The organism is Nonomuraea sp. NPDC050451 (genome assembly GCF_044458585.1).
In genome coordinates this window covers 1-57,376 of sequence record NZ_JBITHZ010000028.1, presented here as the reverse complement: position 1 = coordinate 57,376, position 57,376 = coordinate 1, and the positions used below count along the sequence as shown (strand labels likewise).

At 72.2% G+C, this 57,376-nt stretch carries 44 protein-coding genes (1 of these 44 cut by a window edge); 21 read left to right on the top strand and 23 right to left on the bottom strand.

Annotated elements, in window-relative coordinates:
• Together ACIBI9_RS48765 and ACIBI9_RS48760 are read left to right on the top strand one after the other, a co-directional pair.
• Positions 1-513 carry the 3' portion of a pectate lyase gene (locus tag ACIBI9_RS48765; protein WP_397233560.1) on the top strand. Its footprint begins 261 nt before the window's first position, so the window shows 513 of its 774 coding nt (coding positions 262-774); the start codon falls outside the window, past its left edge; it ends in the stop codon at positions 511-513.
• A 40-nt stretch (positions 514-553) separates the two neighbouring features.
• Entirely contained in the window at positions 554-1,804 is a 1,251-nt protein-coding gene (locus tag ACIBI9_RS48760) for a hypothetical protein (protein WP_397233558.1), read from the top strand.
• Between the two features lie 51 nt (positions 1,805-1,855).
• Here the strand turns inward: ACIBI9_RS48760 and ACIBI9_RS48755 are convergent, their stop codons facing one another.
• The 3 genes from ACIBI9_RS48755 to ACIBI9_RS48745 all read right to left on the bottom strand — a co-directional run bounded on the left by ACIBI9_RS48755 (position 1,856) and on the right by ACIBI9_RS48745 (position 6,467).
• Positions 1,856-3,355: an Ig domain-containing protein gene (locus tag ACIBI9_RS48755; RefSeq protein WP_397233556.1), complete on the bottom strand. Its 1,500-nt coding sequence runs from the start codon at positions 3,353-3,355 to the stop codon at positions 1,856-1,858.
• Between the two features lie 9 nt (positions 3,356-3,364).
• On the bottom strand, positions 3,365-5,326 hold the full coding sequence (locus tag ACIBI9_RS48750; RefSeq protein WP_397233554.1) for an Ig domain-containing protein: 1,962 nt from the start codon (positions 5,324-5,326) through the stop codon (positions 3,365-3,367).
• A gap of 109 nt (positions 5,327-5,435) precedes the next feature.
• Positions 5,436-6,467, bottom strand: coding sequence for a LacI family DNA-binding transcriptional regulator (locus ACIBI9_RS48745; RefSeq protein WP_192784326.1), 1,032 nt, complete (start codon positions 6,465-6,467; stop codon positions 5,436-5,438).
• 128 nt (positions 6,468-6,595) lie between these two features.
• Between ACIBI9_RS48745 and ACIBI9_RS48740 the strand changes: the two genes are divergently transcribed.
• Genes ACIBI9_RS48740 through ACIBI9_RS48725 form a run of 4 tightly spaced genes read left to right on the top strand, consistent with a single transcriptional unit; the run spans position 6,596 to position 11,612 of the window.
• On the top strand, positions 6,596-8,449 hold the full coding sequence (locus tag ACIBI9_RS48740) for a glycoside hydrolase family 127 protein (protein WP_397233552.1): 1,854 nt from the start codon (positions 6,596-6,598) through the stop codon (positions 8,447-8,449).
• Between the two features lie 12 nt (positions 8,450-8,461).
• Complete coding sequence (locus ACIBI9_RS48735; RefSeq protein WP_397233550.1) at positions 8,462-9,832, top strand: extracellular solute-binding protein; 1,371 nt, start codon at positions 8,462-8,464, stop codon at positions 9,830-9,832.
• Complete coding sequence (locus ACIBI9_RS48730) at positions 9,832-10,713, top strand: carbohydrate ABC transporter permease (protein WP_397233548.1); 882 nt, start codon at positions 9,832-9,834, stop codon at positions 10,711-10,713. The genes ACIBI9_RS48735 and ACIBI9_RS48730 overlap by 1 nt, the downstream gene beginning before the upstream one ends.
• Positions 10,710-11,612: a carbohydrate ABC transporter permease gene (locus ACIBI9_RS48725; RefSeq protein ID WP_397233546.1), complete on the top strand. Its 903-nt coding sequence runs from the start codon at positions 10,710-10,712 to the stop codon at positions 11,610-11,612. Before ACIBI9_RS48730 ends, ACIBI9_RS48725 begins: the two co-directional genes overlap by 4 nt.
• A gap of 13 nt (positions 11,613-11,625) precedes the next feature.
• On the opposite strand, the gene ACIBI9_RS48720 is transcribed toward ACIBI9_RS48725, so the two are convergent.
• The 4 genes from ACIBI9_RS48720 to ACIBI9_RS48705 form a co-directional block, all read right to left on the bottom strand.
• Positions 11,626-11,931, bottom strand: a complete 306-nt coding sequence (locus tag ACIBI9_RS48720) for a GrpB family protein (RefSeq protein WP_397233544.1) — start codon at positions 11,929-11,931, stop codon at positions 11,626-11,628.
• Between the two features lie 22 nt (positions 11,932-11,953).
• Positions 11,954-13,009, bottom strand: a complete 1,056-nt coding sequence (locus ACIBI9_RS48715) for a B12-binding domain-containing protein (protein WP_397233542.1) — start codon at positions 13,007-13,009, stop codon at positions 11,954-11,956.
• Positions 13,006-14,577 (bottom strand): PP2C family protein-serine/threonine phosphatase, encoded by a 1,572-nt coding sequence (locus ACIBI9_RS48710; protein WP_397233540.1) that lies wholly within the window; start codon positions 14,575-14,577, stop codon positions 13,006-13,008. The genes ACIBI9_RS48715 and ACIBI9_RS48710 overlap by 4 nt, the downstream gene beginning before the upstream one ends.
• Before the next feature lie 167 nt (positions 14,578-14,744).
• Positions 14,745-15,557 carry a helix-turn-helix domain-containing protein gene (locus tag ACIBI9_RS48705; RefSeq protein ID WP_397233538.1) on the bottom strand — a complete coding sequence of 271 codons (813 nt, stop codon included), beginning with the start codon at positions 15,555-15,557 and terminating at the stop codon, positions 14,745-14,747.
• Positions 15,558-15,660: 103 nt separating this feature from the next.
• Here ACIBI9_RS48705 and ACIBI9_RS48700 point away from each other — a divergent pair, with 103 nt between their 5' ends.
• Positions 15,661-16,386, top strand: coding sequence for an alpha/beta fold hydrolase (locus tag ACIBI9_RS48700; RefSeq protein WP_397233536.1), 726 nt, complete (start codon positions 15,661-15,663; stop codon positions 16,384-16,386).
• On the opposite strand, the gene ACIBI9_RS48695 is transcribed toward ACIBI9_RS48700, so the two are convergent.
• The 5 genes from ACIBI9_RS48695 to ACIBI9_RS48675 form a co-directional block, all read right to left on the bottom strand.
• Positions 16,366-17,727 carry an ankyrin repeat domain-containing protein gene (locus ACIBI9_RS48695; protein ID WP_397233533.1) on the bottom strand — a complete coding sequence of 454 codons (1,362 nt, stop codon included), beginning with the start codon at positions 17,725-17,727 and terminating at the stop codon, positions 16,366-16,368. The genes ACIBI9_RS48700 and ACIBI9_RS48695 overlap by 21 nt on opposite strands.
• 107 nt (positions 17,728-17,834) lie before the next feature.
• Positions 17,835-18,869 (bottom strand): Gfo/Idh/MocA family protein, encoded by a 1,035-nt coding sequence (locus tag ACIBI9_RS48690; protein WP_397233531.1) that lies wholly within the window; start codon positions 18,867-18,869, stop codon positions 17,835-17,837.
• Positions 18,870-18,877: 8 nt separating this feature from the next.
• Positions 18,878-19,603, bottom strand: a complete 726-nt coding sequence (locus ACIBI9_RS48685) for a ThuA domain-containing protein (protein ID WP_397233529.1) — start codon at positions 19,601-19,603, stop codon at positions 18,878-18,880.
• Between the two features lie 31 nt (positions 19,604-19,634).
• Entirely contained in the window at positions 19,635-21,725 is a 2,091-nt protein-coding gene (locus ACIBI9_RS48680) for a beta-galactosidase (RefSeq protein WP_397233527.1), read from the bottom strand.
• Positions 21,726-21,738: 13 nt separating this feature from the next.
• Positions 21,739-22,776: a LacI family DNA-binding transcriptional regulator gene (locus ACIBI9_RS48675; RefSeq protein ID WP_397233525.1), complete on the bottom strand. Its 1,038-nt coding sequence runs from the start codon at positions 22,774-22,776 to the stop codon at positions 21,739-21,741.
• A 112-nt stretch (positions 22,777-22,888) separates the two neighbouring features.
• Between ACIBI9_RS48675 and ACIBI9_RS48670 the strand changes: the two genes are divergently transcribed.
• The 3 genes from ACIBI9_RS48670 to ACIBI9_RS48660 are packed head-to-tail and all read left to right on the top strand — an operon-like array spanning position 22,889 to position 26,202.
• Complete coding sequence (locus ACIBI9_RS48670; RefSeq protein ID WP_397233523.1) at positions 22,889-23,971, top strand: TetR/AcrR family transcriptional regulator; 1,083 nt, start codon at positions 22,889-22,891, stop codon at positions 23,969-23,971.
• Between the two features lie 14 nt (positions 23,972-23,985).
• Complete coding sequence (locus ACIBI9_RS48665) at positions 23,986-24,612, top strand: transcriptional regulator (protein ID WP_397233521.1); 627 nt, start codon at positions 23,986-23,988, stop codon at positions 24,610-24,612.
• A gap of 12 nt (positions 24,613-24,624) precedes the next feature.
• The gene (locus ACIBI9_RS48660) at positions 24,625-26,202 is read left to right on the top strand and encodes a pyruvate, phosphate dikinase (RefSeq protein WP_397233519.1); all 1,578 of its coding nucleotides are present in this window, start codon (positions 24,625-24,627) and stop codon (positions 26,200-26,202) included.
• 5 nt (positions 26,203-26,207) lie between these two features.
• On the opposite strand, the gene ACIBI9_RS48655 is transcribed toward ACIBI9_RS48660, so the two are convergent.
• The 7 genes from ACIBI9_RS48655 to ACIBI9_RS48625 all read right to left on the bottom strand — a co-directional run bounded on the left by ACIBI9_RS48655 (position 26,208) and on the right by ACIBI9_RS48625 (position 38,710).
• Complete coding sequence (locus ACIBI9_RS48655) at positions 26,208-28,034, bottom strand: rhamnogalacturonan lyase (protein ID WP_397233517.1); 1,827 nt, start codon at positions 28,032-28,034, stop codon at positions 26,208-26,210.
• 233 nt (positions 28,035-28,267) lie between these two features.
• A complete protein-coding gene (locus tag ACIBI9_RS48650) occupies positions 28,268-29,284 on the bottom strand; it encodes an aminotransferase class V-fold PLP-dependent enzyme (protein ID WP_397233515.1) in 1,017 nt (338 codons plus the stop codon).
• Between the two features lie 1,019 nt (positions 29,285-30,303).
• Positions 30,304-32,394 carry a hypothetical protein gene (locus ACIBI9_RS48645; protein ID WP_397233513.1) on the bottom strand — a complete coding sequence of 697 codons (2,091 nt, stop codon included), beginning with the start codon at positions 32,392-32,394 and terminating at the stop codon, positions 30,304-30,306.
• 59 nt (positions 32,395-32,453) lie between these two features.
• Positions 32,454-34,157: a protein kinase gene (locus ACIBI9_RS48640; protein ID WP_397233511.1), complete on the bottom strand. Its 1,704-nt coding sequence runs from the start codon at positions 34,155-34,157 to the stop codon at positions 32,454-32,456.
• Positions 34,154-35,476, bottom strand: a complete 1,323-nt coding sequence (locus ACIBI9_RS48635) for a serine/threonine-protein kinase (RefSeq protein WP_397233509.1) — start codon at positions 35,474-35,476, stop codon at positions 34,154-34,156. Before ACIBI9_RS48635 ends, ACIBI9_RS48640 begins: the two co-directional genes overlap by 4 nt.
• The gene (locus ACIBI9_RS48630) at positions 35,473-37,140 is read right to left on the bottom strand and encodes a protein kinase (protein ID WP_397233507.1); all 1,668 of its coding nucleotides are present in this window, start codon (positions 37,138-37,140) and stop codon (positions 35,473-35,475) included. Before ACIBI9_RS48630 ends, ACIBI9_RS48635 begins: the two co-directional genes overlap by 4 nt.
• Position 37,141: 1 nt before the next feature.
• Positions 37,142-38,710 (bottom strand): serine/threonine-protein kinase, encoded by a 1,569-nt coding sequence (locus ACIBI9_RS48625; RefSeq protein WP_397233505.1) that lies wholly within the window; start codon positions 38,708-38,710, stop codon positions 37,142-37,144.
• Between the two features lie 96 nt (positions 38,711-38,806).
• Here ACIBI9_RS48625 and ACIBI9_RS48620 point away from each other — a divergent pair, with 96 nt between their 5' ends.
• Together ACIBI9_RS48620 and ACIBI9_RS48615 are read left to right on the top strand one after the other, a co-directional pair.
• Positions 38,807-39,793 carry an ArsR/SmtB family transcription factor gene (locus ACIBI9_RS48620; RefSeq protein ID WP_397233503.1) on the top strand — a complete coding sequence of 329 codons (987 nt, stop codon included), beginning with the start codon at positions 38,807-38,809 and terminating at the stop codon, positions 39,791-39,793.
• Between the two features lie 48 nt (positions 39,794-39,841).
• Complete coding sequence (locus ACIBI9_RS48615) at positions 39,842-40,984, top strand: NAD(P)/FAD-dependent oxidoreductase (RefSeq protein ID WP_397233501.1); 1,143 nt, start codon at positions 39,842-39,844, stop codon at positions 40,982-40,984.
• A 44-nt stretch (positions 40,985-41,028) separates the two neighbouring features.
• Here ACIBI9_RS48615 and ACIBI9_RS48610 read toward each other — a convergent pair whose 3' ends face one another.
• Positions 41,029-42,231, bottom strand: a complete 1,203-nt coding sequence (locus ACIBI9_RS48610) for an erythromycin esterase family protein (RefSeq protein ID WP_397233499.1) — start codon at positions 42,229-42,231, stop codon at positions 41,029-41,031.
• A 42-nt stretch (positions 42,232-42,273) separates the two neighbouring features.
• Here ACIBI9_RS48610 and ACIBI9_RS48605 point away from each other — a divergent pair, with 42 nt between their 5' ends.
• On the top strand, positions 42,274-43,014 hold the full coding sequence (locus ACIBI9_RS48605; RefSeq protein ID WP_397233497.1) for a TioE family transcriptional regulator: 741 nt from the start codon (positions 42,274-42,276) through the stop codon (positions 43,012-43,014).
• Positions 43,015-43,045: 31 nt separating this feature from the next.
• On the top strand, positions 43,046-45,700 hold the full coding sequence (rph, locus tag ACIBI9_RS48600; RefSeq protein ID WP_397233495.1) for a rifamycin-inactivating phosphotransferase: 2,655 nt from the start codon (positions 43,046-43,048) through the stop codon (positions 45,698-45,700).
• A gap of 40 nt (positions 45,701-45,740) precedes the next feature.
• Here rph and ACIBI9_RS48595 read toward each other — a convergent pair whose 3' ends face one another.
• Positions 45,741-46,874 (bottom strand): epoxide hydrolase family protein, encoded by a 1,134-nt coding sequence (locus tag ACIBI9_RS48595; protein ID WP_397233493.1) that lies wholly within the window; start codon positions 46,872-46,874, stop codon positions 45,741-45,743.
• A gap of 89 nt (positions 46,875-46,963) precedes the next feature.
• Between ACIBI9_RS48595 and ACIBI9_RS48590 the strand changes: the two genes are divergently transcribed.
• Both ACIBI9_RS48590 and ACIBI9_RS48585 read left to right on the top strand, forming a co-directional pair.
• Entirely contained in the window at positions 46,964-47,944 is a 981-nt protein-coding gene (locus tag ACIBI9_RS48590; protein ID WP_397233491.1) for a helix-turn-helix transcriptional regulator, read from the top strand.
• A gap of 10 nt (positions 47,945-47,954) precedes the next feature.
• Entirely contained in the window at positions 47,955-48,530 is a 576-nt protein-coding gene (locus tag ACIBI9_RS48585) for a TetR/AcrR family transcriptional regulator (protein ID WP_397233489.1), read from the top strand.
• 3 nt (positions 48,531-48,533) lie between these two features.
• On the opposite strand, the gene ACIBI9_RS48580 is transcribed toward ACIBI9_RS48585, so the two are convergent.
• Positions 48,534-49,499, bottom strand: a complete 966-nt coding sequence (locus tag ACIBI9_RS48580) for an Lrp/AsnC family transcriptional regulator (RefSeq protein WP_397233487.1) — start codon at positions 49,497-49,499, stop codon at positions 48,534-48,536.
• A gap of 131 nt (positions 49,500-49,630) precedes the next feature.
• On the opposite strand from ACIBI9_RS48580, the gene ACIBI9_RS48575 reads away from it, so the two are divergent.
• From ACIBI9_RS48575 to ACIBI9_RS48565, 3 genes are all read left to right on the top strand, one after another.
• Complete coding sequence (locus ACIBI9_RS48575; protein WP_397233485.1) at positions 49,631-51,088, top strand: MFS transporter; 1,458 nt, start codon at positions 49,631-49,633, stop codon at positions 51,086-51,088.
• A 370-nt stretch (positions 51,089-51,458) separates the two neighbouring features.
• Positions 51,459-53,978 (top strand): DUF6493 family protein, encoded by a 2,520-nt coding sequence (locus ACIBI9_RS48570; protein ID WP_397233483.1) that lies wholly within the window; start codon positions 51,459-51,461, stop codon positions 53,976-53,978.
• Positions 53,979-53,991: 13 nt separating this feature from the next.
• Positions 53,992-55,110, top strand: coding sequence for a phosphotransferase (locus ACIBI9_RS48565; protein ID WP_397233481.1), 1,119 nt, complete (start codon positions 53,992-53,994; stop codon positions 55,108-55,110).
• A gap of 113 nt (positions 55,111-55,223) precedes the next feature.
• Here ACIBI9_RS48565 and ACIBI9_RS48560 read toward each other — a convergent pair whose 3' ends face one another.
• Positions 55,224-55,421, bottom strand: coding sequence for a hypothetical protein (locus tag ACIBI9_RS48560; protein ID WP_397233479.1), 198 nt, complete (start codon positions 55,419-55,421; stop codon positions 55,224-55,226).
• Positions 55,422-55,713: 292 nt separating this feature from the next.
• Here ACIBI9_RS48560 and ACIBI9_RS48555 point away from each other — a divergent pair, with 292 nt between their 5' ends.
• Together ACIBI9_RS48555 and ACIBI9_RS48550 are read left to right on the top strand one after the other, a co-directional pair.
• Positions 55,714-56,235 carry a hypothetical protein gene (locus ACIBI9_RS48555; RefSeq protein ID WP_397233477.1) on the top strand — a complete coding sequence of 174 codons (522 nt, stop codon included), beginning with the start codon at positions 55,714-55,716 and terminating at the stop codon, positions 56,233-56,235.
• Between the two features lie 158 nt (positions 56,236-56,393).
• A complete protein-coding gene (locus ACIBI9_RS48550) occupies positions 56,394-56,933 on the top strand; it encodes a hypothetical protein (protein ID WP_397233476.1) in 540 nt (179 codons plus the stop codon).
• Positions 56,934-57,376: the final 443 nt, after the last annotated feature.

Below are 57,376 nucleotides of genomic sequence, written 5' to 3'. Positions count from 1 at the left end.
ACCATCCAGAACGTCATCATCGACGCCCCGGCCGGCGACGGCATCCACTGCGAGGGCTCGTGCACCATCCGCAACGTGTGGTGGAACGACGTGGGCGAGGACGCCGCGACGTTCAAGTCGTCCAGCTCGTCGGCGACCTACCTGGTGGACGGCGGCGGCGCCAAGTCCGCCTCCGACAAGGTGTTCCAGCACAACGGCGCCGGCACGCTGACGATCAGGAACTTCCAGGTGCACGGCTCGGGCAAGCTCTACCGCGCCTGCGGCAACTGCTCCACCTCCTACCGGCGGAACGTGGTCATGGACGGCGTCACCGTCCGCACCACCAAGGTCCTGGCCGGCATCAACACGAACTGGGGCGACACGGCCAGATTCAGCCGGATCACCGTGTACGGCAGCGCCACCATCTGCGAGAAGTACCGGGGCGTCCCCAAGGGCCAGGAGCCGGTGAAGATCGGATCCGGGGCCGACGGCGTGAACTGCATCTACTCCTCATCCGACATCACCTACCGGTGAACCCTTGAATGTTAGCGCTACCACAACCAGAGAGGCCCGAATGAAACGCCTGGCCGTCCTGCCCCTCCTCCTGATCATCACGTTCTTCTTACCCATCCAGAACGCCCTGGCCGACACGAACGTGGCCAGGACCGCGACCCCGTCCGCCTCCTACACCTCCTCTTGGGAGAGCGTGGCGGCCATCAACGACGGCATCGACCCGCCCAGCTCGAACGACACCGTCAACCGCCGCTGGGGCACCTGGCCCAACACCGGCACCCAGTGGGCCGAGCTCACCTGGACCTCGAACCAGACCCTCAAGGGCGCCGACGTCTACTTCTTCGACGACGCCGACGGCGTCCGCGTCCCCGCCTCCTGGAAGCTCCAGTACTGGAACGGCAGCGCCTACGTCGACATCTCCGCCTCGTACCCGATCGCCGTCAACGCCTACAACAAGGTGACCTTCACGCAGGTCAGCACCACGCGCCTGCGAATCCAGCTGCAGAGCGGCGCGGGCTCGGTCGGCCTGCTGGAGGTCAAGGCGTGGGCCCCCGACTCCGGCGGCGGCACCTCGACCTGGAACCCGCCCTCCAACCTGGTCACCCCGCTCAACGAGGTCTGGCAGCACGTCGAGAGCACGTACCCCAACCTGTACGGGTTCCGCAACTACGGCTGGGACCAGGTCATGGCCAACGGCGGCTCGATCAACTACTGCGTGCGCTGGGACACCACCGCCACGGTGACGGCGGCGCAGCGTGACCAGATCCACGCGGCGCTGGCCCGCCAGTTCAAGAAGTGGATGGACGTCATGGCCGGCCACAACGGCTGGCCCTACGCGAGCGTGCCGGTCAAGGTCGTGGGCTGGGCCGTACGGGATCGGGCGCAGCTGCAGTGGAGCGACAACTCCGTGGACATCTACGTCAACAACATCCGCGAGAACGCGCCCCAGTGCGCCGAGCCGTGCGGCCGGTTCTTCAACCAGAGCGGCCAGTACCCCAACTGCCCGGGCGGCGCCTCGCACCACTACGACATGTCGCTCTGGCTGACGGCCGGGTTCGGCGGGGGAGCCGGGGGCGACTGGGGACAGCGGATCGGCAGCGAGTACTACATGTCGAACCTCAACACCGACAACATCCACATCCTGCTGCATGAGATGGGCCACTCGTTCGGCCTGGACGACTTCTACGACTGGACTCCGACGGGCCAGTGCTGCTTCCTGATGAAGGCGGGCAGCGCGGCGCAGATCACGGAGTTCGACAAGTGGATGTTCCGGGACTGGTGGCGGCACCTGAAGAGCCGCTACGGCCTCTGACGAAAGACGGAAAGGGGGAGGGCGGCGGGGTCTCCGCCGCCCTCCTTCGTGCTATCCGACGGTGAGCTTGTAGTCACGCGTGACGGGGGCGCTCAGCTTGTCGTAGTCCCTGAGCTGGACGGTGAACTCGTACGACCCGGCCTTGGCGGGCTTGCCGGTGACGGCTCCGGTGAACCTGTCGAGGGTGAGCCCCTCCGGCAGAGCGCCGCCGGTGACCTGCCAGTCGTAGAACGGGACGCCGCCCTTGGCCTGGAGCCGCTGCTCGTAGGCGGTCCCGACCTTGGCCGCCGGGACGGCGGCGGTCTCGATCGAGGGCTTGAGGAACGGGGTCAGCTTGCGGTTGAGCTTCCAGCCGGCGTTCTCCGCGATCAGCAGCGACAGCTTGGTCAGCTCCCACCTGCGGGTCGGGAAGACGTGCCGCCAGCCGCCGCTCTGCCCGCTGAGCCGGTCCCAGTACGGGTCGTCGCCGGGCACGTGGTAGCTGGTGTCGAGCGGGACGGGGTAGCCCTGGTAGTCGATGACCTCCTGGCCGTCCTTGCCCTTGGAGGCCACGTAGTCGGCCATGCCCTGCCAGTCGCTGTGGAAGGCGACCGCGTGGCCGTACTCGTGCATGACCAGGCCCTCGATGTCGATCACCTGGCCGAGGTCGGTCTTCCACCAGTCCTCGTCCTTGAGCGAGGTGAACAGCTTCATCAGCTGCTCGTCGTACTCGAGGATCATGCTGGTCGAGCGGTGGTAGGGGGTGGGCTTGCCGTTCTGGGTGTGGAACTTGCCGTTGATGGTGGGGTAGCCGGTCGAGTACGGGGTCTGGATGCCGCGGAAGAACACGTACATGCCGTTGTACGGCTTGGCGTTGGAGACCTCGACCTCGTTCTGCCAGTCATCGCCCGGCAGCCGGTTGACCTCGTCGCCAGCCGGGACGGTGTCGAACGGCTGCAGGTCGAAGAACGCGAACCAGTTCCGCACCGCGGCCTCGGCGGCCTTGCGGACGCCGGGGTCCTTGAAGTAGCCGGTGATGTCGTCGTAGCGGTAGTCGAAGTCGATGGGGATCGTCGGCTTGAGCGGGGTCTTCTCGTCCTGCTGCACCCGGATCGGCATGGTCTGGGTGCCGGTGGCGCCGCTCGCGTCCGTGGTCTTCATGATCCACTGGTGCTGCTCGTCCTGGCCGCCGCTCTGCTTGGAGTGGATGGCCAGCCGCACGACCTCGCGGTCGGCGGGGCCGGTGAGCGTGAAGGACTTGGTCGCCCCGGCGGCCGTCAGCTCGCTCGGCATGTTGAACATCAGCCGGGACGTGCCCTTGGCCTGCAGATCCACCTTCAGCGGGTACTGGATGCCGGGGACCTTCGGCGCGCGCACGGTCAGCTCGATGTAGGGGTTGGCGAGGTAGCCCTGCCAGTCCACGAGCTGGACGCCGTAGTCGTTGACCTTGCGGTAGAAGATGTCGAACACGTCCAGCGCGGGGGCGGGCTGGCGTGCGGCGAGGCTGGGAGAGGGGACCGACAGCGCGCCGGCCAGGGCAGCCAGCGCGCTGAAGATGGCGATCTTCCGCATTGAACCCTTCTAGGTGTAGGCCTTCACTTCGAGCAGTCCCACCGAGGCTTGGCCGCTCTGCAGGACCACGCGTAGGCGTGTGGTGCTGATCGGGTTGAACGTGACCTTGTTGTAGGCGTTGATGGCGATCGGGTAGGTGCCGGGGACGTCGACGTAGGCGCTGCCGTTCCAGGACTGGAGCTTCCAGGAAGCGGGCAGGCGCACGCCGTCGGCGTCGTCGAAGAAGTAGACGTCGGCGCCCTTGAGGGTCTGGTTCGAGGTCCAGGTGAGCTCGGCCCACTGGGTGCCGGTGTTGGGCCAGGTGCCCCAGCGGCGGTTGACGGTGTCGTTCGAGCTGGGCGGGTCGATGCCGTCGTTGATGGCCGCCACGCTCTCCCAGGGGGAGGTGTACGACGCCGACGGGGTCGCGCTGCCGGCCACGTTCACCGAGGTGCCGCCGCCGCTGCCGACCGTCAGCTGGAAGGTCCTGGTCTGCGGCGTGCTGAGCTTGTCGTAGTCACGCAGCTGGACGGTGAAGCTGGACGTCCCGGCCGTGGTGGGGGTGCCGCTGATCGCGCCGGTGAACCGGTCGAGCGTGAGCCCTGCGGGCAGGGAGCCGCCGGTGACCTGCCAGTCGTAGAACGGCACGCCGCCCTTGGCCTGAAGGGTCTGGCTGTAGGCGGTGCCCGGCGTGGCCGACGGCAGGGAGGTGGTGACGATGGACGGCGGCAGGAACGGCGTGAGGTTGCGGTTGAGCTTCCACCCGGCGTTCTCCGCGACCAACAGCGCCAGCTTGGTCAGCATCCACCGGCGGGTGGGGAACATGTGGGTCCAGCCGCCGCTCTGGCCGCTGAGCCGGTCCCAGTACTTCTGGTCGCCGGGGATGTGGTAGCTGCTGTCCAGGGGGACGGGGTAGCCCTCGTAGGCGACGACGTCCGGGTCGTTGCCGCCGGACTGGACGTAGGAGCGCATCCCGGCCCAGTCGCTGTGGTAGGCGACGGCGTGGCCGTACTCGTGCATGACCAGGCCGTGCACGTCGAGCACCGAGCCGGCGATCTCCGTCTTGTACCAGTCCTCGTCGGCCAGGGAGGTGAACAGCTGCTTGCCGGCCTCGTCGTACTCGAAGATCATCGCCGTCGAGCGGTGCAGCGGGCCCGCGAGCTGCTGGCCGTTCCGGGTGCTGTACTTGCCGTTGGCGGCGGGGTAGCCGGTCGAGTACGGGGTCTGGATGCCGCGGAAGAACACGTACATGCCGTTGTAGGCGGCGTTGTTGGTGACGTTGATGGTGTTCTGCCAGTCGTTGCCCGGCAGGTGGTTGTTCTCCGCCCCGGCCGCCACGGTGTCGAACGGCTGCATGTCGAAGAACCTGAACCAGTCCTTCACCGCCTCCTCGGCGGCGGTCCTGAAGTTCGGCTGGTTGAAGTAGCCGGTGATGTTGTCGTAGCGGTAGTCGAAGTTGAGGGGCAGGCTGGGCTGCAGCGCGGTCTTCTCGTCCTGCTGCACCCGGATCGGCATCTGCTGCTGGGTCGTCGTGCCGGACCCGTCACGGATGTTCAGCTTGAGCGTGTAACTTTCATCCTGCCCGGGGCCCCGCTTGGAGTGGATCGCGAGGCGGAACACCTTCTGGTCGTTTGCGTTCGCGAACGTCAGCGTCTTGGTGGCACCGGTGGCGGTGAGCTGGCTGGGCAGGTCCATCATGAGCCTGGAGGTGCCCTCGGCCTTGAGGTCGATCGTGACGGGGTACTGGACGCCGGTCGGGGGTTTGACGGTGAGCTCGACGTACGGGTTGGCCAGGTAGCCCTGCCAGTCGACGAGCTTGACGCCGTAGTCGTTGACGGTCCTGCCGAACATGTCGACGACCGTCGCGGTGGGCGCGGCGGCGTGTGCGGGCTGCGACACGCCGGTGAGTAAGGAGGCGAGTAAGACTGCCGCCACGGTGACTCGCCTGGCGCCCTTGGCGGCAATCGGGGCGCTGCGGCATCCTCGGTCCATCCGGACTCCTTAAAGGATGGGAATAGGTTTTCCCTGGCGCACAGTAAGGTGTTACACAGCACCGGTCAACCCCATCCGCCACCCTTGCAGCGCCTTGCAGTGCTCCGCGCTACGGGGCGGCCCGGCGGGTCGACTCGCGCAGGACCAGGCTGGCCGGGACGATCGTGACGCCGCCGGTGACGGGCTTGCCCGCGATGACGTCCAGCAGGTGGCGGGCCGCCATCCGGCCGATCTCCCCGAGGTTCATGTCCACGGTCGTCAACGGCGGCCGGCACCCCAGCGCCATCGGCTCCCAGTTGTCGAACCCCACCAGCGCCACGTCCTCGGGGACCCGTCGCCCCCGCTCGCGCAGCGTCTCCGCGACCCCGCGGGCGATCTGGTCGCTCCCGCAGAAGATGGCGTCCACGTCGGGCGCGGCGTGCAGCAGCACGTCGGCTCCCTGCCGCCCCCATTCCTCGCTCCACTGCCCGTACAGGATCTCGCCCGCGGGCGACAGCCCGGCCGAGGCGAGGGCGGTGGTCAGGCCCTGGGCGCGCCGCCGCGCGGCCTGGAAGCGCTGCGGCCCGGTGACGTGGCCGATGCGGGTGCGGCCCGTCGCCATGAGGTGGCGGGCGGCCAGCGCCCCGCCGCCCTCGTCGTCCGGGATGATCGACACGTCCGAGTCGTCGGTCGACTGCGTCATCGCGTACACGACGGGAACGGGCAGGTCACGGCCGATGCCGGCACGCGGCTCGGTGCGCCGGCCCGTGACGATGATGCCCTCGACGCGCCTGGCCAGCAGGCGCTCGACGTAGTGCCGCTCCCTGATCGGGTCGTCGCGCGTGTCGCACATGAACACCGAGATCTGCCCCGCGCCCAGCGCGTCCTCGGCGCCCAGCATCACCGGGATGCTGAAGCGGCCGAAGCTGTCGCCCGTGACCAGGCCCACCGTGTACGTGCGGCCCGCCAGCAGCCCCTGGGCGAGCGGGTTGGGACGGAAACCGAGCCGTTCGGCGGCGGCGAGCACCCGGTCGCGGGTCTCGTCGCGCATCCGGCCGCGGCCGTTGAGCGCCTTGGACGCCGTGCCGATCGACACGTCCGCGGCCGCCGCGACGTCCCTGATCGTGATGGTCTTCGCCGTCCCATCCGAAGGACTGGTCAACCGAGTCCCCTTTCGCGCACAAGCATCCGCTCTTGACCTGTGATGTATCACACCTTACCCTCCGTTTGAGAAAACCTATTCCCAAGGTTTTCTCAGCGAGGCCCCGAGGTTGAGGTTAGAGGAGCTCGATGCATCAGAGTCCTGTCGTTCCGTCCAGTCGGGCACTGTGGCGGCCGATCGGCATCAATGACGTCGTCATCACCGGCGGCCCGTTCGCGCGATGGCAGCGGATCAATCACGAGGCCAGCATCCCGCTGGGACTGGAGCAGATGGAGCGTTCGGGCGTGCTGCCCAACCTCCGCCGCGCCGGAGGCGAGGGCGAGGGGCCCTTCCAGGGCTACCGCTTCCAGGACTCCGACCTCTACAAGCAGCTGGAGGCGATCGCCTGGGAGTACGTCCGCGCCCCTGAGCCAGAGTACGCCGAGTTCGCCGACCAGGCCGCGGCCGTGCTGAAGAAGGCCCAGCGTGACAACGGCTACCTCAACTCGCACTACCAGGTCGTCAAGCCGGACAAGATCTACGCCGAGCTCGAGTACAGCCACGAGATGTACTGCGCCGGCCACCTGTTCCAGGCGGCGGTGGCGGCCGCCCGCGCCGGGATCGGCGACGGCGTGGTCGAGGTCGCCAGGCGCTTCGCCGACCACCTGGTGGAGGAGTTCCTGACCGGCGGGAACGACGGCATCGACGGCCACGCCGAGGTCGAGACCGCGCTGGTCGAGCTGTACCGGCTGACCGGCGAGCGCACGTACCTGGAGCTGGCGTCCAAGCTGCTCGACAACCGCGGCAAGGGCCTCATCAAGGACAGCGGCATGGGCATGCTGTACGCCCAGGACCACCTGCCGGTCCGCGAGGCCGACACCGCGGTCGGGCACGCCGTTCGCCAGCTCTACCTGGAGGCCGGCATCGTCGACGTCTACCTGGAGACCGGCGACGAGTCGCTGCTGGAGTGCTCGCTGCGCCGCTGGGAGGACATGGTCGCCACCAAGACGTACATCACCGGCGGCCACGGCTCGCGCCACGACGGCGAGGCGTTCGGCGAGCGGTACGAGCTGCCGTCCGACCGCGCCTACAGCGAGAGCTGCGCCGCCATCGCGAGCATCCACTGGAACTGGCGGCTGCTCCTGGCCACCGGCCACGGCCGCCACGCCGACCTGATCGAGCGCACGCTCTACAACGCCTTCGCCGCCTCCACGTCGGCCGACGGCGTGCGCTTCTTCTACGTCAACCCGCTCCAGCGCCGCGCCGACCTCGTCGAGGACGCCTATCTCGGGCGGCGCAGGGAATGGTTCGCGTGCGCCTGCTGCCCGCCGAACATCATGCGCCTGGTGGCCTCGCTCGGCTCCTACCTGGCCACGACCACCGACGCCGGCCTGCAAGTGCACCAGTACGTCCCCGGCACCGTGAACGGCCGGGTCCGGATCGAGACCGACTACCCGTGGGACGGGCTCGTCCGCATCACGATCGAGGGCGAGGGCGAATGGGAGCTCGCGCTCCGCATCCCCGCCTGGAGCGAGAACACCTACATCGATGACCTTCCCGCCCGAGCCGCCGAAGACGGATATTTCCGCATCCGTCGTCAGTGGCGTCAGGGCGACACGGTCGAGCTCCGGCTCGACATGACACCCAGGCTCGTCCACCCCCACCACAGGATCGACGCGGTGCGGGGCAGCGTGGCCCTGGAACGCGGACCGCTCGTCTACTGCTTCGAGCAGGCCGACCAGCCCGAGGGCGTCGAGGTGGACGACCTCGCCCTGAGCCCGCAGGCACCCCTGCGTCCCAAGCCCGTGGACGACCTCCCGGGCGTCGGGCGCACCGTACTGATCGAAACCGACGCCGTCGCCGTGGACCAGCCGCGCGGCGGATTGCCGTACACCACGAAACCCCTGGCGACCAGCACCAGCGTGACCGCGACCGCCGTCCCCTACTTCCAGTGGGACAACCGGGACGGCGGCCCGATGCGGGTCTGGATCCCCCTCGCGTAAGGAAAGACGCGGATGAGAAGACGCGACCTGTTGAAGCTGGGCGGGCTCGCCGCCCTCGGCACTGCGGCTGCGGCCTGCGGTGGCGGCTCGGGCTCCGGCTCGGGCGGCAAGAACGTGCAGCTCCAGTTCATGTACTGGGGCTCGACGTTCGAGAAGGCCGCCGTCGAGCGGATGCTCAAGCAGTACGAGCAGAAGCACGCGGGGGTGACGGTCAAGCCGCTCTACACGCCCGACGAGTACGACGTGAAGCTCAACACGCTCGTGGCCAGCAACCGGCTCCCGGACGCCGGGTACGTGCCGCTGGCGATGTCGTACCGCCTGGGCCAGCAGGGCAAGCTGGTCAACCTGTTCCCCTATTTGAAGAAATATCCACAGCTGGCCGGATACCTGCCGGACGCGTACCTGTGGAGCGGTCAGGACAACCTGCACGGCGTCGCGACCGCGAACGAGATCGAGCTGCTGTGGTACAGCAAGTCCGCCGTCGCGGCCGCCGGGGTGACGCCGCCCGCCGACGCCGCCTCCGCGTGGACGTGGGACCAGCTCGTCGAGAACGCCTACAAGCTGACCATCGACCAGAACGGCAAGCACCCGGACGAGTCCGGCTTCGACCCCAAGCAGATCAAGCAGTTCGGCATCTCCAGCAGCATCACCTACGGCGCCGCCTGGTACGGGTTCCTGCGCAGCAACGGCGTCGACTTCGCCGACGAGGCCGGCAAGAAGTGCCTGCTCGACTCGCCCGAGGCGATCCAGGTGTTCCAGAACCTGCAGGACCTCATCTACAAGCACCGCGTCGCCCCCGGCCCGGGCCAGCTGGCCGCGACCGGCGACGACGTGCCCGGCACCAACATCCTGCTCAAGACCAAGCGGGTGGCGATGGTGGTGGACGGTCACTGGAGCCTGCTCGACATGAACGAGAGCAAGGTCGACTACGGCATCGGCGTGCTGCCCAAGTACAAGGAGCCGTTCACCTCCTCCCAGGTGGCGGGCGCCTCGGCGGTGTTCGCGGGCTCCAAGCACGAGCAGGAGGCGGTCGAGCTGTTCGCCTTCCACAATGACCCGCGCTACGTCGACCTGTTCGCCAAGGGCCTGTGGATGCCCCAGGAGAAGAAGTACTACGAGGACCAGGCCTCCATCGACTCCTGGACCAAGAACGAGCTCCACCCGGCGGAGTTCCGCACGGCCGTGGTGGACTACGCGCGCGACCACGGCGTGCCCACGTTCGGCAACCGCGTCAAGAACATGTCCACCATCTCCAGCGACGTGCTCACCCCCGCCCTCCAGGAACTCGAGACCGGCAAGCGCCCGGCCGCCGAGATCCTCAAGGCCGTCGCGCCGAAGATCTCCAGCATGCTCCAGGGCTGGCAGCACACCCAGGAGCTCTGATGCGCCGCCTCGAAGCACGATGGGGCGTCCTGATGGCGCTGCCCGCCATCCTCGGGTTCGTCATCTTCACGATCGGGCCCATGGTGGCGTCGGCGTTCTTCAGCCTGACCGACTGGACGATCGGGTCCAGCCCGAACTTCGTCGGGCTGGACAACTACGCCACCATGGTCCAGGACGAGCTGTTCTGGAAGTCGCTGTCCACCACCACGTACTACACCCTCGGCGCGGTGCCGCTGGTGCTGATCGTCAGCTTCGCCGTGGCCATGCTGCTCAACCAGAAGGTGCGCGGCCTGGCCATCTGGCGGACGATCTTCTACCTGCCGACGCTCGTCCCCGCCATCGCCAACGTCGTCCTGTGGATCTGGATCTTCAACCCCGACTTCGGCCTGCTGAACTCCCTGCTCCGGCAGGGAGGCCTGCCGGGCTCGCAGTGGATCTACGCCGAGTCGACCGCGGTGCCGTCGATGATCATCATGAGCACGTGGGGCTTCGGCAACACCATGGTGATCTTCCTGGCGGGGCTGCAGGGCGTGCCGAGGCACCTGTACGAGGCCGTCTCGATCGACGGCGGCGGCGCGTGGCGGCGCTTCTGGCACGTGACGCTGCCGATGATGACGCCGACCATCTTCTACAACCTGGTGGTCGGCGTGGTCGGCACCTTCCAGGTGTTCAACCAGGCGTACGTGATGACCGAGGGCGGCCCCAACCACGCCACGCTCTTCTACGTCTACTACCTGTTCCGCAAGGCGTTCACCGAGAGCGAGATGGGCTACGCCAGCGCCCTCGCCTGGACCCTGTTCATGATCATTATGGTGGTCACGTTCCTCATGTTCAGAAACGCCCGCCGCTGGGTCTACTACGAGATGGCAGGCGCGCGATGACCGCCCTGGCGACACCGGACAAGACCACCGCGCGCGGCGTGGCCCCGACCCAGGGGCTGCGCAAACCGCGCAGGTACGGCCGGATCCTGCTCTACTTGGCGCTGGTGGCGGGGTCGATCCCGACCCTGCTGCCGTTCGTCTGGCTGGTGCGCAGCGCGCTCATGCAGGACGCGCAGATGTTCGTCTCGCCGCCCCAGTGGATCCCCTCGCCGTTCCAGTGGTCGAACTTCAGCGAGTCCCTCACGACCCAGCCGTTCGGCCGCTACTTCCTCAACACGCTGGTCATCGCCGTCATCAGCGTCCTGGGCACCGTGCTGACCTGCGCGGTGGCGGCCTTCAGCTTCTCCAGGCTGCGCTGGCGCGGGCGCAACATCGTGTTCGCGCTGCTGCTGAGCGGCGTGATGCTGCCGTACGCGGTGACGCTCATCCCGACGTTCGTCATGTGGCAGGAGCTGGACGCGATCGACACCATCGCGCCGCTCACGGTCCCGAGCTGGTTCGCCGGGGCGGGCGGGGGAGTGTTCAACATCTTCCTGCTACGGCAGTTCTTCCTGACGATCCCGTTCGAGCTGGACGAGGCCGCCTACATCGACGGGGCCTCGCCGTGGCGGGTGTTCTGGACGATCATCATGCCCCTGTCCAAACCCGCGATCATCGTCGTGACGATCTTCACGTTCATCGGCACCTGGAACGACTTCCTCGGGCCGCTGCTGTACCTGCAGAACGAGGAGAACTACACGCTGTCGCTGGGGCTGGCGTCGTTCCAGAGCATGTACATCACCCAGTGGGGCTACCTCATGGCGGCCTCGGCGGCCATCATCGCGCCGATCATCGCGCTGTTCTTCTTCATGCAGCGCTACTTCATCGAGGGGGTCACCCTGACGGGCATCAAGAACTAGGCGCGAAGCCCCCTCATTCCTCCCAGACGGGGAGGAGGGGCAGGCCGCGCGATCGGCGGGCTTCGTCCACGAAGCGCTGGATCAGGTCGGTCTTGCCGCGGGTGTAGGCCAGGCCGTCCGGGTCGCCGTCGGCGAGGGCGCGCTTCAGGGCGGCGTACTCGGCGGCCGCATGCGGGTCGGCCCTCAAGTGATCGCGGAGCAGGCGCTCGTTGCGGCTCTCCCACGTGTCGGCCGTCACCACGTGCAGGTGATGGCTGCGGCGGCCCCGCTCGGCCCGCTCCGGCCAGGCCGGGTCGTAATCGATCACGTCGATCGGCATCTCGCCATCCTCGTCCGCTCCGCTACCGACGCGACCAATGATCGCCTGTGCCGTGGCGGCGCGCCACGTCGCGCGCCCTCTCCAGCATGACGAGGGCGCGAGGGGAGCCGGGAAGGCGCTCGGCCAGCGCCTCCAGGACGGTGAGCAGCACGCGCGCCGGGATGCCGCGCGCCGTGAGGACTTCCGCCATCCAGCCCGCGAAGGAGGAGAACAGCTCGGGGTCGTCGACGTACAGGGCGGCCCGCAGGTAGTCGACGATGGCCGCGACGTCCTCGGCGGCGTGTTCGAGCCGGCGCTCCGCGTAAGCCGACGCCGTCTCGGGGACGCGCCGGGTCAGCTCCGCCACGACGCCCCTCACCAGGTCCGCGGCGGACCCGGTGAGGGCGGCGTACTCGGGGCCGGCCAGGTGCGGCGGCGGCCCGTCGGTGCCCCGGCGCGGCGGCGGCCCGCCGGCCAGGAGGTCGGCGGCGGCGCACGCGTCGGGGGCCCAGGCGTCGGCTCCGAGCAGCCGGGCATAGCGCCCGTCCGGGCCGAAGGCGGCGCCACCGGCCAGCACCGGCGTGCCCGCGGCCTGGCACGACGTGATCGCCGCGTGCGCGGCGGGCAGCCGGGGCGCGAGCGAGCCGGACAGCGCCACCGCGTCCGGGTCCGTCCGGTGCAGGTGGGCGACCAGGTGTGGCGTGGGCACCTGCGCGCCCAGGTAGTCGACGTGCCAGCCGCGCAGGCGCAGCACCTCGGCCAGCAGCCGCGCCGGGAACGCATGCCACTCGCCGTGGACGCAGGCCACCGTGACGCGGCCCCTGTCGGGCTTCCCCCGTGCGGAAGGTTGATGGGCGAGAGTGGCGAGCACGCGCTCGTTGACGGCCGTGGCGGTGTGCTCCTGGGCGACCGTGATGCGGTTGGCCGCCCACTCCCGGCCGACGCGCGACTGCACCGCGGCGACCACGTCCAGCAGCAGGGTCTCCATCGGCATCCCGGCGTCGAGCGCGGCCAGCGCCGCGCCGGCGGCGGCGTACTCGTCCCCGGCCGTCGCCGCCGCCCACAGCGTCTCGACGCGTTCCTCGACGTCGTGGGTCATGGCAGCCCGCGGTGAGACGGCTCGCGGGGCGCGGTGATGGCGACGACCGCCATGTCGTCGTGCTCGCCACCGCCGACCCACTGGCAGGCCAGCATCTGGACGCGGTCGGCCAGGGCTTCCGGGGGCATGCCGGCACACTGCCGCAGCTGCTCGCACAGCCGATCCTCGCCGAAGAACTCGTCGCCGAGCGGGCCGCCCCTGGCCTCGACGATGCCGTCGCTGTAGAGCAGGCACGTCTCCCCGGGCTCCAGCAGCACCGACTCGGTGACGCTGGTGATGTCCTCCACCAGGCCGATCAGCGTGCCGACGGCGTGGACCGGCTCCACGCGGCCGTCGTTGCGCAGGATCAGCGGCGGCGGGTGCCCGGCGCTGGTCAGCCGCAGCACGACCTGCTGCTCGCGGCGCTCGATCGAGGCCAGGACGAGCGTGACGAAGCTCGTCGGGTCTCCGTGGGTGAGCAGCACGCCGTTCAGCAGTTCGAGCACCCGATGGTGGTCGTCGGCCAGTGGCACCAGGGCGCGCAGGATGTTGCGGATCTTGCCGGTGAGCACGGCGGCATCGAGGCCCTTGCCGGACACGTCGCCCAGCACCACCAGAGACTCCCGGCCGGAGCCGCCGACGGGATGCACGTCGTAGAAGTCGCCGCCGACGCGTTCGCTGTCGCCCGCGGGCCGGTAGCGGGCCGCCAGCTCGATGCCCTCCAGCGGCGGCGCCACGGGCGGCAGCAGCTCGGCCATCAGGGTCTCGGCGATGGCCGCCTGCTCGGCGTACAGCCTCGCGACCGAGATCGCCGCGCCGGCCCACGCGGTGAACAGCGGCACGAACACCTTCTCTCCGTCCGAGAACCCGGCCTGAGGGGTACGGCGCAGGAGCACCAGCGCGCCCGCGGGCAGGCCGTGGCCGGGCAGCGCGGTCACCGCCACGGAGCCCACCTCGCCGCCCTGCTCGCGCAGCACCCAGGAGGGGGCCTCCGCCGGCTCGATCCACCGGGTGGGTGCCGGAGGGAAGCCCTGCAGCGCCTCCGCGAGCCCCGGGACCGCACGGGGATCGATGGACGTGCGCTCCCGGGACACCTCTCCCCGCGGACCGCAGTGGACGATCGCGTACTGGCGAGGGGCCAGCTGTGTGACGACCAGCGCGGCGTCGGCGAGCCGCCGGGCGGCCAGGCGCGCGGTCGCCTCCAGGCAACGCTCCAGGTTCAGCGAGGACTGCAGCTCGACGGACGCCTCCACCATGAACGCGGTCCACTCCCGCTCGGCGCGCAGCTCCTCGACGGCCCGCTGGTCATCGTCGACGTCGACGAGCCACCACGTGACCCGATCGCGGTCGGCGTGCACGGGATGCGCCTCGAACACCGACCCGCCGACCGGCCCACGGGCCCTCTGATCGACATGGAGCCCGGCGCCGACCTCGCGATGGGCCCGCGACAGCCAGGCCGGGGCGACCCGCTCCAGCGGTACGCCGATGACCGAGCCGACGAGAAGCAGCCGGGCCGCCTTGTTCGCCTGCTCGACGATGCCGGCGGTGTCGACCGTCAGCATCGGGTACGGCGCGTCTTCCCACACCATCCCGATCGTGCCTCGCCCCAGACCCCTCTTCAGATCCGTCACTCTACGTGCTGCGGGCCGTGACTTTCGTCACGGCATGTGGTTCTTTGCAGTATCTTTCACGCCTTGCTGGCCGACCCTGCCCCGCAGCTTGCCGTTATTGCGAGAAATCGATTTCTCGCTCAGGGCTAGTGCATCGCGGCGAGAAGTGCGAGTTTGTCGGCGTTGTCAGTGCCCGGGGCCGGGTGGTAGACGACAAGCGTCTGGCCTGACGTGCCGCCGACGCCCAGCCTCTCCCGGTTCAGCCGCAGGCCACCGACCTGCGGGTGGTCGATGTGCTTGGGCGCGCCTTCGCACGCCACCACGTCGTGGCGGGCCCAGAGCCGGCTGAAGCGAGGGCTGGCGAGGGAGAGCTCGCCGACGAGTTCGATGAATCGGGGGTCGTCCGTGTCGGTGCCGACGGACTCGCGGAAACCGGCGACCATGCCGGCGGCGGCGCTCTCCCAATCCGGGTAGAGGGCCTGCTCGGCGGGGTCGAGGAACACGTCACGCAGGCGGTTGGCCCCCGCCACGAGGCGCGGCGACAGGGCGGTCGCCAGAGTGTTGGCGGCGAGGACGTCGAAGTAGCGGCCCTCGACGTAGGCGGGGAGCGGGAGCGTGGCGACGAGCTGGGCGATGCCCGGCGGGACGGTCTCCTTCCGTGGGCGGCGCCGGTGCCGCCGGGGTTTGCCGGCGCCGAGGCGCAGCAGGTACGCCGTCGCGTCGTCGTCGAGCCGCAGCACGCGGGCCAGGGCTTCGAGGACCTGCGCGGAGGGGTTGCGGTCGCGGCCCTGTTCCAGACGCAGGTAGTAGTCGGCGCTGATGCCGGCGAGCATCGCGACCTCTTCCCGCCGCAGGCCCGGCACGCGCCGCACCCCTGAGACGGGGATGCCGACCTGTTCGGGAGTGACGAGCTCGCGGCGCGCGCGCACGTAGTCACCCAGCAGGTTCGATTCGCTCATCTCTGCACTGTAATTTGCGCGGCTGCCTGCTTCCTGGTCCTGTCACCCCCAGGATCGCGGGGGCTCTGGCTCCGTCTGGGCCTGGTCAGCAGCCTGGGGAACCATGTCAACATATTTGCTGGTACACGGTGCCTGGCACAGCGGACAGTGCTGGGAGCGGGTGGTCCCGCTGCTGGCGTCGGCCGGGCACCGGGTGGTCGCGCCGTCGCTGACGGGCTTCGGCGACAAGGCGCATCTGCTCAGTCCCGAGGTAGGGCTGGACACGCACGTCGACGACATCGTCGGGCTGATCGACGAGGAAGACCTCACCGAGGTGATACTCGTGGGGCACAGTTACGCCGGGCTGGTCATCTCGTCCGCCGCCAACCGGGTCCCTGATCGGATCGCGCACCTGGTCTACCTCGACGCGATGGTCCCGGAGGACGGCGAGAGCGCGGCCGACGTCCGGCCCGTGACCAAGACTCTGATCGACCGCGCCGCGCGGTCCGGCAGCGCCTGGCGGATCCCGCCGATGCCCGAGCTGCCGCCGCCCGCGGGCCTGTTCGGGGTCACCGACCCGGCGGACGTCGCCTGGCTGCGCTCGATGCTCTCGGACCAGCCGGTGCGCTGCCTCCAGCAACCGGTCCGGCTGGACAACCCGGCCGCGAACACGATTCCGCGGACCCACATCCACTGCACCGTCGGCATGCCGGAAGGCATCACCCGTCGGCCCGTCCCCGCGATACAGCCCAACGGCACCGCGGCACAGGTGTGGGAACTGGCGACCGGCCACGACTGCATGATCACCATGCCGGTCGAGCTCTCCGAGCTACTGCTCAAGCTCGGCTGACCGTTTCTCCCAGTGGGGTTCCAGGAGGGCGTCGACGGCCGGGTCGCCCGTGGGCGGGCCCAGGCGGGTGGGCGCGCCCGCCTCCAGGAGCGCTGCGACCGTGCCGAGGTAGTCGCCGTCCTCCGCGCGGTTGTTGCGCAGCCCCCACAGCGCGCAGTCCAGCGGCGTCGGGCCCTCCTCGTCGAAGGCGCGGTCGTCCAGATCGGCGCCGCGCTCGATCAGCAGCCGTACCGTCGCCGTGCGGCCGTGCATGGCGGCCTGGTCGAGCGGCGTGAAGTTGCTCCAGCCGCGCGTGTCCACCGCCATCCCGGCGTCCAGCAGGGACCGCACCACGTCGGTACGCCCCAGCAGGGCGAACTGGCCCAGCGCCCAGCCGTAGTCCCCGGTGTCCGCCGGGTTGCCGAGGGCGGGCGGCGGCGCGGCGGGCAGACGCGCCGACTCGCCCCGGGCCACCGCCAGGACGGCGGCGTCCACCGGGTCCAGGTCGGCCGTCGCGCCACGCGAGGCCAGCAGCTCGTACGCCGCCAGGTGACCGCAGCGGGCGGCCAGCGCGAGGGGGCGGCGGCCGATGTCCCAGCGGTCCCACGGCAGGTTCACCTCGGCCCCGGCGTCGAGGAGCATCGTCAGGATGGTGACGCCTCGGCCGCGGGCGATGGCGTGGTGCAGGGCGCGGCAGGCGTTCACGTCGGCGCCCCGGTCGAGGAACCAGCGCAGCCCCGCCGCGTCCTCGAAGTCCAGCTTGTGCACCACCATGCGCTCGAAGCCGGGCCGGTGGAGGAGGTCGAGGAATGCCGTGTCCGACTGCTCGCACGCGTGGTAGAAGGCGTCCTCGTCCGGGGGCGCGCCGCGCTCCACGAGGAGCCGGACCAGGGCCGGGTCACCCCGCTCCACGGCGTCGAACAGCGCCGTCTGCCTGCCGCCCCGCTCCACGGTGTGGCTCCCCGGGTCGGCGCCCGCGTCCAGCAGGAGCCGGGCGCACTCGCGTACCCGCTCGGCGGGCGCGACGGCCCGCCGCAGCAGCACCAGCAGCGGCGGGAGCCCGCCGACCGGCTCACCGGCCGGGAGGAAGGCCGCCAGCGCGGCCGGATCGGCCAGGACGAGCGCCCGCTCGACGCCCTCCAGGGCGGCGACGCGTACGTGCTCGACCAGCTTCGGCCAGCTCGGGAAGCCGTACTCGCGGGCCAGCTCGAACTGCGCCCGGCTCAGCGGGACGCCGCGGGCACGCTTGCGGTGTTTGGCCTGCTTGCGCAGGTGCTCCAGCGAAGGGCGCTGGGGAAGATCGGACACGGCGAACCTCCGGCTGCCCGGGTCCGCGAGCTCGGGCCGGGGTCCGTCGGCCACAACCGGGTGTGTCGCCGGTGGGATGATCCCTTCCCCGCGGACTGGACGCGCCCGGCAACGCCCTCCCATCCTAGCGGGGGGCCGCGCCGAGGCACGGCCCCCGGGTGTCAGAGCGTGATCGGCACCCGCGCGCCCGTGCGGGCCGACTCCAGGGCCGCGGTGACCATGGCCAGGCTGCGGATGTTGTCGTGGCACTCGCCCTGCGGCGCCTGCCCCGTACGCAGCCCCGTCACGAACTCCTCCAGCCCCTCGGCCAGCCCCTGGAAGCGCCGGCGGCCGGGGAAGGCGTCGGCCTCCGGCGGGTGCGACCGCACCACGTGCCCCTCGGCCGCCTCGGCCGTCGGATCACCCTTGCCGTCCCAGCGGGCCGTCCCACGAGGGCCGGCCGCCCGCCAGCTGCCCGTCCACGACGTCGCCTGGCCCGGCGCCGACCAGCTCCCGGCGAACGTGTAGCGCAGCCCGCCGGTCATCTCGAAGATCGCGGTCGCCGAGCACGCCCCCGGATACCACGTCCACGACGGCCGGAACGACTCGCAGTAGACGGACACGGGATCCGTCCCCGACACCGCCCGCGCCGCGTCGAACAGGTGGATCGCCATGTCCTGTAACAGCGGATGCTCCAGCGTCCCCAGGAACGCCGGCCCTCGGTAGGGCATGAAGAACTCCGAGGTCAGCACCCCCAGCGGCCCCAGGTCGGCCACCGTGCGCCGGAAGGCCACCAGGGTCTGCATGAAACGGCGGTTCTGGTTGACCGCGAACAGCCGCCCCGCCTCGTCGGCCGCCCGGACCATGGAGCGGGCCTCGTCCAGGGTGACCGCCATGGGCTTCTCGCTCAGCACCGACACCCCGCGCCCCAGCGCCGTGACCGTCACGTCGTGGTGGGCCTGGGGGACGGTGCAGTTGACGATGAAGTCGGGCTCCTCGCCGTCGAGCACGGCGGTCAGCGAGGCGCTGACGGGCAGGTCGTCGAGGCCGAGCTCGGCGGCGGAGGCCCGGGCGCGCTCCTCCACCACGTCCACCCAGCCCACCAGCTCGGTGCCTGGGTGGGCGAGCAGCTCGGGCGCCCACTGGCCGCCGATGTAGCCCGCGCCGACCACCACACCGCGCAGCGGCCTGTCCTCCTTGACGGTGTCGAAGGTCACGCGGCCCCCTACCACTGGATGGGCGTGTGGGCGTTCTGGAGCGGCTCGCCCACGCCGTCCGGCGGGGCGGCCCACAGGACGGCGTTGGCGAGCACCCGCCGCACGTCGGGGTGGTAGTAGACGGGATATTCCTGGTCGCCGGGGCTGAAGTAGAAGATCTTGCCCAGGCCCCTGCGGAAGCAGCAGCCGCTGCGGAACACCTCGCCGCCGCTGAAGTTGCTGATGAACACCAGCTCGTCGGGCTCCGGGATGCCGAACGGCTCGCCGTACGTCTCCTGCTGCTCGATGATCAGCGGACGGGGCACGCCCTGCGCGATCGGGTGGCCGGGCGCGACCGTCCAGACCAGCTCGCGCTCGCCGGCGTCGCGCCAGTTGATCGTGCAGGTGGTGCCCATCAGCGCACGGAAGATCTTGGAGTAGTGGGCCGAGTGCAGCACCAGCAGGCCCATGCCGCCCAGCACGCGCCGCCGCACGCGTTCGACGACCTTGTCGTCGACCTCCTCGTGCGCCATGTGGCCCCACCAGGTCAGCACGTCGGTGCCGGCCAGGACCGCGTCGGTCAGGCCGTGCTCGGGCTCGTCGAGCACGGCGGTGCGGGTGCGCACGCGGTCGCCCAGCAGCTCGGTCAGCCCCTCCGCGATGGCGCCGTGCATGCCGTCGGGATAGATGCGGCGTACCGCCTCCTCGCGCGGCTCGTGGTAGTTCTCGCTCCAGACAGTGACGTTGACCGCCATGCGTTTCCTTCCTGGCCGTACGGGCGCAAGATCAGCGTACGTCGCCGCCTGCCGTCTCCGACAGCACCCGCACGTCCCACGGCCCCAGCGGCAACTCGGCGCCGGCCTCGTGGGCGGAGCCGTCGAGCACATCCCGTACCGGGACCGGTACCCGCACCGACGCGGGCTCCCACGCCCAGTTGTGCAGGAAGCGAACCCGCCGCCCGTCGCGCGCGGTGGCGCCGGTCGAGGTGACGCCGGACGGCAGGTCCGACCAGGGGCCGGGCGCCGGCACCAGCCGGCGGAACAGGGCCTCGGCCAGCGCCGCGTTGGGGACGGTGCCGACATAGGTGATCCGCCCCTGCCCGTGCGCGCGGGTGGTGATCGCCGCGAACCGCCCGAAGTGCGGGTGTTCGTAACCGGCCAGGACCTCCGCCCCGTCCGTCTGCAGGCCGTCCGCCCACCGGGTGCCCGCCGCGCCCTCCGGGAACGCCCTGCCTCTCACTGGGCCCGTGACCGGCACGTCCTCGGTCAGGTTGCTGAACTCGTCGTACCAGGCGCCCGCGGCGTCGGCCAGCCTGCCCGGCTGGACGTCCCTGCGGGCCCGGGCCTCGGCGTCGGCGTAGCCGGTGCGCGGCCCGACCACCAGGTGCCCGCCCGCTGCCGCGTACGCCGTCAGCCAGTCCAGCGTGGCGTCGTCGGCCACGTACAGCCCGGCGGCCACCAGCACCGGGTGCCGTGCGGTCAGCGCGCCCGGCTCCTCGGCGACCGCCTGGGCGGCGTGCAGCACCCGCACCTGGCAGCCGGCGTCGAACGCGCCACGGTAGAACGGCTCGAAGATGCCCTGGTAGGAGCGCTCGTCCGGCCCGCCGTCCGGCCGCCCGAGCGCGGGCTGGGCGCTCAGCGCCCACTTGCTCGGCGTGGAGTAGAGCATCGTGACGTCGGCGTCCGGGACCAGCCCCTCGACCAGCTCGCCCGCCGTCTCCAGTTCGGCCCCGATCCGGGCGATCTCCCGGTACGTGCGCCCCGGCCGCCCGCTGTGCGGCAGCACGCCGCCCCAGTAAGTCTCCGTGCCGAACACCAGGGTCCGCCACTGCCAGTACTCGATCATGGAGGCGCCGCGGGAGACGAGCGCCCACGCGGCCTGCCGCCACTGGCCGTCGTAGGCGGGCTGGTTCACCCAGGGCGCCCCGATGGCCTGCGCGTTCGTCTCGGTCACCAGGAACGGCTCCTGGCGGGAGGAGAACATCCGGTCCGCGCTGAGGTACAGCGCCCAGGTGTTCCTGGTCATCCAGCTCTGCGGAGCGTCCTGCGGCGCGGGCAGCGCGAAGCCGTCCTGCATCGTGTAGTACGGGTTGCCCGCGGTGACGTCGAGCCGCCGGGTCAGCTCGTCGTCGGCCACCCCGGGCCGGTCGTAGGCGATGCACGTGGTGACGAACTGCTCGGGACGGGCGTACTCGCGCACGATGTCCGCCTGCCAGGCGATGAACTCGGTCACCTGGTCGGCCTGGAAGCGCCGCCACGCCTGCGTGTACTGCGGCTGGGCGTTGCCGTCCGGCCGCCACAGGTCGGCCCAGTCCGACAGCCGGTGCGACCAGTAGACCAGGCCCCATTCCCGGTTCAGCGTCTCCACGTCGCCGTAACGCTCGCGCAGCCAGTCGACGAACCGCTGGAAGACGCCGTGGTTGTGCAGCAGGTGCAGGCCCGGCTCGTTGTCGACCTGGAAGCCGATGACCGACGGGTGGCCGGCGTAGCGCTCGACGACCTTGCGGGTGATCCGCTCGGCGTGGAAGCGGAAGGCCGGGTGGGTGAAGTCCATCTCCTGGCGGGCGCCCCACCCGATGCGCTGCCCGGTGGCCCGCTCCCCGGCGATCTCCGGGTAGAGCCGGGCCAGCCACGGCGGCACCGCGTACGTCGGCGTGCCCAGGATGACCCCGATGCCGCGCTCGTGCGCGCCGTCCAGCGCCGGTTGCAGCCAGTCGAGGTCGAAGCGGCCGTTCTCGGGCTCCCAGGTGGACCAGACCGACTCGCCGACCCGGATCACCGAGAAGCGCGCGTCGGCCATCAGGTCCAGGTCGGTCTTCAGCAGGTCGGCGGGGTGGTATTCGGGGTAGTAGGCGGCGCCGAAGAGTACTCGCGGCACAGGGGTTCCTTCCTCACTTTGCGGGGGGCGCGGTCGATCGGCGCACCACGAGGTGCGCGGGCAGGTCGCCGAGGGCGGGGCCGCCGGGGCTGCGCTCGATCTCGGCGGCGAGCAGCGCGAGGCCGTGGCGGGCGATCGCCTCGAAGTCCTGGCGGATGGTGGTCAGCGGCGGCGACAGGTACGCCGCCGCGGGGATGTCGTCCATGCCGACGACGCTCACCTCTTCCGGGACCGCGCGACCGGCCTCGGCCAGGGCGCGCAGCACGCCGATCGCCATGTCGTCGTTGGCCGCGAACACCGCCGTGACCCGCGGGTTCGCCGCCAGCACCCGGCCCGCCGCGTACCCGGACGCCGGGGACCAGTCGCCCTCCAGCGCCGGTTGCTCGGGAGCCCCGGCGGCGGCCAGCGCCTCCCGCCAGCCGCGCGCCCGGTCGCGCGCCGCCCACCACCGGTGCGGCCCCGCGACGTGCCAGACGGTGGCGTGCCCCAGGCCGAGCAGGTGCTCGGTCGCCTGCCTGCCCGCGTCCACGCCGGACGCGCCGGTGACCACCACGCGCGGCCCGTCGAGCCCGGGGACTGGCCGGAAGCTCAGCACGGGCACGTCCGGGTCGATGCGCAGGTCCTGGCCGCCGTCGATCGGGTCGTCGATCCGGTCGTCGATCGGGTCGGAGACCACGATGGCGTCCACGCCCTGGGCCAGCAGCGACTCGACCGCGTTCGTGAGGCCGGCGCCCTCGCCCGTGTAGGCGACCGCGAACGCGTACCCGAGCTCCCTGGCCTGCCGCTCCAGGGCCACGAGCAGGGACGACGGGCCGTACAGCGAGCTGCCGATCGAGACGACGCCGATGCGGTGGAAGCGGCCCAGGTGGAGCGCCCTGGCCGCGGTGTTGCGGCGGTAGCCGAGCTCGCGCGCCGCGGCCAGCACCCGCTCGCGGACCTCCTCGGTGACGTACGGCTCGCCGTTGAGCACCCGCGAGACCGTCTTCTGCGACACGCCCGCGAGCGCGGCGACGTCGGTGCTGCTCGGCGGCCTTCGCCTGGCGTCGGACACTAGCGGCTCCTGGGTTATGACTACGTAGTCAGGCTCGCCCGTGGTACAGGCCGCTGTCAAGAGCGCTATCATTCAGATGATTTGAACATCTGGATGTTGGGAGTGTGGCTCGATGGTCAGGCTGACCCGGGCACAGCAGCAGGAACGCACCCGAGCGGCCGTGCTGGCGGCGGCCAGGAAGGAGTTCGCCGAGCGCGGATACGCCGACGCCAAGGTCGACCGGATCGCGGAGCGGGCCGAGCTGACCCGCGGCGCGGTCTACTCGAACTTCCCGAGCAAGCGCGCCCTCTACCTGGCGGTCCTGGTCGACTCGATCGGGCCCGCGGCGGCCGGGGAGGGCCCGCCGCCGTCCGGCGTGGCCGAGGCGCTGGGCACGTTCGCCCGCGTGTGGCTCGAACGGCTGCCCCTGACCGGTGACACGCCCGCCGGGGGCAAGTTGCAGTCGCGCTCGCTGGCCGGCGTGTTCGACGACGAACCCGGCCGCACCGCGCTGGGGCAGCTCGCCAGCCTGGAGGCGCTGCTGCTCGCACTCGCGCTGGAACCGCGCGCACCGGGCCACGCGCGGCGGGTGCGCCTGGCCGAGCTGGTCCTCACGCTGCTGAGCGGAGCCGCCCACCTGGCGGAGACGGCGCCCGGCTTCGGCGACCCCTTCGACGTGGCACGCGCCTGCCGGCACCTGGCCGAGCTCGACCTCGCCGACACGTGGGACCCGCCCCACCTGCCCTTCGTCGCCCCCGCGCGAGCCGTCCGGGCCAGCTGGGAGCCACCCGCGGAGCTGCCGGACGAGCTCACCGGCCGCCCGACCGGGTTCGACGCCGACGGTGTGATCGCCGTTCTCGGGACCAGCCGGCTGGAGGCGGTCGAGGAGGCCGTCCGCGCCGCCCGCCCGGAGGATCGGATCACCATCGCCGTGGTGACCGGCGATCCCGCCGAACTGGGGCGTCTCGTACGGCTCAGGATCGGCGACCTCGCCGGGAGCCTGCGACGGGTGTTCGGCCCGGATCCCCGGCCGGGCCTGCACCTCGTCCTCGACCAGCACGCCGCCGTCGCCTCGGCCGCCGGCATCCCGGACCCGGACGACGCCACCGAGGCCGCGGTACGCGTCCAGGCGGGCGAGATCGTCGCCCGCGCCCACGGCCGGGGCGCCGCCCACGCCGCGGCCACCACGAGACCCGCCCTTCCCCATACCGACTAGGAGTGCCTGTCGCCATGCCGAACGTCCCCCCTTCCACCGGCACCGACCTGCTGGTGCTGCACGCCCTTCGCTGTCTCGGGTTCACGAGCCTCACCCGCGTGTCCGAGGCGACCGGGCTGCCTGAGAGCGACGTCGAGTCCGAGCTGATCGACCTCGCCGTGGCGGGCCTCGTCTCACACGCTCCGGGTGACTTCGGCGGGTGGGGCCTCACCGACACCGGCCGCGCCGAGGACGCCGAGCGGATCTCCGCCGAGCTGGACGCGGCCGGCGCCCGGAGCGCGGTGGCCGCCGCGTTCGAGGACTTCCTCGTGCTCAACCCGGAGCTGCTCGACCTCTGCACGGCCTGGCAGCTGCGGCCCGACGGCGGCGTGGCGACGCTGAACGACCACAGCGACCCCGCCTACGACTCCCGGGTCCTGGACCGCTTCGCCGACCTCGACCGGCGTGCCCAGGTCGTCTGCGCGGACCTGGCCGCGGCGCTGCCCCGGTTCGGGCGGTATCGGACCCGGCTCGCCGACGCGCTCGCGCGGGCCCGGGCCGGTGAGCTGGACTACCTGGCCGACGGCACCTCGTCGTACCACGCGGTGTGGTTCCAGCTCCACGAGGACCTGCTCGTCACCCTTGGCCGCCCGCGATACTGAACGGCGACGTCGATGACCTGGATTCACCCGCTCTCGGCGGAGACCGAGCAACCCCCGGGCGTGCTCGGCGGCAAGGGACACGGCCTCGTCGTCCTGCGCCGCCTCGGGCTGCCCGTACCCCCGGGCTTCGTGATCGGGACCGAGGCGTGCCGCGCCTTCCTGCGCGACGGGCGCCTTCCCGGCGGCCTCGCCGCCGAACTGGCGGCCGCCGTCCGCGACCTCGAGGCCGCCACGGGACGGCGCCTCGGCGGGCCGGAACGGCCGCTGGCGGTGGCGGTCCGCTCGGGCGGCAGCGTGTCCATGCCCGGCATGATGAACACGATCCTCAACCTCGGCCTCACCGCCGACGCCGCGGCGGGGCTGGCGGACGAGACGGGCGATCCGCGCTTCGCGCTCGACTCGCGCCTGCGGTTCCTGTCCGGCTTCGCCTCCGCGGTCTGCGGCCTGCCCCCGGAAACCCTGCGCGAGGCCGCCGGCCGCGCCGAGGCCATCGAGGCGCTCATCCGCGAACGATCCGGCGAACCGGTCCCCGACGACCCGATGCGGCAGCTGGAGCTGGCCGTACGGGCCGTCTTCTCGTCGTGGGAGACGCCGCGCGCCAGGACGTACCGCGAACTGCACGGCATCCCCCACGACCTCGGGACCGCCGTCACCGTCCAGGCCATGGTGTTCGGGAACCGCGACGAGCGCAGCGGCACCGGCGTCGCGTTCAGCCGCGACCCCAACACCGGCAAGCCGGGGGTCCTCTACGGCGACGTCCTGTTCGGCCGCCAGGGCGAGGACGTCGTCTCCGGCGGCTCGCTGACCCGGCCCCTGCCCGAGCTGGCCGAACGCGAGCCGGCCGTATGGGCAGCCCTCTCCGACGCCCTGCGCCGCGTCGAGGAGCACTACCGCGACGCCTGCCACGTGGAGTTCACCTTCGAGGCGTGCGAGCTGTGGATCCTGCAGGTGCGGCCCGGCGGCCTCGCCGGACGCGCCGCCGTCCGCGTCGCGGTCGACCTGGCCGACGAGGGCGTCATCACCCGCCGCGAGGCCCTGCTGCGGATCTCCCCGCAGCACCTCCAGCGTGCCCGCACGCCCCGCATAGACGCCGCCGGCCCGATCGACGTCCTGACCCGCGGGCTGGGCGCCTGCCCGGGCGTCGCGTCCGGAAGGGTGGTCACCACCGCCGACCGGGCGGCCCGGATGGCCGCCGGCGGCCCCGTCATCCTGGTGCGCCCGGAGACCTCCCCGCTCGACCTGCACGGCCTGGCCGCCGCCGCGGGCGTCGTCACGGCCCGCGGCGGTTCCACCAGCCACGCCGCCGTGGTGGCGCGGTCGATGGGCAGGCCCGCCGTCGTCGGGGCGGCGGACCTCACGGTGGAGGCGGCCTGCGTACGAGCCGGTGGACGTACCTTCCCGGAGGGCACGCTCGTCACCATCGACGGGACCGGCGGCGAGGTCGTCATCGGCAGCCCGCCCATCGTCACCGCCGCGACCGGCTCGCACCTGCGCCGCCTGCTGGAATGGGCCGACGAGGTCTCGGGCGCCGGCCCGGACCGCGGCGAGGCGGAGCGGCTCGCCGCGGCCCACGCCGTGCTGGCGACCTGACGCCGTCAGCGGACGTAGATGTTCGGCCTGGGTGGGGTGGGCATGGCGTCGCCGATGAAGAAGCTCGTGTGCGGCGGCTGGTTGTAGGCGGTGTTCTGCCACGCGACCGACACCCGGTAGAGCGGGTCGTGCATCAGGGTGTAGATGCGGCGGTCGGTGGGCGTGGTCGTGGCGTAGACGCGCAGGGCGCGGTTGTCGCTGGTGGGCCAGATGACCTCTTCGCGCCAGTCGCCGAACAGGTCGGCCGACAGCGACGGGGTGGCCTTGGTGCTGTTGTTGGAGTGCACGCCGGAGGCGGTCAGCAGGCGGGTGTCGCCGCTGGTGCCGTACTTGTCGATCCTGGTCTGGTCGAGCAGCTCCCGGAGCGGGTCGGCGTCCCACCAGATGAGGAAGTTGACCGAGGACGGCTTGCGGCCGGCGTTGTTGCCGGTGACGCTGCGCAGGTTGGCGTCGGCGGCGGACCAGAACTCGCCGGCGATCCTGACCGTCGAGATGTCGCCGGCCACGCCGCGGCCGTTGTCGCCGCCGGCGGGGGTGGACCAGAGGATCTGGCCGGTGCGCGGGTCGATGTAGAGCGAGGACGGCTGGGAGCCCGACTCGCTGACCTTGAAGTACTCCAGGCCCGCCCTGGCCGGGTCGAAGTCGCCCAGGTGCTGGGCGTCGCCGTGGCCGGTGCCCGTGGTCCACATGCCGGTGCCGTTGTCGTTGACGGCCATGGCGCCGTACACGATCTCGTCCCTGCCGTCCTGGTCGACGTCGCCGACGGACAGGCTGTGGCTGCCCTGGCCGGTCCACTGGGAGCCCGCCGAGTTGCTGTCGAAAGTCCAGCGCTTGGTGAGCGTGCCGTTGCGGAAGTCCCAGGCGGCGATGACGGAACGCGTGTAGTAGCCGCGGGCCATGATCAGCGACGGGCGTTCGCCGTCCAGGTACGCGGTGCCGGCCAGGAAGCGGTCCACCCGGTTGCCGTACGAGTCGCCCCAGCTCGACACGGTGCCCCGGGGTGGGTCGTAGGAGACCGTGGACCTGGCGGCGCCGCTCTGGCCGTCGAACATGGTCAGGTACTCGGGGCCGGACAGGACGTAGCCGCTGGAGTTGCGGTAGTCGGCCGAGGCGTTGCCGATGACCGTGCCCACGCCGTCCCTGGTGCCGTCGGCGGTCTTCATCGCGACCTCGGCCCGGCCGTCGCCGTCGTAGTCGTACACCTGGAACTGGGTGTAGTGGGCGCCCGCGCGGATGTTGCGGCCCAGGTCGATGCGCCACAGGCGGGTGCCGTCCAGCCGGTACGCGTCCACGTACACGTTGCCGGTGTAGCCGGACTGGGAGTTGTCCTTGGCGTTGGACGGGTCCCACTTGAGCACGATCTCGTACCGGCCGTCGCCGTCCATGTCGCCGACGCTCGCGTCGTTGGCGTTGTAGGTGTAGGCGACCCCGTCCGGTGTCGTGCCGCCCGACGGCGGCTGGATCGGCACGTCGAGGTACGAGCCGCCGGTGAAGCGCAGCGAGGCGGGCGACGCGGCCTGCTCGGTCCCGCCGACCACCGCCCTGACCGTGTACGAGGCGTCGGCGGCGGCGCCGTTGTCGAGGTAGTTGGTGGAGGCGGTGAGGTTCGTGGCGACCCTGGTGGAGCCCCGGTACACGTTGAAGGCGACGCCGTCGGGGTCGGTGCCGAGCAGCCGCCAGGACACGAGGTTGCCCGATCCGGACCGGACGCTGACCAGGCCGCGGTCGAGGTCCTCCATCTGCTTCGTGGGCGGGGCGGCCTGGGCGGGGACGCCGTTGATCACCGTGGTCAGGGCGAGGACTGCCGCCGCGCCGGCCAGTCGTAAGCGCATTCGCTCGTTTCCCTTTCTTGGTAAGCGCTTTCCCGATGGGCGAAAAAGAAAGTTTCATCGGGGTGTTAGCGTTAACGGACGCAGGCCGGGGCCGCGGATGTCAGGGACGAATGTCAGACCTGCGGAAATGGCCACAATGTCTCCTCGTCGGCAAACGGGGTCGCCGCGTCCGCGGCCCGGCGTATTAAAGCGGCCCCGTCTCACGGCCGCAAGGGCCCGTTGTCATGGCCGGGTCAGGTGAGGGCGTCCAGCGCGCGGTCGACGTCGTCGGCGGTGGTGTACACGTGGAAGCTGGCCCGCACCTTGCCCGCCCGGACGGCCGCGCGGATGCCGGCCGCCTCCAGTCGCTCGCCCGGGGCGTCCACGGAGACGATGGCCGAGTCGGACGGTTCGAGGCCGAGGCCGGCCCTGAAGCGGTTGGCGAGGGCGACGTTGTGGTCGCGGATCCGCTCGACGCCGAGTTCGTCGAGCAGCTCGATGGCCGGGGCGGCGCCGACGTAGGAGAACCAGGCCGGCGACAGGTCGAACGCGCGGGCGTCCGGCGCGAGCCGCAGCGGCGGGCCGTAGTAGGAGCCGCCCTCGTCGGCGCCGCCGTACCAGTTGGCGGCCAGCGGGCGCATGCGCTCGCGCAGGCGGGGCGACAGGTAGCCGAACGCGGCCCCGCGCGGCGCCATCAGCCACTTGTACGCGGCGCAGGCCAGCGCGTCGATGCCCTCGACACCGACCGGCAGCCAGCCGCAGGCCTGCGAGGCGTCGGCGATGACCAGCGCGTCGTGGGCCCGGGCGGCGGCCACGATGTCCTGGAGCGGGGCGACGTACCCGGTGGCGGACTGGACGAGGCTGAAGGCGACCGCGGCGGTGGAACCGGTGACGGCGTCGGCCAGCCGGTCGGCGGGCACGGTCTCGACCTCCGCGGCCACCGCCCACGGGAACAGGTTGCTGGTGAACTCGACCTCCGGCACCACGACGCGCGCTCCCGGCGGCAGCGCGGTGGCGACCGTGGACATGATCTGGGAGACGGTGGAGCTGACGGTGACGTCGGCGACGGGCGCGCCGATGAGACGGGCGAAGGCCGCGCGGGAACGGCCCACGTAGGCGTCCCACGGTTTCCAGTCGCCGCTGCCGTGCCGCCATTCGGTCAGGACGGCTTGCAGCTCTTCGAAGGCGTGGCGAGGGGGCAGGCCGTAGGAGGCGGTGTTGAGCCAGCCGGGGTCGGCGTCCCAGAGCTCGTGCGCCGAGTCGATGTCCATGGGGCCAGCCTAAGGTCGCCGTACGCGGGCGGCGCGCTGCCAGAGTGCGGGCCAGCCGCCGTTGCCCAGCCAGGCGGCCGGTACGCGCAGCCCTCCGGCGATCACCCGCTCCCAGAACCCCTCGGCGTCCGCGCCCAGCTCCACGGCCCCGGGGAACGCGAGCCGCCAGGGCCCGCCCGGATCCTCCAGGTCCGTACGCGGAAAGCCGGGCACGCTCGCCTTCCCCGGCTCGGTGACCGGCACCGTCTCCGGCCCTTTCTCTGGCCCCGCGCCGGGCCAGGCGGTGACGGCCAGGACGAGCGGGCAGAGCACGTCCGTGCCCGGGCGGCGGGCGACCTGCCGCGCGAGCACGGGGTCGCCGGCGCGGGCCAGCCGGCCGAGCGCGGCCCGGATCCGGCGCGCCACCAGCTCCATCGAGCGGGCGGGGGCGATCGCCCCGTGCCGGGCGAGCTTGCGGAGCGAACCCGGCAGCGGCGCGTCGGCCGTGAGCAGCCCGAGGTGGTCGTAGCGGGCGGCGAGCTCGGGGTCGAGGCCGGCGATGGCCTGGGCCAGCGGGCGCGTACCGGTGGCGTGCCACAGCGCGGGCAGGCCCGCCAGGGGGAGCGCGTCGAGGCAAGCGCGCTCGATCCGGTCGGCCGGGAGCCTGCGCAGCGCGGTCAGCACGTCCGTGGGCAGCCCGTGAGCCGTCGCGTCCGTCGGCGGCAGCCCGTGAGTCTCCAACGCGTCTGCAGGCGGCGGGCCGTGAGTCTCCAACGCGTCTGCAGGCGGCGGGCCGGGTGCCGTCAACGCGTCCTTCGGCCGGGCCCCTGTTTTCACGGTGTCCAGGACGGACAGGGCGTCCACGGCCGCGGGATCCGCCAGAGCGCGGTCGGCGAGCTCCGCCAGCGGCCCGCTCACCTCGTGGAACAGCCGGTCGAGGCGGCGACGGCGAGGCGGCGCGGACGGGATGCGCTCGCGCCCGGGCGGCTCCAGGAGCGGGGGCGGCGCCAGGGTCGCCAGCCAGCGTGCCACGCCGTCGTTCAGCGCGGGATCCGGGTCGGCGTTGAACCTGGCCCGGAACTCGACGATCTGCCAGCCCTGCCGCCGGCGCCGGACCTCCAGGTTCGCGACGATCCTGCCGTTCGGACCCGCAGCGCGGCGAGCGCGCACGTGCCCTTCGCGGCCTCCTCGACGTAGTACGTCCCGGCGATGCAGTTGCCCATGTACGCCGACCACTGGGCGAGCGTGCGCGGGTGGCGGGCCCACTCCAGGCGCGCGTCCGTACCGGGGACGAGTGTGCCGTCCGCCGCCGCCAGCGACTCCGGCACGCGGAACGCCGTCGTGAACGCCTGTGCGACCTCCACGCTGCGGGTCAGCCCGGCGATCAGCTCCGCCCAGCCGGGGCACTGCCGGGGCGGCTGCCCGCCGAGCGAGACGAGCTGCGCGGCGCCGGCCAGGGCCGCGGGGATCGAGTCCAGCAGGGGCTCGTCGGGGTCGGGGTCCCAGTCCGCGTACGGGCGGAGGTCGCTGTAGTCGATCTGAGCCCGCTCGTGGCCGCTCAGCTGGGCGAGGGCGTCGGTGAGCTCGGCGAACCAGAGCAGGTCGCCCACCGTCTCCTCCTCCTCGGGCGGCACGCCGGGACGTTCGGCCAGCCTCTCCTCAAGGGGCCGCCGCCGCTCGCCGCCGACCGGCGGCTGGGCCCACGCCGTGGGAGGACGCTGCGCGGTGTACCCGACGGCGGCGCGCCACTCCCGCATGCCTCCGGTCGACCAGCCGTGAAGCTGCTCGCCGGCCTCCAGGATCAGGTCGGCGACGGCGTCCATGACGACCAGTGCGTACTCGCGCGCTCTGGCCAGGCGCTGCCTGACGTACTCCTCCGTGGGGTTGCTCAGCCGCGCGGCCAGATCCCTGACGTAGCACCCGGGACGGGCGGGCAGCCCCGCCATCCCCGGAACCCGGCGCGCCGCGGCCCCCGCCTCGTGGGATCCCATGAGCGCGGCGGCCGCCACGAGCCCGTCGGCTGAGCGGGCGATGCCCTCTGCGACGCCGTGGTCGGCCATGGCCACCGCCGTACGGAGGAGTACGGTGGCGGCCATGGCGTTGTGCACGGCCCGGCTCATGAGCTGCGTCCAGTGCCACGCCTGCGGGGACCAGCGGGCCGCCTCCACCAGGGTCGGCTCGTGGCCCACGTCCCGGCGGACGTGTTCGAGCAGGAACTCGTCCTCGTGGTGCGTGTAGCGGGCGGTCAGCTCCTCCAGCCTGCTCTGCTTGCCCTGGGTGGCCAGCCGCCGCTCCTTCCGCCTGCCCGCCTCCTGCCGCGCCGCCACCTGGTCCCACAGGTCGAGGAGGAGGTCGAGCCGTCGGCGCTGCGGGTACGCGCCGAGCACCCGGCCGAGATGCTCAGCCATAGTGGACGCCGCCGCCTCCGCTGCCGCCTCCGCCGCTGGCTCGACCTGCGCGGCACCCGGCTCCGCCGACCGGGGCTCCGCCGCGACCGGCGACCACGCGTCAGTCGTCGGCTCGGGTTGCGGTGCCGGGCCGGGTACCGGTGTGTGGGCAGGCTGGAGTGGTGGGGTGCCCAGGTGGAGCAGGCGTTCGATCTGTTCGGCGCCCAGCACGCCGCTGGCGGCGGACGCGAGTCGCAGGGCCGCCCACCGGCCGTCGGCGATGGCCCGGCTTGCCGCGGCGGCGACCGGCTTGGTGGCCTCCGTGCCGAACAGCGCCACCAGCACCCCGGCCCGCTCGCCCAGCCGGTGCAGCCCGTCCAGCCCCAGCGCCTGGACCGCGGCCAGCACCGCGTCCCGCCGGTCGCCCCGCGCCCCCGCCAGCCGTGCCGACACGAACCCCGGGCACAGCTCCACCCCCGCTCCCGCAGCCACCACGCCACCGCTCGCGACCAGCCGGGCCAACTCGGCGACGGCCATCTGGAGCGCTGGCTCCTCGCCAGCGCCGTTCCGAGGGGTGGACTCCTCGGTGGCGGCGGGGCCGAGCACGACTGGTGCGCCGGGCTGCGCTCTCGTGGTCGGATCCTCTCCGGAGGGATGCGAGCGGCCGTCGGGCAGCAGACGCCCCCGCGCGTCCCAGACCCGCTGGTCGCGTCCCGTCACCACCCCGTACGCCAGCCGCACCACAGCCCCATGATCCGGGGCCCGGTTTCCCCAGGGCAACCGATATTGCCCGGGACCGCTTGTCAGCTGGGGCGTTTCAGCAGGCGGTCGATGACCAGGCGGGTGACCTTCTCGGCGTTCCCGGCGATGGAGCCGTCCGGGTCGACGCCCACCGAGCGGCCGTACTCGACCGTCCCGTGGAGGTTGCTCAGCCGGAACTCGTACGTCACCTTGTACCGTCTGAAGCCGTTCGTCGTGGTGTCGGTGTAGGTGAACGCGTCGTGGGCCAGGCCGTCGACCTCGTGGTAGTTCGTGTGCAGCCGGGAGGCGACCCTCTTCGAGAGGTCGAACGTGCCGTCCGACATCGCCTCACTGCCCAGCGTGTCCAGCGTTATGGACAGCTCGCCGCGCTTGGCCTCCGGGATCGCGTAGTCGCTCTTCCACGAGCACGAAGTGAAGTTGCCGTTGACGTACGTGAACGGTTTGCCCGCCGAAGGGGCGAGCTCCCGTACGAGGTCGTCGGAGACCAGCGTGCACGGTTTGGGCGGTTTGGTGAACGGAGGGATGTCGTCCGGCACGGGCGCGGCGGCCGAGAGCGTGCCGGAGGCGGCGGCGGGGGGCGTCGCGGTGGTGCCGACGGGGACCAGCAGCGCGAGGCCCGCGCCCAGGACCGCGGCGGCGGCCACAGCGGGGACGAGGGTGGCCGGCTTGAGGCGCGGCGAGCGCTTGGGCGGGGCCGGGGGAGGGGCGGGGGCGTCGGCGGGGATGGGGTGGCCGACGATCTCGACGCCGCCGACCGTGACGGTCGCGACCTCGAAGGCGGGCCGCGCGGCTGCGCCCTGCAGCACCGCGTGGACGGTGGCCGCGTCGGGGCGGCGGGCCGGGTCGGGGTCGAGCAGGTCGCGCAGGAGGGCGGTGAACGGGTCCTTCGCCTCGATCGCGATCCCCTGCCGAACGGCCTCCGCGGTGGCGGCCGGCGTGGCCCGGACGAACGGCGCCCTGCCCAGCGTCGCCGTGTAGAGGATCGCACCGAGCGCCCACAGATCGGCGGCAGGTCCTGGCACGACCCCGTCACTGACGCGCCCGGGTCCGGCGGCTTGACCGTCAGTGCGTTCCGGTGCGGTCTCGTCGCGGGCGCGTTCCGGTACGGGATCGGCGGCTTCGGCGTCAGCGGGCTCCGGTCCGGCTTCGGATGCGTCGGCGTCAGCGGGTCTCTGCCCGGCCTCGGGCGATTCCGTCTCAACGGGTTCCGGCGTGGTTCCGGGTGGCGGGCTGTCGTCGGGGGTGAGCTCCGGTGCGGTGAAGCCGGGGAGCCTGGCGGTCGTTTCCTGGGCGAGGGCCGGGATGGCGAAGTCGTTCAGCACCACGTGGCCGCCCGGGGCCAGCAGGACGTTGCCCGGGTGCAGGTTGCCGTGGGTGACGCCGTGCCGGTGCGCGTACGTCAGCGCGTCCAGCACGCGCAGGCCGATCGCGGCGGCCGCGGCCGGGCCGAGGGCGGCGCGCTGGTGGAGTTCGGCGCGCAGGGACCAGCCGTTGACGATCGGGGAGAGGATCCACACCTCGGCGCCGACGCCGACGACCTCGTACACCGGGTGGATCGACGGGTGCCGTAGGCCCCCTGCGGCCATCGCCTGCCGGCGTACCTCGTCGAAGTCGAATCGGCCCTCCGGGAGCGGCAGGCGCTTGACCGCCACCTCCATGCCGGTGCGGCGGTCGAACACCCGCAGAGCGCGACCGGGCGCGCCCGGGACGAGGGGGCCGATCGGGTGGAAGCGTTCGCCGGTCATGAGTTCCCCTGGAGTCTGGCCGCGGTGGTGCGTGCCGCGCGCATGGCGGTGTCCCGCATCTCGGAGGTGACCTCGGCGCCGTTCCCCATCACGGACACCTCGATCACCATCGTGCGGACACGCAGCCAGACGTTGCTGCTCACGCTGGACAGGATGCCCACGGTGGTGTCCTGGGAGAAGCACTCGTCGCCGAGGCCGGGCACGTTCTTGACGGGCGTGGTGACCGCGCGCTCCACCTTCGAGGTGCCCGTTTTCGACTGCTGGCGTTTGCGGAGGGCGTCGAACACCTTGCGGGCGGCGTCCACGTTCGGCTGGGTCTTGATCGTCACGCTGGCGCCGTCCACGGTGACGGAGCACGTGGACGACCTGCTCGGCACTACCCGGTCCGTGGGGACGACCACCGCGCACGGGTCGGGGGAGCGGGCCGCAGCCGCGGTCCGGGACCGGCTCGGGGTCGGGGTGGCGGGGGCGGTGGTGGCGGGGGTCGAGTCGCGCGTGGCGGTGCCTGGCGTGGCGACGGCGAGCGCCGCCACGGTGGCGACGAGCGCGGTCGCGGCGGCGACGGACAGCCAGAGTGTACGGCCTCTGCTCGCGGACCTGATCTCGGTGGGCACGGTGGGCACCTCGGCCGCCATGAGCGCCGCGCGGGCCGCCGCCTGGGTCAGGATGGCACGGACCTCAGCCCCGTCGCGCGCCCGGGCGAGCGCGTCCCGTAACGCGGCCGCCTCCCGCGGCTGGGGAAGGAGCGCTGGGGAGGCGGCCGCGTTGTCCGGGCGGGGCGTGGAGCCCCCGTCCAGGGCGAACATGAGGGTGGTGACGAGCATGCGCACATCAGGTGCGGGAGCGGGGGTCGTGGTGCCGAGGCCGGCGAGTACGGTCTCGCCGGTGGCGGCGATGAGGACGTTGCCCGGGGTGACCGCGCCGTGTACGTGCCCGTGCGCGTGGACGACGGCCAGCGCGTCGAGCAGCCGCAGCCCCATCGCGGCCACCCGGCCCGGCTCCAGCGGCCCTTCGGCGGCGGTGACCCGGTCGAGCGAGCCGCCCCGGATGAGGTCCATGACGACCCAGGGCTGAGGGCCGGTGGCGAGGACGTCGTGCACGGTGACGAGCCCGGGATGGCTCAGCGACGCCGCGAACCTGGCCTCCGCCAGCACCCGCTCCCGCTCACCCGCCCCCGGCTGCTCGTGGGCGGTGGTGAGGGGGATTCGCTTGACCGCCACGTCGCGGTGCAGCACCTCGTCCCTGGCCAGCCAGGCGCTGCCGCCCGGGCCGAGCGGTTCGACCAGGGTGTAGCGTCCCGCCAGTACGGTGCCCCTCATCGCGTCAGCGCCTCGACGATCGAGCGGGCCGCGGCACCCGCCTGCTCGGGCAGAGCCGGATCCTTGGCGACCTCATGCCGCAACGTCAGCTTGGCCACCAGGTTGCTCACCCGGAAGACGATCGCGACCTCGGTCTGCGGCCGGCGATCGTCGGTGACGGTCCACGTCATCGCCTCGTCGCCGATTCCTTCGAGGTCGGTGATCTCGGAGGTCTTGCCCAGGGTGGAGTACTTCCTGCTCCGTTCGGCCTCCTCCCGCCGCGAGTCGAAGTCGTCGGCGGCCAGCGCGATCTCCGCGTGGGTGTCGGTCGGCTCCTGCATCTCCAGTTCGAGCCGCAACGACCGGGATTCCTTGATGAGGCTCCGATGCCAGGTGCATTCGGCGTTCTCCCTCGGCATGATCAACGCCTTCGGGACGGCCTTCGCGGCCTGCTCCGGGGTGAGGAGGCCGCACGCGCGCGGCAGGGCGGCGAACCGCCCGGCCGCGGACGTCGCCGACGGCGCGGCGGCGAGGGACTCGGGAGCCGCCGCGGAGGGTCTCCCGAGCTGGGGTACGACGACGGCGCCCGCGCCCACCAGGGCCGCGACGACGAGGGCGCTTACCGCGACCGGCAGCCGCACGCCAGGTGGGGTGGCCTGCGGCGGTTCGGGAAGTACGGCTGTAGCGGCCGGCCCCTGCGCGACCGCCTCCAGCCAGCCCCGGAGCCGTTCGGCACCGGGACGCTTGTGTGGGTCCTTGTCCAGCGCGGCGGCCAGCACCGGCCACAGCACGCTCCCCGAGGGGGCGGGCGGCTCGGTGAGGACGGCGCTCAGCGTGGCGACGGCGCTGTCCCTGGCGAACGGGCCGCGCCCTTCGACGGCGGTGTAGAGGGCGGCGGCCAGCGACCAGAGATCCGAGGCCGGTCCCGCGGCCCCCGACCAGGCATCCGAGCCGGTCCCGGCGGCTCGGGGCGACGTCGGATCGGTGGGTTGAACCACGGTCCGGTCGGTGGCGTGAGGATCGGCCGGTCCGACGGGTTGAATCGCGGTGGCGTGGAGGTCGGCCGGATCCGTGGGCTGGATGAGGGTGCGGTCCGTGGTGTCGTGGACGGTCAGGTCCGTGGGTTGGACGAGGGCGGGGGCGTGCAGGCATTCGGGGGCCGTGTAGCCGGGGGTGCCGACCGGTGTGCCGGGCAGGCCGCCGACCAGGGTGGCGATGCCGAAGTCCGTCAGCACCACGCGCCCGTCGCCCGCCAGCAGCACGTTGGCCGGTTTGACGTCCCGATGCAGCACCCCCGCCGCGTGCGTGGCCGCCAGCGCGGACAGCACCCGCAGCCCGATCTCGGCCGCGCGGCGCGCGGGCAGCGGCCCGTTCTCGCGGATGACCTGTTCCAGGGACGGCCCGTGGACCAGCTCCATCACGATCGCCGGATCCCCGTCCTCGACGATCAGGTCGTGCACGGCGACGATCGAGGGATGCCGCAGCGCGGCGGCGGTCCTCGCCTCGGCCAGCGCGCGGTCGCACAGGGCCGCCCGCGAAGCGGCGTCCAGCCCGGGGGCCAGCCGTACCCGCTTGACCGCCACCTCCCGCCCGAGGCTCTCGTCGCGGGCACGCCAGACGACGCCCATGCCGCCCTCGCCGACGGGCTCGATGAGCCGGTACCTGCCCCCGATCAGCGACGTCATGTCACCCCCGCCTGCTCAGCGCGGCGGCCGTCAGCTTGGCGGCCCGCAGCGCGGCCGAGCGCACCCGCGCCGCCTCCGTGCCGTCGAAGTCGACGTACTGGACCTCGACCACCATGTTGCTGACCCGGAACACGACGTTGGACCTCACCATGGTGCCCGACCTCCGGTCGGAGACGTCGTACTGGAACGCCTCCTCACCGACCCCGGCGACCGACGTGGCGGCCGTGGACGTGGTCCCGATCGGCCACTGCATCCCGACGTCGCCCCACTGCCACACCCCGCCGCTGGACCCGTCGCCGTTGACGGTCCGCTTGTTGAGGAACTCCTCGTGCGCCTCCACGGGGAGGGCCTCCCAATAGTCCTTGTTCTGGGCCTTCGTGGGCTCGACGGAGAGCCCGACCTTCTGTTTCGTCCAGGCGCAGCCGTCCTCCGAGTGGCTGCGCTTCAGCTCGCGCCCGTACGCGGTCTCCTTGACCTGCGCGCCGGTGAGCAGCGTGCAGAAGTCGACCGGCACCGTGAACCGGCCCTTCGACGGCCCCTTCGACGGCAGGGCGGCGGTCGGGGGAGCGGCGGCGGACGCGGGCGGGGCGGCCGCGCGGGGCGGCGGCTGTTCAGGGGTGCCGCGGGCGACGCCGTACCAGGCGAGGGTCCCCACGACGGCGAGCCCGGCGACGGCGGCGGCCACCGGGACGGCCCTGCCGAAGTGCGGGCGCGGACGCCGGGGACGGTCCATGGGAGCCGGTACGCCGGAAGCGGCGGCCTCCAGCCACCGGCCCGCCAGCGCGGGGTCCGGGCGGTCGGCGGCCTCGCGCGACAGCATGCGCAGCAGCACCGGCCCCAGCACCGGACCCGCCTGCGCGGACGGCGGCGGTTCCTCGGTGAGCACCCGGTGCAGCGTCGCCAGAGGTGACGCGGTGTGGAACGGCGAGGTGCCCTCCACCGCCGTGTACAGCGTGGCGGCCAGCGACCACAGGTCCGACAGCGGCCCGCCGCGCTCGCCCCGCAACCGCTCCGGCGCGATGAACCCCGGCGAGCCGATCAGCAGCCCCGACTGCGTGATGGTGACCTGGCCGTCGATCCTGGCGATGCCGAAGTCCGTCAGCACCGCCCGGCCGTCGTCGCACAGGAACACGTTGCCGGGCTTGACGTCGCGGTGCTGGATGCCCTGCCGGTGCGCGACCGACAGGGCTGTCAGCAGGTCGGCGCCGAGCCGGGCCACCCGCTGCGGCGCCCACGGGCCGTCGTCGCGGATCGCGTCCTGCAGCGTGCGCCCGCGCAGCAGCTCCATGACGATCCACGGGCGGTCGTCCTCGGAGAACACGTCGTGGACGGTGGCGATGCCCGGATGGCTCAGCCGCGCCGCCGCGTACGCCTCGCGCACCGTGCGCTCGCACAGCTCGGCGCGCTCCTCCGCCGCGATGTCGGGGGAGAGCAGCACCTCCTTGACCGCGACCTCGCGGTCGAGCGTCTCGTCGCGGGCGAGCCAGACGGTGCCCATGCCGCCTCGGCCGAGCGCCCGGATCAGCCGGTAGCGTCCAGATAATAGGGATTCGGGGGGATTGTCGATCATCGTTGGTCACATGGTGGTCGTTGGTACGATGCCTCGGCCAGACCCTTTGCAGCCTAGTGAAAACAAGCTGCTCGCCGGTGTCCGAGAAGAGGGTTCGTGGGGCTGCTGCGCATTCATTTCACGGCGGACGACCTGGCGCGCACGACAGTGGCCGCGGGCGCGGACCCGTTGTGGGAGGTCGTGCTCAGCAGGTTCCGGCTGCAGGACAGGGACAAGGCGCCGGCCTTCCGGCCCTGGGAGCGCGCCCTGCGCGAGAGCCCGGCCAGGCTGTCCAGGATGGCCTCCGGCCTGCGCTGGCTGACCGCGCTGGCGCCCGAGGCGCCGTACTTCCCCGACTTCCTCACGCCGGCGGCGGCCCGCGACGGCCTGGAGGCCGGGCTCGACGCGCTGCGCGCCACCCCGAGCCGCCGGTTCCGGCACGAGCTGGAGCTGCTCGCCCGGCACACGCCCATCCCCGCCTGGCTGGGCGCGCTCGCCGACCGCCCGTCCGCGCCCGTGGCCGAGCTCGCCACCGCCCTGGCCGGGTACCACGCCGCGGCCATCGCCCCGTTCCACGACCTCATCCAGCCCGCGGTGGAGGCCGACCGGGCCTGGCGCGCCGGCCACCTGCTCAACTCCGGCGTGGAGGGCCTGCTGAGCAGCATGACGCCGCTGATGCGCTGGCGTTCGCCGGTGCTGGAGGTCGACTACAGCGTGGACCGCGACCTGCACCTGCGCGGCCGGGGGCTGACGCTGGTGCCGTCCTTCTTCTGCCGCCGCGTGCCGGTCTCGCTGGCCGACCCCGAACTGCCGCCGGTGCTGATCTACCCCATCGACGCCGCGTTCCGGTGGCAGCCGGCCGTACGGACGCCGGGCTCGGTGGAGGCGCTGATCGGCGCCACCCGCGCGGCCGTCCTGCAGGCCGCCGACGGGGGCGCCACCACCACCGAGCTGGCGCGGCGGGCGGGCGTGTCGCTGGCGGCGGCCAGCCGGCACGCGAAGGTGCTGCGGGAGGCGGGCCTGATCAGGAGCGTGCGCCGGGGGCCCGCCGTGCTCAACCTGCTGACCCCGCTGGGCAGCGGCCTGCTGGAACGACCTCATTGAGTCAGGTCTGTTCGGCGCCGGCCAGGACCACAAGTGAAGGGAGCCAGTGTGCGAGTCGTCGTCATCGGCGCGGGAGTGGTCGGATCCGCGGTCGCGGCCGGGCTCACCCGGCGTGGCGCGCAGGTCACCGTCCTTGAGGCGCGTACGCCCGGATCCGGCACGACGTCCACGTCCCTGGCGTGGGTCAACGCCAACAACAAGACGCCCAAGGAGTACTTCGACCTCAACCACGCCGCCGTCTGGGCGCACCACCAGCTCCCCGGCGACTGGTTCTTCCCCACGGGCAACCTCGAGCTCGCGGTCTCCGACGAGCACAAGGAGCTCCTGGAGGCCCGCGTGCAGCGGCTGGCCGGCATGGGCTATCCGGTCGAGCGGATCACCGCCGGGCGCGCCCTCACCCTGGAGCCCGACCTGGTGCCGCCGCCTCCCGGAGCCGAGTACGTGTTCTTCCCCATGGAGGCGCACGTGCAGCCGCTGCGGCTGGTCGGGCGCCTGCTCGGCGAGGCCCGCGACGCCGGGGCCGTGATCGCGTGCGGGGCGGAGGTGACCGGGATCGAGACCTCGCCGTCGGGCGTCGAGGTGACGGTGGCCGACGGGCGGGCCTTCGGCGGCGACGTGGTGGTCACCTGCACCGGCCGCTGGACACAGGGAGTGGCGGGGCTGGCCGGGGCCGAGGTGCCCATGCTCGACCCGGTCGTGTCCGGCGCGGTCACCAACGGCTTCCTGGTCACCACGGCTCCGCTGCCCGCCCGCCTGTCGCGCGTGCTCCACACCGACGGGCTCAACCTGCGGCCGGAGGGGGGTGGGCGGCTGCTTTTGCAGTCGCTGCCGCTGGACGGGCGGGCGGACCCGGCCGTCCCGGTGCCCGGTGACGTCCTCGACTCGATCATGTCCCGGCTGCACGGCGTGCTGCGTGCCACGGACGGGGTCACGGTGGAGCGGGCGGTGGTCGGCCGGCGGGCGATGCCGGGGGACGGGCTCACTGTGGCGGGGTTCGTGGACGCGGGGCGGCGCGTGTACACGGTGGCCACGCACAGCGGGGTCACGCTGGCGCCGCTGCTCATGGGGGAGGTGGCGGGGGAGGTGTATGGGGAGGAGTCGGCGCTGCTGGCGCCGTTCCGGCCGTCCCGCTTCGCCGACGGCACCGCCGGGCCCGCCCCTGCCCCGGCGCGGCGGCCGGGGCAGCAGTGAGACCCCGCCGTACTCCGGCTGAGGTCCCTTGGGAAGGGACGTGGTTAGCCGCTCGGTGGGATGTTCTTGAGGAAGAGGATGCCGTCGGTCGTGTGCACCTGGCCGGGGTCCAGGGCGAAGTAACCGGAGCTCGTGTCGGTGCGGGGAGTCAGCTCGACGCCCTTCAGGGCCCCGGCCAGGCGCTTGGAGCCGATGAGGTAACCGTCGTGAGGCAGGGCGGCGTGAAGGACGCCCTCCAGGGTGTCCGGCGGGGCCGCCGCGCCGGCGGTCGAGGCGATGAAGGCGTACGCGTCGTCCAGCTGCGCCGCGACGATCGCGCCGGCGCTCCACCACTCCAGCAGCAGGTCGCCGCCCTGCCAGCCGGCCGTCTGCCAGACGCTCCTGTCCCGCTGCAGGTGCCGGTTGTGGGCGTGGACCAGCGCCGGACCGTGGTGCGGTGCGAGGGCCAGGAGGTTCTCGGCCATCATCGTGTCCCGCACCCCCATGAGGCGTACGACTCGGCTCGGCGACGTGTCCGCCATCCCCGAGTGGTAGCGGAGCAGGCCCGTGGCCGTACGCCCGAACAGGCAGGCCCGCCACCACGCCTCCCGCGAGGTCGCCGCGATCAGGCGCGGTGACTCCGCCATGAGCAGGGCCACGAGGTCGTCCGCCATGAGGCGCAGCTCGACGGCGTCGGACGAGCGGCCGACGGACTGCGTGGGGTCCATGGTGGCGTCGGGGTTCGTCCACCGGGAGTCGGCGCCGAGCAGCCGGTCGATGGTGTCGAGGGGCGGCACGTCGAGGTGGGCGGCGAGATAGCCGTGCAGTCCGGCGAGAGCCGGGCGGGGGCTGCCGGGCCCGGCCAGCTCGAGCGGCCCGTCGAAGCCGAAGAACCGGATCCGCTCGGCCGCGGGCCGGTGCCGGTTGTGCTCCCGCATCCAGCTCACGAGCTCGCGATTGGCGGCCGATTCGCCGATCCCGTGGCTGAAGCCGCGTCGCATGACGTCGTCGAGCGTCCCCGCGCCTTCCGTGACATACGCGTCCACGACCAGCGCCGCCAGGCAGTCGCTCTCGATCGCGATCGACCGGTAGCCCTCGTATTCCACGAGGTGGCGGAAGACCTCGTTGCGCTGCCGGGGGAACGCCTCCTCGCCGTGCGTGGGCTCGCCCAGGCCGAGCAGGCGCGGAGGGGCCGGGAACGACCTGAGCAGCTTCGTGATCGCGGCGCCCTCGAAGGGCCAGCCGGAGTCGAGGATCGCTGATTCCATGCCTTCAACCGTATCGTTGAACCTTCCGTGTAAACTTTGCCAATGCCCCGCGAGCGACTCCGGCCCGTGGATCTGGCGCGCGAGCACGGCCTGTCCACGCAGGCCATCCGCAACTATGAAGAGGCGGGCATCCTGCCGCCCGCCGCGCGCACACCCCACGGCTACCGCACCTATACCCCCGTCCACCGGGAGGCCCTGCGCGCCTTCCTCACGCTGATCCCCGGCCACGGCCACCAGACGGCCACCTCGATCATGCGGGAGGTGAACAGCGGTGCGGTCGAGGAGGCCCTGCGGCTCATCGACGAGAGCCACGCGCAACTGCTCGACGACCGCCGGACGCTGCAGGCCGTGGAACGGGCGCTGCGCGACCTGACCGCGGAGGAGAAGCCCGGAGCGCCGGAGGAGCGGCCCGGTGGCGTCACCTTCATCGGCCCGCTGGCCAGGAGGCTCGGCATCAGGCCCGCGACGCTGCGCAAGTGGGAGCGCGCCGGGCTGGTCAACCCGCGCCGCGACCCTCAAACCGGCTACCGCGTCTACACGGCCGCCGACGTACGGGACGCCCGGCTGGCCCACCAGCTCAGGCGCGGCGGCTACCTGCTCGAGCAGATCGCCCCGCTGCTGGCCCAGGTGCGCTCCGCCGGAGGGATCACGCCCCTGGAGGCGACGCTGCGCGACTGGCAGGCCCGGCTGACGGCCCGCGGTCGCGCCATGCTGACCGGCGCCGCCGGGCTCGACGCGTACCTGAGCCACCCCGGCCGCCCCGCCGCAGTCCCGGAGGATTAAGATACAGGGCAGCTCTGTATCCTAATTGGCCATGACAGACAGACGGGAACACGCCATGGGTGCCTACGTGCTCGGCTTCCGCGACATCGACAAGACCCTGCTCCCCCTGGTCGGCGGCAAGGGGGCCAACCTCGGCGAGCTGTCCGCCGTCGACGGGGTGCGGGTGCCGCCAGGCTTCTGCGTGACCACCGAGGCCTACCGCGCGGTCGTCGAATCCGACGCGACGATCGCCGCGCTGATCGACGGGCTCTCCGGGCTGCGCGCGGACGACCGCGCCCGGATCGCCGAGGAGTGCGCCCGCCTCCGGGAGGCCGTCGAGACGCTGCCGGTCCCGGCCGAGATCGAGGATGACATCCTGCGCCGCCTCGGGGAGCTCGGCGACGTGCCCTGCGCGGTGCGATCCAGCGCCACCGCCGAGGACCTGCCGTCCAGCTCGTTCGCCGGCCAGCAGGACACGTACCTGAACGTCAGGGGCGCCCCGGCGGTGCTGGCGAGCGTGCGGCGCTGCTGGGCGTCGCTGTTCACCGACCGGGCGGTGGCGTACCGGATCAAGAGCGGCTTCGATCACCGCGCGGTGCGCGTGTCCGTGGTCGTGCAGCAGATGGTCTTCCCCGACGCGGCGGGCATCATGTTCACCGCCGACCCGGTGACGTGCAACCGGAAGGTGGTCTCGATCGACGCCGGGTTCGGCCTCGGGGAGGCGTTCGTGTCGGGCGTGGCGAACGCCGACAACTACCGCGTGCGCGCGGGCGAGATCATCGCGCGCAACGTCGTCACCCAGGCCGTCGAGCTGCGCCCCTCACCGGACGGCGGCACGGAGGAGCGGGAGATCGAGCCCGCGCGCCGGCACGTCCAGACCCTGAGCGACGAGCAGATCCTCCGCCTCGAACGGCTCGGCCGCCGCATCGAGAGCCACTTCGGCCGCCCGCAGGACATCGAGTGGGGCCTGGCCGGCGGCGAGTTCCAGATCCTCCAGAGCCGCCCGATCACCACCCTCTACCCGGTGCCCGAGGTCTCAGATGGCAAGAACCACGTCTTCATGTCGTACGGCCACCGGCAGATGATGACCGACGCCTTCAAGCCGCTGGGCCTGTCGGTGTTCGCGCTCCTGCACGACCGGCTGGGCCGCTCGGCGGGCACGGTCTCCGGCGGCCGCTTCTACAAGGACGTCTCGCCCGAGCTGTCCTCGCCGTGGGCCCGCGCGGTCACGCTCAAGAGCCTCGGCCAGGTAGACGTCCTCATGGCCAACGCCCTGCGCCAGGTCCTGATCAGGAAGGACTTCGTGCGCGACCTGGCCCACGGCAAGACCTCGATGCTGGACTTCGGCGAGGGCGGGCTGCTGCCGATGGCCCGCCAATATCTGAAGATGTCCGGCAAGGACGATGCCGAAGCCGTGCCCGAGCTGATCGCCGAGAACGAGCGGACGGTCGAGGAGCTGCGGCGCGGCATCGCGGGCAGGTCGGGGGACGAGCTGTTCGCGTACATCCTGGACGATCACGACGTGCTGGCCCGGCTCACGTTCGACCCGCGCAGCGTGGCGGCGGCCTTCGTCGGCATCCAGGCGGTGAACTGGGTCAACAAGCGCATGAAGGCCTGGCTCGGCGTGCAGAACGCCGCCGACGCCATCGCCCAGTCCGCCGACCACAACGTGGTGGCCGCCATGGGTCTCGACCTGCTGGACGTCGCGGACGCCGTCCGCCCGTACCCGGCGGTGGTCGAGCACCTCGAACGCGCCGGCCGGGACACCCTCCTCACCGGGCTCGACGGCCTGGAGGGCGGTCCCGAGGCGCGCCGCGCCCTCGAGGGCTACCTGAGCACGTACGGGATGCACTGCTCGGGAGACATCGACATCACCAGGACCCGGTGGAGCGAGGACCCCACCCAGCTCGTCCCGCTCCTGCTGAGCAACGTCAGGAACTTCGCGCCCGGCGAGCGCGCCCGCAAGGCCGAACGGGGCCGCGCCGAGGCCGAGCGCACCATCGCCGGCCTGCTGGAACGCCTCAGGGCGCTGCCGGGCGGCGAGCGCAAGGCGAAGAAGGCGGCCCGGCAGATGAGCCTCATCCGCCACTTCATCGGCTACCGCGAGTACTCCAAGCACGCCCTGCTCCAGCGGTACGAGCTGTACAAGCGGGCGCTGCTCGCCGAGGCCGCCGAGCTCGTCGCCCGCGGGGTGATCAGGGAGCCGCAGGACGTGTACTTCCTGTCGCTGGAGGAGTTCAGGGAGGTCGTGCGGACCGGGCGGCTCGACCCGGCCCTCGTCGACGAGCGCCGGGAGGTGTTCGAGGAGTACCGGAAGCTGACGCCGCCGCGCGTCATCACCTCCGAGGGCGAGGTGATCTCCGGCGAGTACGACACCGGCGCCCTGCCCGAGGGCGCGCTGGCGGGCATCGCCGTGTCGTCGGGCGTCGTCGAAGGGCGCGCCCGCGTCGTGCTGAGCATGGACGAGGCGGAGGTCGACGAGGGCGACATCCTCGTCACCGTCTACACCGACCCGAGCTGGTCGCCGCTGTTCGTCTCGGTCAAGGGCGTCGTGATGGAGGTCGGCGGGGTGATGACCCACGGCGCCGTGGTCGCCAGGGAGTACGGCCTGCCCGCGGTCGTCGGCGTGGAGAACGCCACCCGGCGCATCGAGGACGGCCGGCTCATCCGCGTCAACGGCGCCGAGGGATACGTCGAGCTGCTCTGACCCGGTGCGGCCGCGTCACCGACGCGGCCGCACCGGAAGGTCAGCGGACCTTGGCGAAGAACGCGCGCAGGTCGGCCGCGAGGCGACCGGGCTGCTCCATGGCGACGAAGTGGTGGCCGGCCACGTTGTCCTCCGGCCAGTGCAGGATGGTGTTGTGCCGCTCGGCGAGCCGCCGGATTCCGGGCGGCCCGCTGTAGACGCCGGTCGGCGCTACCGTCTGCCCCTTCGGCCAGCCGGACCCCGTGCTGTCGTAGTAGGGCCAGGACGAGGTGCCGAAGGTCCCCGTGAGCCAGTAGAGGCTCACGTTCGTGAGGAGGAGGTCGCGGTCGATCACCTCCTCCGGCGTCTTGGCCGCGACGGTGAACTCCTTGAACTTGTGCGTCATCCAGGCCAGCGCCGCGACCGGGGAGTCGTGCCAGCCGTAGGCGAAGGTCGCCGGCGCCGCGCGCAGCAGCCCATGGTGGTCCACGCCGTTCATCCAGTCCTGCTCCTGCAGTAGCGCGAACGCCGCCCGCTCGTCCTCGGTCATCTCCGGGACGTCTTGCTCGGTGGGGAAGCCCAGCCCGCTGATGACGTAGACGCCGATCACGTGTTCCGGGTCGGCGATGGCGACCTCCGGGGCGACGTACGCGCCGTAGTCGCCGCCCTGGGTGCCGTAGCGGTCGTACCCGAGGCGGCGCATCAGCTCGGCCCAGATCCGCGCCACGCGCGTGACGTCCCAGCCGGTCTCGCGCGGTGGCGCGGAGAATCCGAACCCCGGCAGCGACGGCACGACGACGTGGAACGCCTGAGCCGGGTCGCCGCCGTGCGCTCGGGGATCGGTGAGAACCTCGATGAGGTCGGCGAACTCCACGAAGGAGTTCGGCCAGCCGTGCGTGAGGATGAGCGGCAGGGCGTCCGGCTCGGCGGAGCGCACGTGCAGGAAATGGATGTCCTGACCGTCGATCTCGGTCATGAACTGCGGAAACCCGTTCAGCCGCGCCTCGTGCCGGCGCCAGTCGTAGCCGTCCCGCCAGTAGCGGGCCAGCTCCTCGAGGTGGCCGGCGGGGACGCCGCGGCTCCAGCCCTCGCCCGGCAGCTGCCGGGACCACCTGGTGCGGGCCAGCCGGTCCTTCAGGTCGTCCAGGTCGGCCTGGGGGATGTCGATGCGGAAGGGGCGGATCTCGGTGCCCATGATTGTCCTCCTGTGGTCGCGATGACGTGACCGACGGTAGGAGCCATCTAGGTCGATCCATGTCCTACATGACGCGCATACTCGAAGTCATGAGCGACACCCCCGCACGGCTGCTGGCGCTGCTGTCGTTGCTGCAGACCCCGCGCGAATGGCCCGGCAGCGAGCTGGCCGAGCGGCTGGAGGTCAGCCCCCGTACGGTCCGCCGCGACATCGACCGCCTGCGCGAGCTCGGCTACCCGGTGCAGGCGACGATGGGCGCGATGGGCGGCTACCGGCTCATCGCCGGCAAGGCCATGCCGCCTCTGCTGCTGGACGACGAGGAGGCGGTGGCCATCGCGGTGGGCCTGCGCATGGCGGCCGGGCAGCCGGTGGACGGCATGGAGGAGGCCTCCGTACGCGCTCTGGCCAAGCTGGAACAGGTGCTGCCCTCGCGGCTGCGGCAGCGGGTCGGCGCGCTCGGGGCCGCCACGGTGTCGATGACGGCGGCGAACGGGCCGAGCGTCGACCCCCAGAACCTGGCGGTGCTCGCCTGGGCCGCCGCCAACCGCGAACGCCTGCGCTTCGACTACCAGGCGAACGACGACAGCCGGACCAGCCGGCTGGTCGAGCCCTACCGCCTGGTGGCCGGAGGACGCCGCTGGTATCTGCTCGCGTACGACAACGACCGCGACGACTGGCGGATCTTCCGCGTCGACCGGCTCAGCAGCCCCCGGCCGACCGGCGTCCGGGTCGCGCTCCGCGAGCCGCCCGAGCCGGACGCGGCCGCCTTCGTCACCCGCAAGATGTACTCGCTCGTCCCCACCTACGAGGTGCGGACGACCCTGCGCCTGCCGGCCGAGGAGGTGAGCCGGCGGCTCGGGGCCGCTCCTGGCGACGTCCGGCCCATCGACGAGCACAGCTGCGAGCTGCACGGACACGCCGACACCCTGGAGTGGCTGGCCGCGCGGCTGCTCATGCTCGGCTGCGAGTTCGAGGTGCACGAGCCGCCCGAACTGCTGGAGTACCTGCGGGCGGTGGGCGCCCGCGCCGTCCGCGCCGGCGGCGTTGCCACGGGCTTTACTGACCTGTAAGTATGAGCGGGTGGAGGATCGGCGGCTCAGTCCTGGTGGGCAGCGGTTGCTGGAGGTGGCGACCGAGGTCTTCTACGCCGAGGGCATTCGCGCGACCGGCGTCGACACGCTGGTGGAGCGGGCAGGGGTGTCCAAGCCGACCCTGTATGCCCAGTTCGGGTCCAAGGAGAACCTCGTGGCGGCGGTGCTGGCCCGCCGCAGCGCCGCCCGGCAGGCCGCCCTGACCGCGTACCTGGCCGGCAGCGGCGTCCAGGGTGGGCAGGCGGTGCTGGCGGTCTTCGACTGGCTGGCCGAGGGGCACGGCCGCGAGGGCTTTCGCGGGTGCCCGTTCACCAACGCGGCGGTCGAGCTGCCCGATCCCGCGAATCCGGCGCGGGCGGTGATCTCGGCCTACAAGTCCTGGCTGCGCGGGACGCTCGCCACGCTGGCCGGCCAGGCGGACCTGGCGCGGCCGGAAGAGGTGGGCGACGCGCTGCTGCTGCTCATCGACGGCGCCAACGCCCGCGTGGTGGTCGACGACGACCGTACGGCGATGCTGCGCGCCAAGGCGGCGGCGGCCAGGCTGATCGGCGCGGACGGCCCGTGAGGGTCAAGCGCCGGGCCGGAACGGTCCGGCGTGCTTGACGGTCTGCAGGACGGGGGCGGTCTCGATGGTGCGGATCTCGGGCAACGCCCCCAGCCGGTGGGTGATGTAGCGGTGCAGGTGATCGGTGCCCGAGCACAACGCGTGGGCCAGCAGGTTGGTGGGGCCGGTGGTGTGGGCGACGGCCGCGAGTTCGTCGTGGCCCGCCAGGGCGGTGGCCACCTGGTCGAGGTGCGCCGGTGCGATCGCCATCCAGAGCAGCGCCTGGGTCGCGACGCCGAGGGGGACGGGGTCGATCTCGATGTCGAAGAAGATCGTGCCGTGGGCGCGCAGGTCGGCCAGACGCCGCGCCACCGTGGCCTCGGACCAGCCCGTGCTCCTGGCGAGCTCGGCATAGCCGGCGCGGCCGTCGTGGCGCAGGGCGTCGAGCAGGGCCTGGTCGGTGCGGTCCAGTGACGGCCGGCCCGACGGCGCGGCGTGGGCCGGCCTGAGTTGCTGTTGCTGCCCCTCGTCAAGGGTCTGGGCGATGCCCTGCCACGCGGTCGGCCCGCCCCGGTAGGAATGGAGCAGGTACTGGGCGGAGACCGAGGTGATCCCCGCCTTCCTGGGCAGGTCGTGCAGCAGCATCGAGGGCGGGTCGTCCACGCCGTGCGGGACGTGGACCATGGCGAAGATCTCGGTGCCGCCGGACAGCAGCTTGATCCATGACGTGTCGGGCCGCCGGGCCAGGGCCTGGGCGAGGGTCCGGGTCGCGGCCGGGCTGGTGGTGAGGCGGACCACCCACTGGTTGCGTCCCACCCGGCGCGGGTCGGGGAGCCCGACGACGCGCAGGGAGGCGTTCGCGCGCAGCCGCTGGTAGCGGCGGGCCACGGTCTGGGTGGACACGCCGAGCGCCCGGGCGATGCCGCTGAACGGCGCCCGCCCGTCGATGTGCAGGGCATGGATCAAACCGCGGTCCAGATCGTCGAGCATGAGCAAATCATGCACGAGACGTGGCTTCGTGGAAAAATCTCCCCAACATCGCAGGCATTGGGGAATCCCTGATGCCGGTGGCCGCAGCCTTGGTCGCGGAAGTGATCCGTACGACTGAGGGGGACTGAGACATGCCGGTTCGGGAGGATCCGACGGCGGCCTACCGGTGGCGATGGGTCGTGCTGGGCGCGCTGCTGACCGCCGAGGCGATGAACGTGCTGGACTCGACGATCGTGCAGGTCGCGGCGCCGGTGATCCGCGCCGGGCTCGGCGGTTCCGAGTCCGCCATCCAGTGGTTCAGCTCGGCCTACACGCTGCCGTTCGCGGCGTTCCTGATCTTGGGCGGCCGGTTGGGGGACATGCTCGGCCGCAAGCGCGTGTTCCTGATCGGGATCGCGGGGTTCACGCTGGCGTCGTTGTGCTGCGCGCTGGCGCCCGGCGCGGGAGTGCTGATCGGCGCGCGGGCGCTCCAGGGCACGGCCGCCGCCTTGATCATTCCGCAGACGATCGGGTTGATCCGCTCCATGTTCGCCGGCGCCGAACTGGCCAGGGCGATGAGCACCATCGGGCCCGTCATGGGCCTGTCCGTGATCTGCGGGCCCATGCTCGGGGCCGCGCTCACCCACGCCGACCTGTTCGGCTCCTCGTGGCGGGCGGCGTTCCTGGTCAACGTGCCCCTCGCCGTCGCCGTGCTCGCCACCGGGCCCATGCTCCGCGAGGACAGGGCCGTGCGGCCGCCCCGGCTGGACCTTCCCGGGACCGCCCTGGCGGTGCTGGGCGCCGGGCTGGTCGTCTACCCGCTCATCGAGAGCGGCGACGCCGTGCCGCCCGGGTGGGGCGCGGCCATGCTCGTCGCCGGAGTCCTCGTCCTGGTGGCGTTCGCGCTGCACCAGCGCCGCCGGGCCCGGCGCGGGCGGACTCCCCTGATCGAGCCGAGCCTGTTCGGCGACCGCGTCTTCCCCGCCGCGCTGGCGACCTCGACGCTGCTCTTCGCGGTGACCAACGGGCTGATGCTGGTCATCGTGCTGCAGGTGCAGCTCGGCCTGGGCCGCGACGTCCTGACCGCCGGGTTGACCCTGCTCCCGTGGTCCTGCGGGCTGGCGATCTCCTCCGGGATCGTGGGCGCGCGGCTGACGCCCCGCCGCCTGTCGCGGGTCATGTTCGCCGGGCTCGCCGTGCTGTTCGCCGGGGTGCTCGGCGCCCTGGCCGCCTATGCGGGCGCGTACCCGTGGCCGCTGCTGGTGGCGCTGGCGGTGTGCGGGGCCGGGAACGGCATGGTCACCGTCCCGTTCTTCACCGCCGCCCTGGCACGCCTCCACCCGCATCAGGTCGGGTCGGCGGCCGGCCTGCTCAACGCCGTCCAGCAGTTCGGCGGCACGCTGGGGGTCGCCCTGCTCGGCAGCGTCTTCCTGCACGGCCTGGCCGGCGGCTCGGACGCGAACGCGGCTGCGGCGCTCGCGTTCGGGCTCGGCCTCGTCCTGCTCGCCGCCACGGCCGTCGCCGCGGCGTTCATGAGAGCTCCCGTGGGTCCCGCGCCCACGCCGGAACGGGAGCACGCGGTCGCAGGTGAGCCGTCCCGATCCCGGTAGGTCTGTGCCGCGAGGGTCGCCGATGATGCGGCGCCCCCGGCCGCCGGGGCCGCTGCGGACGACGTCGGCGTCCTCGGCCTGGCCGCTGGAGACGACATCGGGGTCCTCGGCCGCCCGGGCTGCTGTGGACGACATCGGTGGCGGCGCCGTGCCCATCGCCCAGGTTGTTGTCGCCGTGCCGGACGTGGGACGTCGCCCGCCCGGGGCGATGAGCGGGGCGATTTGGCCGGCCGCGTCCACGTGCCTCGGGGCTGGTCGACGCGCGGGGCCCGAGATTGTCGTGGGTGATCGCTAGGGTCACCGTCATGGTTGACGCAGCGGAGGTGTGTTCGTGCGCCGGTTCTTCCCGGCCCGCATCGGAGGTGGCCGGATGAGCGTGTGGGAGCGCCTGGTCAAGCTGGCCAAGGGCGGTGACGTGGCCGGCGTCTTCCGTCTGCTCCTCGAGCTGGACGCCGACGATCGCAAAGCGGTGGCGGCGCAGCTGCCGCGCCACCTGGCGGGGCTGCGGCCGGAGGAGTGGTGGTCCTGGCGGCACCAGCTCAGGCCGTTGCGGCTGGCGGGCGTGGCGTGCCTGGGCGGTGCGGCGGCCGTCACGGCGTGGCTGTTCAGACGCGAGTTCCAGTGGACCGAGCGCGGCGACGACGAGCGCGTCATCCTGCTGCTGCGGCAGCGTCCGGCCGAGTGGCGGGCGGATGTGGCCCGCCGCATCGCCGCCCGCCTGCGCCTCAACGACATGCGCTACTGGGAGGTGGCCGCGGCGCTCGTGCGCGAGACCGGGACCGAGCCGCCCGACGGCGACGCGTTCATGGTGGGCTGGTTACGCGCGCTCCACTCGGGGACGCCGGCCGACGATCCGCTGTTCACCGCGTTCGCGCCGCGGCTCTTCGACGTCGACGGCCTGGGCGAGGCACTCCCCGAGCAGGTGGGGACGATCGCCCGGCTCGTCGAGGACGGCCGGCTGGAGCGCAAGCGGGTCATCGACGGCATCGTGGGGCGGCTGCTGCGTGACGGGCCGACGGCGCTGAGCGCCCTGGCCGTCCTGCACGATCGGCTCGACCTCGACATCGACGAGTCCGCCGAGCGGGCCAGGGACTACACCCGGCTGCTGCCCGCCGGGCCGGTGGCGGTGGCCGATCTGGCGCTGGCGCAGCTGCGGCGGCTGGAGGAGGCGGGGCGGCTGGAGGAGGAGCTGTTCGCCGAGGCGGTGGAGGCGCTGGCGTTCCGGCCGGAGAAGAAGCTGCTGCGCGCGGCCCTGTCGTGGGCGGGCGACGCCGTGCTGCGTGACGCCCGCCGCGCGGACGTCGTGCTGGCCGCCATGTCCCTGATCTTCGCGCAGGACACGCTGGCGTTGCAGGAGCGCGCCGTACGGCTGGCCGTCAAGCTGGCCCCGCAGGCGGGGGAGGCCGGCCGGGAGGCGGTGCGGCAGGCGGCGGCCGGGCTGCCCGAGGAGCTGCTGGAGCGGGTCTCGGCGGCGTACGGGGGCGGCATCGCCGCCGAGGAGGTGACCGTCACGCCGCTGCCGGTTGTGGGGCACGGGCCGGCGTTGCCGCCGCCGTACACCTCGCCGGACCAGCTCGTACGCGCGGTGAGCGCCCGCGAGGTGGACCCGCACACGTTCGAACGCCTCCTGGCCGGGCTGGTCGAGTGGTCGCAGCGGGCGCCCGATGCGCTGCGCGAGGCGTTGCGTCCCTGGTTGGAGCCGCTCGATCCGCTCTTCTTCGGCCACAACCGCGACGACGCCGTCCATGTCGTGCGCCGGGCCTTCCTGGCGTTCGCCTCGCCCGAGGGCGGGCATACGCTGCCCAAGATCGCCATCAGGCAGCCGCCGACCCTGGGCGGGTTCAAGCAGCTCTACCTCGGCCGGGCCGACGAGCTCGCGCGCTCGTTCGAGGAGGGCCGCGGCTACCCGGTCCTGCTGGCCACGCCCACGGCGGGCAGCGGTCATGTTGATCCCGGGGTTCTGCTCGACCGCCTGGAGCTGCTGGAGGCCGCAGGGGCGCGGGCACTGCCCGGCGACCTCGTCCAGGCGCTGCTGCGGCTGCCCCGCGACATCCCTGACGCGTGCGTGCGGCGGGCGGAGAGCCTGACCTCCGAGGCGGGCCGCGCGTGCGCCGCCTGGATGCGCGACGGCGGGGCCGCCGATCCGCGGGTGAAGGTCCACCTGCGCAGCGAGCGCAACGGCTATTACCTGTCGAACTGGCCCGTCCTGCGCTCCGTGGTGGACGTGCCGGACGATCTTCCCGAGGAGCTCCGCCCGCTCTACCGGCCGGAGGCCGGCTACGCGTACACGCTCGAGTGGTGGCCGCTCGCCATGCCCTCGCACCCGGAGATCGTGGCCGCGCACATGGTCTGGATGATGTCGATCTGCATCGACTCCAGTGACTCGCAGACGCAGGCGCTGGTCGGCCTGGCCCACGCCGACGGGCCGCTCGGCAGCGCCGTGGCGCACGCGCTCGCCTGCGGCATGGGCCACGCGAGCGCCACCGACCGGGCCGCCGCCACCGATGCCCTCCTGACGCTGGCCGCCCGCGGCCGGGTGCCGGCACAGGTGCTGGCGGAGACGCTGACGAAGCTGGTCGCGGAGGGATTCCTCAAGCTCAACCGGGTGGTGTCGGTGCTCGACGACGCCACACAGGCCGGGGCGCACGAGGCGGTGTGGGAGGTGGTCGTGCGGCTGCTGCCCGGGCTGCTGCCGCAGGAGGGCGAACGGCCCCGCGCGGGCGTGGCCGACCTGCTGGCGGCGGGGGCCAGGGCGGCCAGGATCGCCGGCGTACGGGCCGAGCTGCCGGACGTGGCGGCGGTGGCGGCCCGCAAGGGGTCGAGCAGGCTGGTCCAGGAGGCGCGGCGGCTGCAGCACCTGGTCGCCCTCCCTGAGAAATCTACTTTGTAAAGGCGCCGGGTGGATGATCATCCTCGATCCCACAGAAAACGGCCTTGTCAGCAAGGTCGAGAAGCTGCTGTCGCCTGCCACGGTCGTCGGGTGGCGGCGGCTGGAGCCCTGGGCGGTCGCGCGGGCGGAGCTGAGCGGTCCGCCCGGCTCGATGATCGTGAAGTGGATGCGGCCCCATGGGCCCGGTCCCGACCGTTCGGAGTCGTGGCGGCTGCGGAGCGAGGTGGCCGCCTTACGCTTCCTGTCCGACGATCTCGACGTGCGGCTGGCTCCGCAGGTGGTGGCCACGGATCTGGCGGCGGGGCTGGTGGTGCTGGAGGACCTGGCGCCGCGGGTGGCGTTGGACGGCCTGCTGCGGGCGGACGGCGCGGCGGCGCACGGGGAGCGGCTGGCGGCGTTCGCCCGGGTGCGCGGTGAGCTGAACGCCGTGACCGCCGGGCGGGCGGAGGCCTATTACGCGCGCAGGGCGGCTCTGGGGGCGGTCGATCGGGTGGCGGACTGTGCGGGGAGGTTCGCCGGGTTCCGGGAGGAGGGGCGTCTGCAGATCGCGGCCTTGGGGGTGGAGGTGGCGGGCGGCGCTGAGCGGGAGTTGGCGGCAGTGCTGGAGGAGCTGGGGGATCCGGGGCCGTTCCTGGCGTTGAGCAACGGTGATCCGGAGGCGAACAACGTCCTGGTGCGGGCGTCGGGAGCGCCGGACGCGCGGGTGATCGATTTCGAGTTCGCCGGGTTCACACATGCGCTGCATGACGCGGTCTGCCTGTACGTTCCGGGTCCCGCGTGGCTGTCGGTGGACTGGGGGATGGGGGCGGCGTATCGGCGGGCTCTGGCGGTGGGGGTGCCGGAGGCGGAGGACGATCGGCGGTTCGGGTTCGGGCTGGCGGCGGCGTGTTTCTCGTACATGTTGCTGCGGCTGCAGCGGTTGTCCCAGGTGGACGGGCGGGCGGCGGGTGATGACAGCCGGGTGCAGCTGGTGGCGACGGTGGAGGCGGCGGCGCGGGTGGCGGAGTCGTTCGGCGTGCTGCCTGGGTTGGCGGGGTGGGGGTGGCGGGTGGCCGAGGCGCTGCGGCGACGGTGGCCGGACGCGGCTGTGGACGTGGCGGGCTTACCGGCGTTCGTGGCGCGCCGCCGGTAAGGGGGTGAAGGGGACGGCGCTTTGGGAGGCGAGGGCGGCCCCGCGCTTTGTGCCGGGGCGGGCGGAGGCGGTCTTCGGTGCCGATGATCCGTCGCGGCAGCGCCTGAACGTCGTCACCCGCCGGAAGATCGTGCTGGACTGGCTGCGCGTGGCACCCGCACGTGATCGCCGACCGCCAGGGCAGGCGTGCGGCCGCCGGTCTGGCGGTAGCGCACCTCGGGGCCGGTGACCTCGCCGGCGGCGCGGCGTACCGCCCGCGCCGCGGCGTTGAGCCGGTCGACGTCGGCGTTGCTGGCGGCTGGCAGCGCCACGCTCGCCGGCTCCACGTGCACGTCGCCGGCGTACGTGGCGCGGGCCTGCTACGCGCCCGAGGACACCCCCTACCAGCTCTTGCTCGATGCCCCCGCCGTGGACACCCTCGCCGAACTCGGCACCGGCAAGGGCGCCAAGAAGCAGCATGGTGTCGGCGTACTCCTTAGAGTGCAGAACCAGGTACGACTAAGCGTGCACAGCCAGGCAGAGTTGCTGGTGGGTGTGCCATCGTGTGGTGTCACCCCGTGGCGGTAGCGTGTCGCTTATCAGACATGATCAACTGGAGCTTCTGTGACGGACGTCTACTCTCCCGTTCCCGAGTTGAACTTGCTCAAGGAGTTCGAAGACGGCTGCGACGAGGCCTACGCGGCCTGGGCGTGGATGGACGATTTCGGAGAGATGGAGTTCCTGGACGACCCGAGGCTAAAACAGGGCCTGCTCCGGTTCGCCCAGGCCAACCTCAGCGGTTCGATATATGCCTTGTGGAAATGTGACGATGGCACCGATCTGGCTTCCCTGCCGGTCGTGCTGCTTGGAGACGAGGGCGGGATCCACGTCGTTGCCCGTAATCTCCGGGAGTTCTTCCAGGTCCTGGGATCACTCAAAGGCGACCTCGCCTGCGACCTGGACGAGGTCTTCGAGACCGATGACGCCGAACTTCCCGGGCAAGCCCAATATCTCGCCTGGCTCGGGCGGCACTTCGGCCTCGCGGCACCCGAGGACCCCTGGGACATCATCCAGGGCGCCCAGGAGGATCTGGCACAAGAGCTGGCCGAGTGGATCTCCCTGCTCAGCAGTCGAGCAGCCGAGTAGCTCGACCTCCCGCGGCGGCTTGGCACATCAACCGCGTGGGATGTTCTTGTCACCCCGCCAGGCATCACGATCACGAACTCGACACCACAACCGATGCGCTGATCATCTCTGCACGTTTACTTGTTCGAGGCCCTGCACTTGAACCCGTACGCCGACAGATGGCCGCGCTGCGCCGCTACTGCCTGATCAGCCGCCCACATGATGGGCTGGTCTCGATGCACCGCCTGGTCCAGGCCGTTACCCTTAACCAGCTCACCGACGGCCAGCGCCGCGCCTGGTTCGCCGCCGCTGGCACTGTCATGGAACAGGCTCTGCCCGGCACACCTCAGGCGCCTGCGGCCTGGCCTGATTACCGGCGCCTGCTGCCGCACGCCCTTGCCGTCCTGCCTCCCGGCGCTGATGCCCTGCTCGAAATCTCCAGATATCTGGGCGCCGCTGGCGACTTCCGTACCGCTCGCACTCTGGCCCGGCAGCTGTGCGACCAGCGCGCCGAACGCCCCGACCCCCTAGCCGCCCGGCACAACCTTGCCTATCGGACGGGGGAGGCGGGGGAGGCGGCCGCCGCCCGCGACCAGCTCGCCGCTCTGCCGCCCATCTGCGAGCGTGTACTGCGCGCCGAACATCCCGACACGCTGGCCGTCCGACACAACTTCGCCCGCTGGGCAGAGACAGAAGAGGCGACGAAACTTCCACGGTGACGGCGGTGCCGTACACACGGGCGGCCTCCAACAGGGACGTAGGTCGGTGCCGATCCCTTCCGCAGTTTCATCTGGAAGGGAGACGATCGTTATCTGGGATTGTCCAGCGAACTAGGAGCTGTTTAGAGTTCGGATCATGTGGTTGAGGTGAGGAGTCTTAACCACATGATCGAGCCTCGGAGGTAGAGTCCGGCCTCGTAGCTTTCCGGGGCCTTGTCGTAGCGGGTCGCCAGGCCACGCCAGGTCTTGATCCTCTGGAAGCAGCGTTCGACGGTGTTGCGTTGCCGGTAGCGCTGCGGATTGAAGGTGACGGGCCGCCCGCCGGCCGAGCCCTTCTTCTTCCGGTTGTGTCAATCCCCTCAAAGCGTGGAGACGGTCCTATGCCACAGCGGCCCTCAGCAGGACCGTTGATGCTTGCCGCTTCTCGATCATCTGACGCTCGA

What these genes read in the sequence shown, in the direction of transcription:
- ACIBI9_RS48760 (WP_397233558.1), top strand. Translation starts at nt 554, where the DNA reads ATGAAACGCCTGGCCGTCCTGCCCCTCCTCCTGATCATCACGTTCTTC.
- ACIBI9_RS48755 (WP_397233556.1), bottom strand. Translation starts at nt 3,355, where the DNA reads ATGCGGAAGATCGCCATCTTCAGCGCGCTGGCTGCCCTGGCCGGCGCG.
- ACIBI9_RS48750 (WP_397233554.1), bottom strand. Translation starts at nt 5,326, where the DNA reads ATGGACCGAGGATGCCGCAGCGCCCCGATTGCCGCCAAGGGCGCCAGG.
- ACIBI9_RS48740 (WP_397233552.1), top strand. Translation starts at nt 6,596, where the DNA reads ATGCATCAGAGTCCTGTCGTTCCGTCCAGTCGGGCACTGTGGCGGCCG.
- ACIBI9_RS48735 (WP_397233550.1), top strand. Translation starts at nt 8,462, where the DNA reads ATGAGAAGACGCGACCTGTTGAAGCTGGGCGGGCTCGCCGCCCTCGGC.
- ACIBI9_RS48730 (WP_397233548.1), top strand. Translation starts at nt 9,832, where the DNA reads ATGCGCCGCCTCGAAGCACGATGGGGCGTCCTGATGGCGCTGCCCGCC.
- ACIBI9_RS48725 (WP_397233546.1), top strand. Translation starts at nt 10,710, where the DNA reads ATGACCGCCCTGGCGACACCGGACAAGACCACCGCGCGCGGCGTGGCC.
- ACIBI9_RS48720 (WP_397233544.1), bottom strand. Translation starts at nt 11,931, where the DNA reads ATGCCGATCGACGTGATCGATTACGACCCGGCCTGGCCGGAGCGGGCC.
- ACIBI9_RS48715 (WP_397233542.1), bottom strand. Translation starts at nt 13,009, where the DNA reads ATGACCCACGACGTCGAGGAACGCGTCGAGACGCTGTGGGCGGCGGCG.
- ACIBI9_RS48710 (WP_397233540.1), bottom strand. Translation starts at nt 14,577, where the DNA reads ATGGTGTGGGAAGACGCGCCGTACCCGATGCTGACGGTCGACACCGCC.
- ACIBI9_RS48705 (WP_397233538.1), bottom strand. Translation starts at nt 15,557, where the DNA reads ATGAGCGAATCGAACCTGCTGGGTGACTACGTGCGCGCGCGCCGCGAG.
- ACIBI9_RS48700 (WP_397233536.1), top strand. Translation starts at nt 15,661, where the DNA reads ATGTCAACATATTTGCTGGTACACGGTGCCTGGCACAGCGGACAGTGC.
- ACIBI9_RS48685 (WP_397233529.1), bottom strand. Translation starts at nt 19,603, where the DNA reads ATGGCGGTCAACGTCACTGTCTGGAGCGAGAACTACCACGAGCCGCGC.
- ACIBI9_RS48670 (WP_397233523.1), top strand. Translation starts at nt 22,889, where the DNA reads ATGGTCAGGCTGACCCGGGCACAGCAGCAGGAACGCACCCGAGCGGCC.
- ACIBI9_RS48665 (WP_397233521.1), top strand. Translation starts at nt 23,986, where the DNA reads ATGCCGAACGTCCCCCCTTCCACCGGCACCGACCTGCTGGTGCTGCAC.
- ACIBI9_RS48660 (WP_397233519.1), top strand. Translation starts at nt 24,625, where the DNA reads ATGACCTGGATTCACCCGCTCTCGGCGGAGACCGAGCAACCCCCGGGC.
- ACIBI9_RS48655 (WP_397233517.1), bottom strand. Translation starts at nt 28,034, where the DNA reads ATGCGCTTACGACTGGCCGGCGCGGCGGCAGTCCTCGCCCTGACCACG.
- ACIBI9_RS48650 (WP_397233515.1), bottom strand. Translation starts at nt 29,284, where the DNA reads ATGGACATCGACTCGGCGCACGAGCTCTGGGACGCCGACCCCGGCTGG.
- ACIBI9_RS48640 (WP_397233511.1), bottom strand. Translation starts at nt 34,157, where the DNA reads ATGACCGGCGAACGCTTCCACCCGATCGGCCCCCTCGTCCCGGGCGCG.
- ACIBI9_RS48635 (WP_397233509.1), bottom strand. Translation starts at nt 35,476, where the DNA reads ATGAGGGGCACCGTACTGGCGGGACGCTACACCCTGGTCGAACCGCTC.
- ACIBI9_RS48630 (WP_397233507.1), bottom strand. Translation starts at nt 37,140, where the DNA reads ATGACGTCGCTGATCGGGGGCAGGTACCGGCTCATCGAGCCCGTCGGC.
- ACIBI9_RS48625 (WP_397233505.1), bottom strand. Translation starts at nt 38,710, where the DNA reads ATGATCGACAATCCCCCCGAATCCCTATTATCTGGACGCTACCGGCTG.
- ACIBI9_RS48610 (WP_397233499.1), bottom strand. Translation starts at nt 42,231, where the DNA reads ATGGAATCAGCGATCCTCGACTCCGGCTGGCCCTTCGAGGGCGCCGCG.
- ACIBI9_RS48605 (WP_397233497.1), top strand. Translation starts at nt 42,274, where the DNA reads ATGCCCCGCGAGCGACTCCGGCCCGTGGATCTGGCGCGCGAGCACGGC.
- rph (WP_397233495.1), top strand. Translation starts at nt 43,046, where the DNA reads ATGACAGACAGACGGGAACACGCCATGGGTGCCTACGTGCTCGGCTTC.
- ACIBI9_RS48595 (WP_397233493.1), bottom strand. Translation starts at nt 46,874, where the DNA reads ATGGGCACCGAGATCCGCCCCTTCCGCATCGACATCCCCCAGGCCGAC.
- ACIBI9_RS48590 (WP_397233491.1), top strand. Translation starts at nt 46,964, where the DNA reads ATGAGCGACACCCCCGCACGGCTGCTGGCGCTGCTGTCGTTGCTGCAG.
- ACIBI9_RS48580 (WP_397233487.1), bottom strand. Translation starts at nt 49,499, where the DNA reads ATGCTCGACGATCTGGACCGCGGTTTGATCCATGCCCTGCACATCGAC.
- ACIBI9_RS48575 (WP_397233485.1), top strand. Translation starts at nt 49,631, where the DNA reads ATGCCGGTTCGGGAGGATCCGACGGCGGCCTACCGGTGGCGATGGGTC.
- ACIBI9_RS48570 (WP_397233483.1), top strand. Translation starts at nt 51,459, where the DNA reads ATGAGCGTGTGGGAGCGCCTGGTCAAGCTGGCCAAGGGCGGTGACGTG.
- ACIBI9_RS48565 (WP_397233481.1), top strand. Translation starts at nt 53,992, where the DNA reads ATGATCATCCTCGATCCCACAGAAAACGGCCTTGTCAGCAAGGTCGAG.
- ACIBI9_RS48550 (WP_397233476.1), top strand. Translation starts at nt 56,394, where the DNA reads ATGGCCGCGCTGCGCCGCTACTGCCTGATCAGCCGCCCACATGATGGG.